Source organism: Moraxella sp. Pampa (genome assembly GCF_035181385.1).
Taxonomy (GTDB): domain Bacteria; phylum Pseudomonadota; class Gammaproteobacteria; order Pseudomonadales; family Moraxellaceae; genus Moraxella.
Genome location: NZ_JAXCJK010000001.1, coordinates 1 through 57,671 on the forward strand (window position 1 = coordinate 1; position 57,671 = coordinate 57,671).

General features: G+C 41.5%; 54 protein-coding genes and 2 tRNA genes (1 of these 56 running past the window's edge). 33 read left to right on the top strand and 23 right to left on the bottom strand.

Annotated elements, in window-relative coordinates:
* Together R0123_RS00005 and R0123_RS00010 are read left to right on the top strand one after the other, a co-directional pair.
* Positions 1–1,790, top strand: a 1,790-nt coding sequence (locus R0123_RS00005) for a YadA-like family protein (protein ID WP_323842658.1), incomplete at its 5' end; no start/stop codon positions are given.
* Between the two features lie 107 nt (positions 1,791–1,897).
* A complete protein-coding gene (locus R0123_RS00010) occupies positions 1,898–2,821 on the top strand; it encodes an OmpA family protein (protein WP_323842659.1) in 924 nt (307 codons plus the stop codon).
* Between the two features lie 139 nt (positions 2,822–2,960).
* Here R0123_RS00010 and R0123_RS00015 read toward each other — a convergent pair whose 3' ends face one another.
* Complete coding sequence (locus R0123_RS00015; protein WP_323842445.1) at positions 2,961–3,344, bottom strand: SCP2 sterol-binding domain-containing protein; 384 nt, start codon at positions 3,342–3,344, stop codon at positions 2,961–2,963.
* Between the two features lie 660 nt (positions 3,345–4,004).
* On the opposite strand from R0123_RS00015, the gene ccoN reads away from it, so the two are divergent.
* The 4 genes from ccoN to ccoP are packed head-to-tail and all read left to right on the top strand — an operon-like array spanning position 4,005 to position 7,388.
* A complete protein-coding gene (gene ccoN / locus R0123_RS00020; protein ID WP_323842446.1) occupies positions 4,005–5,495 on the top strand; it encodes a cytochrome-c oxidase, cbb3-type subunit I in 1,491 nt (496 codons plus the stop codon).
* 11 nt (positions 5,496–5,506) lie between these two features.
* The gene (gene ccoO, locus R0123_RS00025; protein ID WP_323842660.1) at positions 5,507–6,145 is read left to right on the top strand and encodes a cytochrome-c oxidase, cbb3-type subunit II; all 639 of its coding nucleotides are present in this window, start codon (positions 5,507–5,509) and stop codon (positions 6,143–6,145) included.
* A complete protein-coding gene (locus tag R0123_RS00030) occupies positions 6,145–6,321 on the top strand; it encodes a cbb3-type cytochrome c oxidase subunit 3 (RefSeq protein WP_323842448.1) in 177 nt (58 codons plus the stop codon). The genes ccoO and R0123_RS00030 overlap by 1 nt, the downstream gene beginning before the upstream one ends.
* The gene (ccoP, locus tag R0123_RS00035) at positions 6,318–7,388 is read left to right on the top strand and encodes a cytochrome-c oxidase, cbb3-type subunit III (protein ID WP_323842449.1); all 1,071 of its coding nucleotides are present in this window, start codon (positions 6,318–6,320) and stop codon (positions 7,386–7,388) included. The genes R0123_RS00030 and ccoP overlap by 4 nt, the downstream gene beginning before the upstream one ends.
* Positions 7,389–7,589: 201 nt before the next feature.
* Here the strand turns inward: ccoP and R0123_RS00040 are convergent, their stop codons facing one another.
* On the bottom strand, positions 7,590–8,549 hold the full coding sequence (locus tag R0123_RS00040; protein WP_323842661.1) for a hypothetical protein: 960 nt from the start codon (positions 8,547–8,549) through the stop codon (positions 7,590–7,592).
* Positions 8,550–8,747: 198 nt separating this feature from the next.
* On the opposite strand from R0123_RS00040, the gene R0123_RS00045 reads away from it, so the two are divergent.
* Together R0123_RS00045 and lolD are read left to right on the top strand one after the other, a co-directional pair.
* Positions 8,748–9,989: a lipoprotein-releasing ABC transporter permease subunit gene (locus R0123_RS00045; protein WP_323842451.1), complete on the top strand. Its 1,242-nt coding sequence runs from the start codon at positions 8,748–8,750 to the stop codon at positions 9,987–9,989.
* Positions 9,990–9,998: 9 nt separating this feature from the next.
* Positions 9,999–10,673 carry a lipoprotein-releasing ABC transporter ATP-binding protein LolD gene (lolD, locus tag R0123_RS00050; protein ID WP_323842452.1) on the top strand — a complete coding sequence of 225 codons (675 nt, stop codon included), beginning with the start codon at positions 9,999–10,001 and terminating at the stop codon, positions 10,671–10,673.
* Between the two features lie 27 nt (positions 10,674–10,700).
* Here the strand turns inward: lolD and R0123_RS00055 are convergent, their stop codons facing one another.
* Positions 10,701–11,342, bottom strand: a complete 642-nt coding sequence (locus R0123_RS00055) for a DUF2062 domain-containing protein (protein ID WP_323842662.1) — start codon at positions 11,340–11,342, stop codon at positions 10,701–10,703.
* Between the two features lie 220 nt (positions 11,343–11,562).
* Here R0123_RS00055 and orn point away from each other — a divergent pair, with 220 nt between their 5' ends.
* Complete coding sequence (gene orn / locus R0123_RS00060) at positions 11,563–12,159, top strand: oligoribonuclease (RefSeq protein WP_323842454.1); 597 nt, start codon at positions 11,563–11,565, stop codon at positions 12,157–12,159.
* A 59-nt stretch (positions 12,160–12,218) separates the two neighbouring features.
* On the opposite strand, the gene R0123_RS00065 is transcribed toward orn, so the two are convergent.
* The 3 genes from R0123_RS00065 to R0123_RS00075 form a co-directional block, all read right to left on the bottom strand.
* On the bottom strand, positions 12,219–12,551 hold the full coding sequence (locus tag R0123_RS00065; RefSeq protein WP_323842663.1) for a DUF3144 domain-containing protein: 333 nt from the start codon (positions 12,549–12,551) through the stop codon (positions 12,219–12,221).
* Positions 12,552–12,822: 271 nt separating this feature from the next.
* Positions 12,823–13,989, bottom strand: a complete 1,167-nt coding sequence (gene metK, locus R0123_RS00070) for a methionine adenosyltransferase (protein ID WP_323842456.1) — start codon at positions 13,987–13,989, stop codon at positions 12,823–12,825.
* Between the two features lie 292 nt (positions 13,990–14,281).
* A complete protein-coding gene (locus tag R0123_RS00075) occupies positions 14,282–15,469 on the bottom strand; it encodes an MFS transporter (RefSeq protein ID WP_323842664.1) in 1,188 nt (395 codons plus the stop codon).
* A gap of 210 nt (positions 15,470–15,679) precedes the next feature.
* On the opposite strand from R0123_RS00075, the gene R0123_RS00080 reads away from it, so the two are divergent.
* The 7 genes from R0123_RS00080 to secB all read left to right on the top strand — a co-directional run bounded on the left by R0123_RS00080 (position 15,680) and on the right by secB (position 20,071).
* Complete coding sequence (locus R0123_RS00080) at positions 15,680–16,990, top strand: FAD-dependent monooxygenase (protein ID WP_416381686.1); 1,311 nt, start codon at positions 15,680–15,682, stop codon at positions 16,988–16,990.
* Positions 16,991–17,079: 89 nt separating this feature from the next.
* Positions 17,080–17,170, top strand: a tRNA-Ser gene (locus R0123_RS00085).
* An 83-nt stretch (positions 17,171–17,253) separates the two neighbouring features.
* Positions 17,254–17,344, top strand: a tRNA-Ser gene (locus tag R0123_RS00090).
* 153 nt (positions 17,345–17,497) lie between these two features.
* Positions 17,498–18,592 carry a ribosome small subunit-dependent GTPase A gene (gene rsgA / locus R0123_RS00095; protein WP_323842666.1) on the top strand — a complete coding sequence of 365 codons (1,095 nt, stop codon included), beginning with the start codon at positions 17,498–17,500 and terminating at the stop codon, positions 18,590–18,592.
* Between the two features lie 87 nt (positions 18,593–18,679).
* Complete coding sequence (locus tag R0123_RS00100; protein WP_323842667.1) at positions 18,680–19,090, top strand: rhodanese-like domain-containing protein; 411 nt, start codon at positions 18,680–18,682, stop codon at positions 19,088–19,090.
* 231 nt (positions 19,091–19,321) lie between these two features.
* The gene (gene grxC / locus R0123_RS00105) at positions 19,322–19,582 is read left to right on the top strand and encodes a glutaredoxin 3 (RefSeq protein ID WP_323842461.1); all 261 of its coding nucleotides are present in this window, start codon (positions 19,322–19,324) and stop codon (positions 19,580–19,582) included.
* A gap of 51 nt (positions 19,583–19,633) precedes the next feature.
* Positions 19,634–20,071 carry a protein-export chaperone SecB gene (gene secB, locus R0123_RS00110; protein ID WP_323842462.1) on the top strand — a complete coding sequence of 146 codons (438 nt, stop codon included), beginning with the start codon at positions 19,634–19,636 and terminating at the stop codon, positions 20,069–20,071.
* A gap of 91 nt (positions 20,072–20,162) precedes the next feature.
* Here the strand turns inward: secB and R0123_RS00115 are convergent, their stop codons facing one another.
* The 9 genes from R0123_RS00115 to R0123_RS00155 form a co-directional block, all read right to left on the bottom strand.
* On the bottom strand, positions 20,163–20,891 hold the full coding sequence (locus tag R0123_RS00115) for a YdcF family protein (protein WP_323842668.1): 729 nt from the start codon (positions 20,889–20,891) through the stop codon (positions 20,163–20,165).
* Entirely contained in the window at positions 20,888–21,976 is a 1,089-nt protein-coding gene (gene murB, locus R0123_RS00120) for a UDP-N-acetylmuramate dehydrogenase (protein ID WP_323842669.1), read from the bottom strand. Before murB ends, R0123_RS00115 begins: the two co-directional genes overlap by 4 nt.
* Positions 21,969–22,427: a low molecular weight protein-tyrosine-phosphatase gene (locus tag R0123_RS00125; protein ID WP_323842670.1), complete on the bottom strand. Its 459-nt coding sequence runs from the start codon at positions 22,425–22,427 to the stop codon at positions 21,969–21,971. Before R0123_RS00125 ends, murB begins: the two co-directional genes overlap by 8 nt.
* Positions 22,428–22,505: 78 nt before the next feature.
* Positions 22,506–22,910: an RNA-binding S4 domain-containing protein gene (locus R0123_RS00130; RefSeq protein ID WP_323842671.1), complete on the bottom strand. Its 405-nt coding sequence runs from the start codon at positions 22,908–22,910 to the stop codon at positions 22,506–22,508.
* A 25-nt stretch (positions 22,911–22,935) separates the two neighbouring features.
* On the bottom strand, positions 22,936–23,406 hold the full coding sequence (locus R0123_RS00135) for a GNAT family N-acetyltransferase (protein WP_323842672.1): 471 nt from the start codon (positions 23,404–23,406) through the stop codon (positions 22,936–22,938).
* The gene (locus R0123_RS00140; protein ID WP_323842673.1) at positions 23,394–23,915 is read right to left on the bottom strand and encodes a hypothetical protein; all 522 of its coding nucleotides are present in this window, start codon (positions 23,913–23,915) and stop codon (positions 23,394–23,396) included. Before R0123_RS00140 ends, R0123_RS00135 begins: the two co-directional genes overlap by 13 nt.
* 74 nt (positions 23,916–23,989) lie before the next feature.
* Positions 23,990–25,717: an arginine--tRNA ligase gene (argS, locus tag R0123_RS00145; RefSeq protein WP_323842674.1), complete on the bottom strand. Its 1,728-nt coding sequence runs from the start codon at positions 25,715–25,717 to the stop codon at positions 23,990–23,992.
* A gap of 162 nt (positions 25,718–25,879) precedes the next feature.
* Entirely contained in the window at positions 25,880–26,800 is a 921-nt protein-coding gene (locus R0123_RS00150) for an arginase family protein (RefSeq protein ID WP_323842675.1), read from the bottom strand.
* 189 nt (positions 26,801–26,989) lie between these two features.
* The gene (locus R0123_RS00155) at positions 26,990–29,380 is read right to left on the bottom strand and encodes an ATP-binding protein (RefSeq protein WP_323842676.1); all 2,391 of its coding nucleotides are present in this window, start codon (positions 29,378–29,380) and stop codon (positions 26,990–26,992) included.
* 339 nt (positions 29,381–29,719) lie between these two features.
* On the opposite strand from R0123_RS00155, the gene rsmG reads away from it, so the two are divergent.
* The 10 genes from rsmG (at position 29,720) to R0123_RS00205 (ending at position 40,422) form a co-directional block, all read left to right on the top strand.
* A complete protein-coding gene (gene rsmG, locus R0123_RS00160) occupies positions 29,720–30,379 on the top strand; it encodes a 16S rRNA (guanine(527)-N(7))-methyltransferase RsmG (protein ID WP_416381671.1) in 660 nt (219 codons plus the stop codon).
* A 56-nt stretch (positions 30,380–30,435) separates the two neighbouring features.
* Positions 30,436–31,254, top strand: a complete 819-nt coding sequence (locus tag R0123_RS00165; protein WP_323842677.1) for an AAA family ATPase — start codon at positions 30,436–30,438, stop codon at positions 31,252–31,254.
* Between the two features lie 114 nt (positions 31,255–31,368).
* Entirely contained in the window at positions 31,369–32,469 is a 1,101-nt protein-coding gene (locus R0123_RS00170) for a ParB/RepB/Spo0J family partition protein (RefSeq protein WP_323842678.1), read from the top strand.
* A gap of 187 nt (positions 32,470–32,656) precedes the next feature.
* Entirely contained in the window at positions 32,657–34,435 is a 1,779-nt protein-coding gene (gene msbA, locus R0123_RS00175) for a lipid A export permease/ATP-binding protein MsbA (protein WP_323842679.1), read from the top strand.
* Between the two features lie 55 nt (positions 34,436–34,490).
* Complete coding sequence (lpxK, locus tag R0123_RS00180; RefSeq protein WP_323842680.1) at positions 34,491–35,504, top strand: tetraacyldisaccharide 4'-kinase; 1,014 nt, start codon at positions 34,491–34,493, stop codon at positions 35,502–35,504.
* A gap of 164 nt (positions 35,505–35,668) precedes the next feature.
* Positions 35,669–36,448: a 3-deoxy-manno-octulosonate cytidylyltransferase gene (gene kdsB / locus R0123_RS00185; RefSeq protein ID WP_323842681.1), complete on the top strand. Its 780-nt coding sequence runs from the start codon at positions 35,669–35,671 to the stop codon at positions 36,446–36,448.
* A gap of 19 nt (positions 36,449–36,467) precedes the next feature.
* Positions 36,468–37,040: a histidine phosphatase family protein gene (locus tag R0123_RS00190; RefSeq protein WP_323842479.1), complete on the top strand. Its 573-nt coding sequence runs from the start codon at positions 36,468–36,470 to the stop codon at positions 37,038–37,040.
* A complete protein-coding gene (locus R0123_RS00195; protein WP_323842682.1) occupies positions 37,037–38,071 on the top strand; it encodes a DNA polymerase III subunit in 1,035 nt (344 codons plus the stop codon). Before R0123_RS00190 ends, R0123_RS00195 begins: the two co-directional genes overlap by 4 nt.
* Before the next feature lie 221 nt (positions 38,072–38,292).
* Positions 38,293–39,549: a putative DNA modification/repair radical SAM protein gene (locus R0123_RS00200; protein WP_323842683.1), complete on the top strand. Its 1,257-nt coding sequence runs from the start codon at positions 38,293–38,295 to the stop codon at positions 39,547–39,549.
* Positions 39,550–39,591: 42 nt separating this feature from the next.
* Positions 39,592–40,422, top strand: a complete 831-nt coding sequence (locus R0123_RS00205) for a TIGR03915 family putative DNA repair protein (protein ID WP_323842684.1) — start codon at positions 39,592–39,594, stop codon at positions 40,420–40,422.
* Between the two features lie 5 nt (positions 40,423–40,427).
* On the opposite strand, the gene corA is transcribed toward R0123_RS00205, so the two are convergent.
* On the bottom strand, positions 40,428–41,669 hold the full coding sequence (gene corA, locus R0123_RS00210; RefSeq protein ID WP_416381672.1) for a magnesium/cobalt transporter CorA: 1,242 nt from the start codon (positions 41,667–41,669) through the stop codon (positions 40,428–40,430).
* A gap of 431 nt (positions 41,670–42,100) precedes the next feature.
* Here corA and R0123_RS00215 point away from each other — a divergent pair, with 431 nt between their 5' ends.
* The 6 genes from R0123_RS00215 (at position 42,101) to R0123_RS00240 (ending at position 50,558) form a co-directional block, all read left to right on the top strand.
* Positions 42,101–43,336 (top strand): ATP phosphoribosyltransferase regulatory subunit, encoded by a 1,236-nt coding sequence (locus R0123_RS00215; RefSeq protein ID WP_323842685.1) that lies wholly within the window; start codon positions 42,101–42,103, stop codon positions 43,334–43,336.
* A 122-nt stretch (positions 43,337–43,458) separates the two neighbouring features.
* Positions 43,459–44,748 carry an adenylosuccinate synthase gene (locus R0123_RS00220; protein ID WP_323842686.1) on the top strand — a complete coding sequence of 430 codons (1,290 nt, stop codon included), beginning with the start codon at positions 43,459–43,461 and terminating at the stop codon, positions 44,746–44,748.
* Positions 44,749–44,999: 251 nt separating this feature from the next.
* Positions 45,000–46,667, top strand: a complete 1,668-nt coding sequence (locus R0123_RS00225) for an ABC transporter substrate-binding protein (protein ID WP_323842485.1) — start codon at positions 45,000–45,002, stop codon at positions 46,665–46,667.
* A 450-nt stretch (positions 46,668–47,117) separates the two neighbouring features.
* Positions 47,118–48,041 (top strand): oligopeptide ABC transporter permease OppB, encoded by a 924-nt coding sequence (oppB, locus tag R0123_RS00230; protein WP_323842486.1) that lies wholly within the window; start codon positions 47,118–47,120, stop codon positions 48,039–48,041.
* 12 nt (positions 48,042–48,053) lie between these two features.
* Positions 48,054–48,950 (top strand): oligopeptide ABC transporter permease OppC, encoded by an 897-nt coding sequence (gene oppC, locus R0123_RS00235; protein ID WP_323842487.1) that lies wholly within the window; start codon positions 48,054–48,056, stop codon positions 48,948–48,950.
* A gap of 9 nt (positions 48,951–48,959) precedes the next feature.
* Positions 48,960–50,558, top strand: coding sequence for an ABC transporter ATP-binding protein (locus R0123_RS00240; RefSeq protein WP_323842488.1), 1,599 nt, complete (start codon positions 48,960–48,962; stop codon positions 50,556–50,558).
* A gap of 291 nt (positions 50,559–50,849) precedes the next feature.
* Here R0123_RS00240 and R0123_RS00245 read toward each other — a convergent pair whose 3' ends face one another.
* The gene (locus R0123_RS00245) at positions 50,850–51,746 is read right to left on the bottom strand and encodes an ATP-binding protein (RefSeq protein ID WP_416381673.1); all 897 of its coding nucleotides are present in this window, start codon (positions 51,744–51,746) and stop codon (positions 50,850–50,852) included.
* Between the two features lie 149 nt (positions 51,747–51,895).
* Positions 51,896–52,792, bottom strand: coding sequence for a neutral zinc metallopeptidase (locus tag R0123_RS00250; RefSeq protein ID WP_323842489.1), 897 nt, complete (start codon positions 52,790–52,792; stop codon positions 51,896–51,898).
* Between the two features lie 175 nt (positions 52,793–52,967).
* Between R0123_RS00250 and R0123_RS00255 the strand changes: the two genes are divergently transcribed.
* Positions 52,968–53,651: a carboxylesterase gene (locus R0123_RS00255; protein WP_323842687.1), complete on the top strand. Its 684-nt coding sequence runs from the start codon at positions 52,968–52,970 to the stop codon at positions 53,649–53,651.
* Between the two features lie 124 nt (positions 53,652–53,775).
* Here the strand turns inward: R0123_RS00255 and infA are convergent, their stop codons facing one another.
* The 5 genes from infA to rsmD all read right to left on the bottom strand — a co-directional run.
* Positions 53,776–53,997 carry a translation initiation factor IF-1 gene (gene infA, locus R0123_RS00260; RefSeq protein WP_029102801.1) on the bottom strand — a complete coding sequence of 74 codons (222 nt, stop codon included), beginning with the start codon at positions 53,995–53,997 and terminating at the stop codon, positions 53,776–53,778.
* Between the two features lie 230 nt (positions 53,998–54,227).
* Positions 54,228–55,058 (bottom strand): tRNA pseudouridine(38-40) synthase TruA, encoded by an 831-nt coding sequence (gene truA, locus R0123_RS00265; RefSeq protein WP_416381675.1) that lies wholly within the window; start codon positions 55,056–55,058, stop codon positions 54,228–54,230.
* Complete coding sequence (locus tag R0123_RS00270; protein WP_323842688.1) at positions 55,040–56,005, bottom strand: asparaginase domain-containing protein; 966 nt, start codon at positions 56,003–56,005, stop codon at positions 55,040–55,042. Before R0123_RS00270 ends, truA begins: the two co-directional genes overlap by 19 nt.
* Before the next feature lie 104 nt (positions 56,006–56,109).
* Positions 56,110–57,246, bottom strand: coding sequence for an aspartate-semialdehyde dehydrogenase (asd, locus tag R0123_RS00275; RefSeq protein WP_323842689.1), 1,137 nt, complete (start codon positions 57,244–57,246; stop codon positions 56,110–56,112).
* 296 nt (positions 57,247–57,542) lie between these two features.
* Positions 57,543–57,671, bottom strand: the end of a protein-coding gene (gene rsmD / locus R0123_RS00280; protein WP_323842690.1) for a 16S rRNA (guanine(966)-N(2))-methyltransferase RsmD. It continues 462 nt past the right edge of the window; only the last 129 of its 591 coding nucleotides appear in the window; the start codon falls outside the window, past its right edge; its stop codon occupies positions 57,543–57,545.

Consider the following 57,671-nt stretch of genomic DNA (forward strand, 5'->3'; position numbering starts at 1 on the left):
GTCCTCAAGGTCCTAAAGGTGATACAGGTCCTAAAGGTGATACTGGTGCCATCGGCCCAGCAGGCCCTCAAGGTGACACAGGTCCTAAAGGCGACACAGGTCCTAAAGGTGATACTGGTGCTATAGGCCCAGCAGGTCCAGCAGGTGCCATCGGTCCACAAGGTCCTAAAGGTGATGCAGGTGTAGCCGGTCCTCAAGGTCCTAAAGGCGACACTGGTGAAGCAGGTCCAGCAGGTGCCATCGGTCCACAAGGTCCTAAAGGTGATGCAGGTGTAGCCGGTCCACAAGGTCCTAAAGGTGATGCAGGTGTAGCCGGTCCAGCAGGTCCAGCAGGTGCCATCGGTCCTCAAGGTCCTAAAGGTGATGCAGGTCCTAAAGGTGATGCAGGTGTAGCCGGTCCACAAGGTCCTAAAGGTGATGCAGGTGCCATCGGTCCACAAGGTCCTAAAGGTGATGCAGGTGTAGCCGGTCCACAAGGTCCTAAAGGTGATGCAGGTGTAGCCGGTCCTCAAGGTCCTAAAGGCGACACTGGTGAAGCAGGTCCAGCAGGTCCAGCAGGTGCCATCGGTCCTCAAGGTCCTAAAGGTGATACAGGTCCTAAAGGTGATACTGGTGCCATCGGCCCAGCAGGCCCTCAAGGTGACACAGGTCCTAAAGGCGACACAGGTCCTAAAGGTGATACTGGTGCTATAGGCCCAGCAGGTCCAGCAGGTGCCATCGGTCCACAAGGTCCTAAAGGTGATGCAGGTGTAGCCGGTCCTCAAGGTCCTAAAGGCGACACTGGTGAAGCAGGTCCAGCAGGTGCCATCGGTCCACAAGGTCCTAAAGGTGATGCAGGTGTAGCCGGTCCACAAGGTCCTAAAGGTGATGCAGGTGTAGCCGGTCCAGCAGGTCCAGCAGGTGCCATCGGTCCTCAAGGTCCTAAAGGTGATGCAGGTCCTAAAGGTGATGCAGGTGTAGCCGGTCCACAAGGTCCTAAAGGTGATGCAGGTGCCATCGGTCCACAAGGTCCTAAAGGTGATGCAGGTGTAGCCGGTCCACAAGGTCCTAAAGGTGATGCAGGTGTAGCCGGTCCTCAAGGTCCTAAAGGCGACACTGGTGAAGCAGGTCCAGCAGGTCCAGCAGGTGCCATCGGTCCTCAAGGTCCTAAAGGTGATGCAGGTGCCATCGGTCCACAAGGTCCTAAAGGTGATGCAGGTGTAGCCGGTCCTCAAGGTCCTAAAGGTGATGCAGGTGTAGCCGGTCCAGCAGGTCCAGCAGGTCCTAAAGGTGAAGCAGGTGTAGCCGGTCCTAAAGGTGAAGCAGGTCCTAAAGGTCCAGTAGGTCTAGTAGGTTCAGTAGGTCCAGTAGGTGTGCGCCCTGTGCAGTATAGTGATGCCGATGGCAAAGCGACTCCTGCTACGCCAAGCAATGATGTAACTTTGGTGGGTGGCTATGTCAATGCGCCTGTAACCATTCATAATGTAGCAGCAGGGAAAGCGCCAAGTGATGCGGTAAATTTGGCACAGCTTGATGCGCTAGGCAATAGACTAAATGCACGCATCGGCGATGTGCAAAGTAATGCCAACGCAGGCACTTCATCAGCAATGGCAATGGCATCTTTGCCACAAGCATATATTCCAGGTAAGTCAATGCTGACCGGTGGTGTTGCCAGCTATAATGGTGAGGGTGCAGTCGCCGTTGGTTTATCCAAGCTGTCTGATAATGGTCGCTGGGTGCTTAAAATGTCTGGTTCTGCTGATACCAAGGGTAATGCAGGTGGTGCAGTGGGTGCAGGGTTCCACTTCTAAGCTTGATGAGCATCGTGCCACATCTTAATAAAAACATTAAGGTGTGGCACTATCAATTTTATATGATATTGATAAAGTATTGATTTTTTGTTATTTAGGATAACATCATGAAAAAAATTACTGCGTTAAGCATTGCGATGACAGCATTTATAATGACTGGCTGTATGGGTACAAAGCAAATCAGCCAAAATATTACAAGCAAAGGTACAATTGCTGCCAAGGATATCTATTTTCCCAAGCTTGATGACGCTTGGCAAAAAGATGGCCAATTTCCAAATCGTGAGAATCTAAGCAAGATTCGCTCTGGTATTGCTAAAGACGAATTGTATCAGTTGATCGGTCGCCCACATTTTAATGAAGCTAATCGTGCTCGTGAGTGGGACTACATCATGAAGTTTTATAAAGCGGACGACAGCGTGAAAGTCTGCCAATACAAAATCATCTTTGATGATAATTTTCATGGTCAAGAGTTTTATTGGCTGCCAGCGGACTGTGCTGCTTACGCCAAGCCACCTGTTGCTACGCCTGTCATGCCACCTGCTCCAGTTGTGGTTCTTTCTCCAACCGCTCCAACCGCTCCAACCGCTCCAACAGTTCCCACTCCAATCATCAAAGAGCGTATCAATCTAGAAGCAGATGCTTTATTCATGTTTGATAAATGGAAATTAGAAGATATGCTACCAGCAGGGCGTGTAAAGCTTGATGATTTGGCAACAAAATTGCTTGAATGGGAACAGCGTGGCGAATCTCGTATTCATCTGACAGGTCATACCGACCGTTATGGCGATGATTTGTATAATATGAACTTATCCATGCTTCGTGCTAATACGGTTCGTCAGTATCTGATTTCTAAGGGTGTAACACCAAGCACTCTAACAGCATCAGGTGCAGGTGAGTCTCAGCCATTGCCAGATGTTGTGTGCGATATCAAAGCACCAAAAGCTCAGCAAATCATCTGCTTACAGCCAAACCGTCGTGTAGAGGTTGATGTTACTGTCTATGCTCGTGTAGATGACAGTGCAGACAAGTAGCTTTAAATAACCATCAATTGGTTAAATTTCAACCATCATAAAAAAACCGCTCATCAATGAATGAGCGGTTTTTTTATGATAGTTGAAGCTGGTTGGATAATATCAATGTGCTATTTGATGTTAAGCTTTGCTATATGTATCAAAACTCGGTGATTTTTAAAATTTCTTTAAAAAGTGTTTTTTGTTCTGGGCTTGGCTTTGTAGATTGCAAAGACATCACGGCACTCATGTCGCCATCAATGCGAATTTTTCCCATCATAAAAGCCTCAATGGCGATATTAATGTCGCCTGTTGTTAGAATATCACTGAGTGTGTTGTTGTCAATGATGACACTGGCGGTAGCACCCTTTGCATGACCTTGGTGAATTTTACCGTCTTTTAGGTGTAATAAAACAGGCTTGTCTTGCTCTACCGTTGCATTCATCACAAGATTTGCCAATGCAGGGGGTAGATTGAGCGTGGGGGCTTGTTCATTTAGGGTATTGACGATATCAAACCATGACTGAGATAAAAATTGTGCCATGAATATTCCTATAAATTTATGACCGACTAAAAACAAGTCATTATAAAGTAATTTACTAAAAAAATCTTATATATGCACAGATTATCCACAAATTACCGTCTAATCATTTTAACAATTAAAGATTGAATGAGCTTTTGGTTAGCAAAAAAAGTTGGCTTGAAACAAATTTTAATATTTTGATGGTGGTTGATATTGGCAAATTTTGCAAAAAATTGACAAAAAATATTGCCAAACCTCAAAAATATTGCCAAAAAATCAAATATTTTTACAAAATATGGTCTAAAATTTACATTTGTGTTGTATAATAGCTGTTGAAGAATTTTAATAATTCCATGATAGTAACATGGAATTGGTTCAATTTAGGTATAAGCAGTTTAGCTTATAAAACGCAAGCCAAGCTAATCACAGCTAAGCAAGCACCGACAATGCACATATTGGATAGATTCTGATGGTCTTTGTTGTATTTTCCTTAAAAAAATTAAGGATTTTTTGCGGTTATTTGCTTAGAGTTGATGATATTTATGGCACTTTGCGTTAAAATATACAAATATAACTCAAAAAGCGTTGAAAATATTGTTGTTATATGTTTGCCAAAATTAAGGCAAATGGCTAAAACCAACAATATCGCTATATAAATCGGGCTGCACAGGAAAATATCCAATGAGTCTAACTAAAACAGCAGTAGCACCGAATATTGACCATGAACATGAAATCACGATTGTGCGTTTCTTTACCATCATGGCGGTATTTTGGGGTATTATTGGCATGACAGTGGGTGTGTTCATCGCATCTCAGCTTGCATGGCCAGCACTTAACTTTGATACATCTTGGCTATCTTTTGGACGATTAAGACCGCTTCATACGAATGCGGTGATTTTTGCGTTCGGTGGATCGGCACTTTTTGCCACATCTTATTACATTGTACAGCGTACTTGTAAGACACGACTGTTTGCACCATACTTGGCGTGGTTCACCTTTTGGGGTTGGCAGGCGATCATTGTCTCTGCGGTCATCACCCTTCCGCTAGGTATCACCTCTGCCAAAGAATATGCCGAGCTAGAATGGCCGATAGACATTATGATTGCCCTTGTGTGGGTTGCTTATGCCATCGTATTTTTTGGTACTTTGATTAAGCGTCAGACCTCACACATTTATGTGGCAAACTGGTTTTTTGCAGCATTCATCATTACGATTGCGTTACTACATATTGTTAATAACTTGGCAGTTCCAGTAGGTCTATTCAAGTCATATTCATTGTATGGCGGTGCAACAGATGCAATGGTGCAATGGTGGTACGGCCATAATGCAGTAGGTTTCTACCTGACGGCTGCATTTTTGGGTATGATGTATTACTTTATTCCTGTGCAGGTCGGTCGCCCTGTTTATTCTTATCGTCTGTCTATTGTTCACTTTTGGGCACTGATTGCATCATATATGTGGGCAGGCGGACACCATCTGCACTATTCAGCATTGCCAGATTGGACCCAGTCTTTAGGTATGGTGTTCTCGCTCATTCTATTTGCACCATCTTGGGGTGGCATGATTAATGGTGTGCTAACACTATCAGGCAGTTGGGATAAACTTCGTACTGACCCAATCATTCGTTTCTTGATTGTTGCTCTGTCATTCTACGCAATGAGTACCTTTGAAGGTCCGATGTTATCTATCAAGGCAGTAAACGCCATCAGTCATAATACCGACTGGACGGTAGGTCATGTTCACTCTGGTGCACTTGGCTGGGTGGGTATGATTACCATCGGTTCTATCTATGTGTTATTGCCACGCATTTGGAATAAGGCGAAAATGTACTCAACCAACCTGATTACTGTGCATTTTTGGCTTGCGACCACAGGCACGGTTTTGTATATTGTTGCATTGTGGATTTCTGGTATCACTCAAGGCATGATGTGGCGTGCTACCAATCCAGATGGTACTTTGGCATATGACTTCATTCAGACGGTTGTGGTATCACATTGGCCATTTGTGGTGCGTGCATTAGGTGGTGCATTGTATGTGGCTGGTATGTTTGTCATGGCCTATAACTGCTACAAGACCATCAAAATGCCAAGTGTTCCTGAGCGAATCGCTGAGCCAGAAGAGGTGAATACTGGTCGTGATGAAGTGTTTGATAATGACACTGTCAAGGCTTAAAGGGGAGAGTCATGTCAAATATAACTCATGAAATTGTAGAAAAAAATACAGGTTTACTGGTCGTCTTTATTGTCATTGCCATTAGCTTTGCAACCTTAGTTGAGATTGTACCGCTGATTTTTGATACCAATGCACCTAATGAAGGCGGGGTCAACAAACCGTTGCCAAATATGCGTCCTTGGACAGCTTTAGAGCTTGAAGGTCGTGATATTTATATCCGTGAAGGTTGCCATGTGTGTCATACGCAAATGGTGCGTCCGCTCCGTGCCGAAGTTGAGCGTTATGGACCATATAGCCGTGCGGCAGAATCAACTTGGGATCACCCTTTCTTGTGGGGTTCTAAGCGTACTGGCCCTGATTTGGCTCGTGTGGGTGGCCGTTATTCAGACCAATGGCATGTTGATCATCTGACTAATCCGCGTTCTGTTGTTCCTGATTCTGTCATGCCATCTTATCCTTGGCTTGCCAAGAATGAAGTCAGTGGTGTCAAAGTACAACAAAAAATGCGTCTGTTTAAAGATCGTTTTGGCTTGCCTTACACCGAGCAAGACATTGAAGCAGCACCTGACCAAGTGCAGGGTGCAACCGAGCTTGATGCGGTGGTTGCCTACCTACAGCAACTTGGTATTGCGATGCAAGGTCAACGCTAATGAACTGGGGCGTTTTACACAGTATTGCGACGGTGATGGCACTTATTGCTTTCATCGCCATCGCATGGTGGGCATATTCACCAAAAAATAAGAAACGCTTTGAAGAAGATGCACAACTTGCGCTCGATGACAGCGATGTTCTGTCATTAAAAGGGCGCACTAAGGATATACAATGAGCTTTTTTTGGGGTTCTTGGATTACTGTCCTATCACTCGGCTGTTGGTTATTTATCTTCGGCGTGTTAGTGTGGACACTAAAATCTAAACCTGTCTTAGAAGAAGACGAGACGACAGGTCATTCATATGATGGTATTAGAGAATATGATAAGCCATTACCAAAATGGTGGCTTGTGATTTTCTTCGGTACATTAACTTGGGGTTTGGGCTACTTTATCTTGTTCCCTGCCATTCAGCCAAATGCTTGGAAAGGCATTACAACAGTTGAGGTTGATGGTCAGGCTGTGCCTTGGACATCAGAAAACGAGCTAAACAGCCAGCTTCAAGCCAACAATAAAGTATTTACTGAAAACTTTGAACAAGGTATTTTGGCAAATGCAGGGGCGACAGAAGCCACAGCCGTACTTGCAAAGCTTAATGAACTGCAACTACAAAATAAAGGTAAGGCTGAACCTTCGCCTGAGTTACAAGGGCAAATCGATGAGCAAGTTAAGTTGCTTGCCCCTTATGTGGACAAACTGTCTGCTGATCCAGAGGCCTTAAAGGTAGGTAGCCGTCTATTTTTGCAAAACTGTGCACTGTGTCATGGCTCAAATGCCAAAGGTGCAACAGGCTATCCAAACCTAACGGATAATGACTGGTTGTACGGTGGTGAAGCTGAAAATATCTTGCTTACCATTCATAATGGCCGTGTGGGTGCGATGGCAGCTTGGCAAAAGCAACTTGGCGAGTCTGGTGTTCGTGCAGCGGCTGAATATGTGTTGGATATTTCTGGCAATCAAAATGGCTATGAGTTAAATAAAGCACAAATTGCACAAGGTAAAGCCATTTTTGAGCAAAACTGTGTGCTCTGCCATGGTCCAGATGCTAAGGGATTGACCGCAATGGGTGCGCCAAACTTAACTGATGATATTTGGTTGTTTGGTGGAGATCGTGAAACCATTCGCACCACCATTCGTCATGGTCGTTCGGGTGTGATGCCAGAGTGGCAAACTAAATTGGGTAATGAGCGTATCATGCTATTGGCTGCTTATGTGCGTTCACTATCTCAAAATCCAACTGAATGATGATAGTATTTAGATCATCATTTTAGTCACTCCACAAAAAAAGGGCCAGTATTTGGCTCTTTTTTTGTTTTTTTTTAATTTCACCATCTTTTTTTCAACCATTTTTATTGGTCAACAAAAAAAAGCCAAACTCATTAATTTGGCTTTTGACTTAGTTTTTTGTGGTTGATGGTGAATTAAAAAACCGTTAAGGGTATCAAGTTAGGGGCGTTGGTTTTGAGCATAGATGGCTGCTTGTAGCCAAATGTTTGCTTGAATAAAATCATTTACCTTAATGGCTTGTGTGGTTTCATCGGCCATGGCAGCAATGCGTACTACAAGTGGTGTAGCATCAGGCTCTTTGAGAATGACCACATCAAATAACATCAATTCTTTATCAAAAAAACTGTCTCTGCTGATGCCCAATACCTGACCTTGGCACCATGCTTCATCTTCTTGACCAAATGTCTCACCAAACAAATAAATGCAACTGTGGCCAAAATTAATCTCAACAGGTGCAAGGCTTTCACCATCTGTAAGATCGGTGGGTGTCCATGTGCGGATTTGTTCTTCAACATCATCTGGAACTTGTCCATTGTTGGCACTGACAATGTCGTTAAATGCACGATGATAGCGAATGGCGATGGGGTCATCAATCAAGATGGTTTCTTCTTGGTTGCTTGGTTTGATGTTGTACGCCCATGCACTTAGATTGACATAATAGGTTTTTGGTGTTTTGTATTCGGTATGATTAATGGCGTATAGCTGATCAAAAGCATAAATGATGGTGCCATCTTTGGTTTTAAGGCGTAAAATGGCATCAGATGTTGCATTACAGCGAATGATGCGTTCAATTTGACACTCAACACCATAAGGACTATCTACCGCAGGAAAAGCATTGATGAATGCTTTTGGTGTACCATTTTCTAGGCTTAATATCTGCTTGATATGGCAGGGTGTATCGTTTGCGATGAGCAACTTATTGTCTGATGGGTGGCTTTTTATCAAGCCATTTGGTAAGCTGGGATTATTAAGCATTGCTTGTAGCCAATTTGGAACATCTTCACTGATGTTTTCTGTCAAGATGGCCCAATGGTCTGCGTGGCCTGCATTTTCATTGCCAGGCAAATCTATTTTGTTGGGTGGAACTTCGTGTTTGTAGGTATAGCGTATTTGATTCATGGTATTTTCTCATAAACAATTGCTGTTTTAATAAGGGGCATTCCCTAAAAAATCAAGGCATGAGCGTTATTTGAGTGTCAATTTAAATGTTAATTTAAAAAAACGGTGTGTTGTCCGCTAATTATCATCTCAAAAATAACCAAAAAAATAACCAAATGGTGTAAACTATACAGTTATTTATTTTTTTGAGAAAATTCTATGTTTCGTCCTTTGGCGTTGTTTATTGGATTAAGATATACCAAAGCTGAACGCAAAAATGGCTTTATCTCGTTCATTTCGTTCATTTCAATGATTGGGCTGACGCTTGGCGTGGCAGCACTGATTACGGTGCTGTCGGTCATGAATGGTTTTGATCGTGAGATGAAAACTCGCATTTTGGGCATGATACCACAGGCGTCTGTCATGTCTTATGACATCATGCCAAACTGGCAGGAGATTTCTGATACCATCATTAAAAAAGATGATAATGTCAAAGCGACCGCACCATTCATTCAATTGCAAGGAATGCTGGCGGCAAATGGGCAGGTTTCAGGCGTCATGGTATTTGGTATTGTACCAGAGCTTGAAAAAAATGTGTCCATCGTTGATGATTATATGACGCAAGGTGCTCTGACCAGCTTAAAATCAGGTGAATTTGGCATTGTGCTTGGTGAGGGTATGGCTCAGAACATGGGTGTGAGTGTGGGTGAAAAAGTAACGCTTGTGCTACCTGAGGCCTCTCCATCATTGGTGGGTGTGATTCCTAGATTTAAGCAGTTTACTTTGGTGGGGACTTATCATATCAGTAAAGATGTTGATGGTGTGATGGGGTTTGTTGCCATGCGTGATGCAGGTGTGATGTTGAGATTGCCAGAGGGTGCTCAGGGCGTAAGATTATTGACTCATGATATCTTTCAAGCACCTGATGCAGCCAGAAAGGCAGCCAGCCTTGATGTCAATTTATATCCTACCGATTGGACAATGACACATGGCAATTTATTTAATGCAGTCAAGATGGAAAAGTCCATCATTGGCTTATTGTTATTTTTAATCGTCATTGTTGCTGCTTTTAATATTGTGTCTAGTCTTATCATGCTTGTTACAGATAAAAAATCTGACATTGCAATCTTAAAGACTTTTGGTGCATCATCAAAGCTTGTCATGCAAGTGTTCATCGTGCAAGGCATGATTATTGGTGTGATTGGTACGATTGCAGGGACGATTTTAGGGCTTGCTTTGACTTTTACTGTTAATGATATTGTTACTTATATTGGGCAGATTTTTGGTGTGTCGTTATTAACATCAGGGGCTTATCCTGTAGACTTTTTGCCAACACAAATTGAGGTATTTGATATCATCTTGATTGTGGTTGCTTCATTTTTACTAAGTTTTTTTATGACAATTTACCCTGCTTTGCGTGCATCTCGCATTCAGCCAGCTCAGGCTTTGCGTTATGAATAAGGATGAATGATGAGTATTATTTTAAAAGCTGATAACATAACTAAAGTCTATGATGAAGGCAGGATCAGAACGCCTGTACTGATGGGTCTAGATTTGATGGTTCATGCAGGCGAACGCATTGCCATTGTGGGCAGTAGTGGCTCTGGTAAGAGTACGCTGCTACATTTGCTTGGTGGGCTGGATATACCGACAACAGGTGAGGTTTGGATTGATGGCAAGTGCCTTAATCATCTGAACGAAACTGAGCGTGGTCAATTGCGTAACCAGTATCTAGGGTTTATCTATCAATTTCACCATCTGCTACCTGAATTTACTGCTACAGAAAATGTTGCCATGCCACTACTGATGCGTTCTGATGTTGCTATTAATGAGGCGCGTAGGCGAGCTGATGCAATGCTAGACAAGGTGGGATTATCGCACCGCACACATCACAGACCCAGCGAATTATCTGGTGGCGAACGACAGCGTGTGGCGATTGCTCGTGCTCTTATTACCAATCCAAAGCTGATTTTAGCAGATGAGCCAACAGGTAATTTAGATGATGATAATGCTCAAACGGTGTTTGAGTTGTTGTCGGATTTACAAGATGCTTTTGGTACAGCATTGCTTATGGTAACACATGACAGACAGCTTGCTGCACGGGCTGATAGACAGCTAGAAATGCGTGGTGGTCAATGGATTTGATGGGTTTGTTTTAAAGCAAGAGATTCATCAAATAGAAGAATCTTCATCTTCTTGATGTTGTTGGGTCTGTGCCAACTCTCGTTGTTTATGCCCTTTTTGAGTATTAAATTTGGGTGCTTGGGCGTTATAACCTGCCCGTTTTTGCCAAGTACTGATGATGTGGTAGTGAAATATCCAACGAAATAAAAGCCCAAGTATGATACTGGTGATGATTGCACAGACGGTCAAGCCCACTATAAAGGCTTTTGGTGAAAATAGATGATGCATAAAGGGGCTTACCCCTTGACCTGCCACCCATAGTGTAAATTCAGATAAAATCACGCCAATTGTACGAATGCCAATCACAGGTTCGCCTAAGATGAATGCACCTAACGAATATGCAAACCAAAATACAGGAATGGTCGTTAAGGGATTGGTGATCCAAGTGAGTGCAACGGCCATAGGGATATTTGCACGGATTAATAATGCACCAATGATGGCAAGTGGCATTTGCCCTGGCAGGGGGAAAAAGGCACATAATACGCCAATGTACACCGCTCTTGTCAGAGCATCACGGTGCATATGCCATAGGCGTGGGTCTGTAATAAAAGGTGCGAACCACTTCATGATGCGATTTTCATGCAGCTTTTCTGGTGTGGGTAGCCATTTTTTTAATGTTTTTTTGGGCATGACAAATGGTGATTGATGAATGTTTGATCATTATACCAAAAAAATACATTTTTGGCTTTGTGATTGTGCAGTTGTATGTTGGGTTTTTAGTTAAATTGCAGGTCATGACTTGCAAACAGTATTTTAATTAAGGCATTTTAATGATGGATTAAACAATGGGCTATCAAGCTAACACAAGGTATGATACAATGCTTGGATTTATTTTCATAATGGTCAAATCATGAACGGTAAAATTAACATCACCCACCCAAAACCTTCAAAATCCAAAAAAAACACCAAAAAAGCACTCATCTGGATTGACTTGGAAATGACAGGGCTTGACACACTTAATGATGAAATCATTGAGATTGCTACCATTGTAACCGATGATGATTTAAATATCCTAGCTGAGGGTCCTGTGATTGCCATCAAAGTGCCAGATACCGTGCTAAATTCAATGGATGATTGGAATAAGAAGCAACACGGTCAGTCAGGTCTAATAGACCGAGTGCGTCGTAGTACGGCGACTTTGGCAGATGCTGAAAATGCAACCATTGAATTTCTTTCTAAATGGTGTGCTGAGGGCATATCGCCGATGTGCGGTAATTCAATCTGCCAAGACCGCAGATTTTTGGCAAGACAAATGCCCCAATTAGAACGCTATTTTCATTACCGCAACCTAGATGTATCAAGCATTAAAGAGCTGTGCTACCGCTGGCGTCCTGATGTGGCAAGCGGCTATCAAAAGGGTGGGGCACACTTGGCATTAGATGACATTCGTGATTCTATTCGTGAACTTCGTCATTATCGTGAGCATTTTTTTAAGCTACTTGATTGATGGCATATGCCATCAAACCAAATACCGTCCTATTGCATCGCCAGCCATTTGCTTGTCAATCATTTGGTGATGTTGGTATACTTTTCAAAGTTTTTAATATAATCATCTAAATTGTCAGACAGCATTTGTTGATATTGGGCGGTATAGAATTTGATGATTTCCTCTTTTTCTTTTTCAAAGTCGCTTGATTTAATAAAGCCAATTGAAGCAACAGAAGCACTATAACGAGCTGATGCATACATGAGCGATGAACCAACTTGACCTGCGTGTGATTTTGGTGATAGTTGGCTATTGGCAAGATTGATGAAGGCATCAGCACGCTCATAAAAGGCGTTTACTTGGGCTTGAAATTCCTCAGGACTTAGATTGGGCTTGTTGGCTTGTTCGTTCATGCGATATTCCTATTGAATTAATTGTATTAAATGTTGGAAATTTGTGATATTTTGGGTAATTTTACTGTCAAAACATCAATTTTTAACAAATTAAAGTAAAAAATCAAAAAGAGAGCAAGAAGCATACTTTGCTTTCTTTTTGATTTATTGTGATGATTGCCAAAATGACAATGTTGAAGCATCATTTGGTTTGATAGCAAATTTATAGCAAATTTTGACAATTTATTGTTAATCTATTTTATTTATCTCAACTTATCCAAACCTGCTTTGATCACAAGCCTGCATCGGCTCGTAGAGCATCGGCACGGTCAGTTTTTTCCCAAGTAAAAGCATTGTCTGAGCCTGCCCGCCCAAAGTGTCCGTAGCTGGCAGTGATTTCATACATCGGTTGTAATAAGTCTAGCATATGAGTAATGCCATATGGACGCAGGTCAAAATGTGCACGGATTAAGCGTTCAATGCTTTGGTTGCTGATTTTGCCAGTGTTAAAGGTATTTACTGAGATAGAGGTTGGTTCGGCAACACCAATGGCATAGGAAATTTGCACTTCACAGCGGTCAGCAAGACCAGCAGCGACAATATTTTTGGCAACATAGCGACCTGCATAAGCAGCACTTCTATCCACTTTGCTTGGGTCTTTACCAGAGAATGCACCGCCACCGTGTCGTGCCATACCGCCGTAAGTATCTACAATAATTTTGCGACCCGTAAGCCCTGCATCACCCACAGGGCCGCCGATGATGAACTTGCCTGTTGGGTTGATGTGATACAAAGTATCTTTGTGTAGCAATTGACTTGGAATGACAGGTTTGATGATTTCTTCTATGACAGCTTCTTTTAGGGCGTCATAACCGATGTCTGGACTATGCTGGGTGGATAACACAAGAGCATCTATGGCAACTGGTTTGTGATTGGCATCATAGCGTAGGGTAACTTGTGCTTTGGCATCTGGGCGTAGCCAGCTTAGCGTGCCATCTTTACGCAATTGTGCTTGACGCTCCATCAAACGGTGCGAGAGTTGAATTGGTGCTGGCATGAGCACATCTGTTTCGTTGGTGGCATAGCCAAACATCAATCCTTGGTCGCCTGCACCTTGATCTTCTGGTCGGCTTCTATCAACGCCTTGGGCAATTTCAGGTGATTGCTTGCCAATCATATTGATGACCGCACAGCTGTCGCCATCAAAACCCAAATCTGAATGATTATAGCCGATTTTATTGACAGTGGTACGCACGATATTCTCGATGTCAATATTGGCATGGGTGCTAATCTCGCCTGCTAGAATGACCGCCCCTGTTTTGGTGAGGGTTTCGCAAGCGACACGAGCGTCTTTGTCTTGGCTTAAAATAGCATCTAGCAAAGCGTCTGAAATTTGGTCAGCCATCTTATCAGGATGTCCTTCGGACACAGATTCTGAGGTAAACACTTGATAATTCATAAACAATCACTTATAAAAAAAATAATAAAAAAATTGTGCGAATTTTGGTGGCTTTTTTAGGCTTGACAAAATGGTCTGATGACCAAACGCACAAGGTGAATTGCAGTGTGTTTATCATGAGTGGTGTTAATGATATTTGGTACAGATAAAATCACAAGGCATTTGGGGGAAAATTATAAGATATTTTCATGCAAATTGCTAATGAAATATTTTTATGTATGGGTTGAAACTGGTGATTTTTTTATTGAGTCTTTTGCCATTAAAGGTAAATTTATAAATTTACTTGGATTGATCATTTTTTAAGGGGTTGTTGATTGGCCTGTTTTTTCATCAACAACCAAGCCACCATCAATGCCACCACTTGCACAGCGATGATGAGTGCTACGGCCAGCTTCCATTGCCCCTGTGTATAGGCGATGGCGCACGCCCAAGCACCGATGCTACCACCGCCATAGTAGCCCATATAGTATAGACCAGAGGCAAGCGATCGCCCTTGGCTGACCTGACTACCGATGTAGCTGATGGTTGCCGCTTGAGTAATGAATACGCCTGACGACATGACAATCAAACCTATAATGATGAGCCAAAGCGGTGTGGCCAATGTCATTATTAGCCCCATCATTGAACATAATATTGCACTGATGATGACATTTACCGTGCCAAAGCGTATGATGAATTTGCTTGACATGGGTGTGATGACCATGCCAATAAGATATAGTGAAAAGATGTTAGCAAGATGTGATGCGTCCAAATGGTAGGGGCTACTTGCTAAGTGCAGATTAATAAAAGTAAAACAACCGACTAATGAAAATAGCACACAACCACCCAGCATACAGGCACTGATAACCTGACGGTTTTTGCTATGCAAAATCAGTAGGGTAAAGGCGTTTTTAAAATCGCCACTTTTAATGAAATGCCGAGAGTTTGGCAGGGTTTTTAGTGTCCATATTGCACCAATGAGTGTTAAAATCGCCATCACCAGATATGCCTGCCGCCAGCCAATCAGCTCATGAAGATGCCCTGCAAAAAACCGACCACTAAAACCACCAAGTACTGTCCCTGCGACATACAAGCTTGTCATTTGTGCGACATTTTTGTTGTACTCTTCGCTGATATAAGCAATCAGCACTACTGTAATGCCAGGTATGGTCAAACCTTGTAAAAACCGCCATACAGACAGCTCATCTACCGAGCGACTCATACCAACCATGCCAGTGGGCAGGGCAAGAAGTAGTAGCGAGCCAACAATGAATACTTTACGCCCAAATGTGTCTGATAATATGCCGATAAAAGGTGAGATTAGTGCAATTGCCAGCACGGTTGCACCAACTGAAACACCGATTGCCACCTCAGAAGCATTAAAATCTGCTTTCAAAATTGGTAAAATTGCTTGCACTGAATACACTTGCAAAAAAGCAAAAAAACCAATCATGGCGATTGTGAGTTTTTCAATAAAATTAGGTGTGTAAAATGTTTTCATGATGTGAAAGCTTTTATGCTAAACGGCCTGATTATTGTATCATGGTTTGGGTGCTTTGACTGAGTTTAAAAATCATTACTTTGTGAATATCAAGATGAGTTTAACAAAAATTTTAGTGCGTTTTTGTGGATTGTGGTACAATTTTATATCCGCTTTATGCTGTTTTAGTTTTTGCATGAATGAATATCAATTTGATATAAGATGACCAAAATGATAACAACTGCCAATACCGATAATCATACCCAAGATTCATCAAGCCAAAATCATCATGATCAGCAAGACACCAATCATGTCATCATTATTGGTGGTGGTCAGGTGGGCCTATCTTTGGCGTTACTGCTGGCACATCAGGGTATTTATAGTACAATCATTGAACAGTTTGCCTATCCAGCCATCAGCCCTGATGATGATAAACACCGTGCTGTGTATTTAGATAGTCGCAATACAGCATTATCAAGGCGTACGGTACAGATTTATACTGAAATTGGGTTGTGGGAGAGTATGCAAAGCCATGCTTGTCGTATTGATGGCGTAGAGATTAGCGAAGTGGGAGGTTTTGGGCGAGCAAAGCTGGATAAGATGGCCGAGGGCGTAGAGAGCTTTGGTCAGGTCATAGAAAATGCGTGGATGGGTCGCCAGTTATTATTGGCGGTGCAGGCGAGCGATTTTGTTTGTTTGATTGATGATGCAAGTGTTGTGGACATTCAGCAAAATGACACATCAGCATCTGTGGTTTTTCATAAAAATGGTAAAACGCATTGTTTGTGGGCACCTCTTGTTGTTGCCTGTGATGGGAAAGATTCCATCAGCCGTCAGATTTTAAAGGTTGGTATTGATACGCATGATTATGGGCAGGTAGGTATCGTTGGGGTAGTTGAGACTGACAAACCGCATCAACATATCGGCATTGAGAAATTTTCGGCTGTTGGACCGCTTGCGGTATTGCCTTTGACCGATGGGCGTGGTGATGGTGTAGATGGTACAACTCAGGGTTATCGCCGTTCTGTGGTGTTTATTTGCAAGGTTGGTGAGCAAAAGCGTTATCTTGAAGATGATGAGTATTTTAAGGCTACTTTGCAAACGGTATTCGGGTCAGATGCAGGCAAGTTTATGGCGGTGGGTCGTCGTGGGGCATATCCACTGTCTAAGGTGTTGGCACATCGGCAGGTTGTGGGTCGTTGCGTGATCATGGGGAATGCCGCCCATACTCTACACCCTGTGGCAGGACAAGGGTTTAATTTGTGCCTGCGAGATGCGTATGCTTTGGCAAATATGCTTGGTGCTAATAGACGCCAGAATATTGATTATGACTTGGGCAACTTCGCCAACCTAAGAGCCTATGAACAGGCTCGTCAAAAAGACCAAAAACGAGTGATCCGCTTTTGTGATACGGTGGTGGATAGCTTTAGCAATGCCAATCCTATGATGAAATTTGCTCGCAATGTGGGCTTGGTAATTTTTGATAAAGTGCCAGGTATTAAGCCTTTGGTGGCAAGCTATGCGATGGGACTAAAATCTTAAAAAAGTGTTAAAAGATAAAGTAAAAATTTTTTAGAAAATAGCAAAAAATGCTTGCAATCTACCAAAAAATCGCTATAATACACGCCTACGGAAGCTTGGCAGAGCGGTTGAATGCACCGGTCTTGAAAACCGGCGTGGGTTTGTAGCCCACCGAGAGTTCGAATCTCTCAGCTTCCGCCATTATTTTAAGTAAGATTATGTGCTTATGATCTCAACCTATACACTTAACTATTGATTGAGTTTAAAGACAAATAGCTATATTTGGAAGCTTGGCAGAGCGGTTGAATGCACCGGTCTTGAAAACCGGCGTGGGTTTGTAGCCCACCGAGAGTTCGAATCTCTCAGCTTCCGCCATTATTGTTGTATCAATGAGATATCTTAATGACTAAAACCACCAGTTTGGTGGTTTTTTTTATATCAAATAAATTTTATATTAAACAAATTGTTTAACAAGATTTTTTAAGTTAAAATGAGATGCTTTATCCTTTTATTTTAATTTGATTCATCATGTCTTTTATCCGTCGTCGCAAACTTACCAAAAATCAAACTCGCCAAATCCAAAAAAATCAAAACAAAATTATTGATGATGGCACGCTGGTCAGTGGGGTTATTGTCTCGCATTTTGGCAAGCAACTTGATGTGCAGATTACCGAATTGCCCAGCATTATGCCAAATTTTCCTGATATCACTACCAATAATGACCCAGCTTCATTAAACCTTGGCGATATTTGGCGTTGCCATGCTCGCACCAACCTACCTATGATGACATCTGGCGATGAGGTTAAATTTAGCATTGACATCACTTCTGGTTTGGGTAGGATTGAGGTACTTCTTGATAGGCGTACGCTCATTATGCGGCCAGATCGCTATAATAAAGTCAAGCCTGTGGCGGCAAATATTGATATGCTTGCCATTGTCTTTGCCCCCATACCAAAGCCTGCAACCAATCTGATCGACCGATATTTGCTTGTGGCACGCCTAAGTGGCGTTAGACCGCTTTTGGTATTAAATAAGGCTGATTTATTGATGAACTTCGAGGAGGTTGATCAGATTTATCAAGAATATCAGTCGCTTGGCAAAAAATATGATTTTGATATCATTCAAACTTCAAGTGTTAATTTGGGTGGTCTTGATGAATTGCAAACATATCTTAATGGTCAGCTCACCATCTTTGCAGGTCAGTCTGGTGTGGGAAAATCAAGCTTGATCAACCAAATTTTACCCAATGCCAACCAACCAACCAACATCATCTCGGTGGGTTCGCAGCTGGGACAACACACAACCACTACTAGCCGACTGCTTGCTTTTGATGACCAAGATTTGACCAAAGGTGGCATCATTGATACACCAGGTATTCGTGAATATGGTATATGGCATTTGTCCAGTGATGATATCATGAAAGGTTTTGATGAGCTTAATGAGATTTATGGTGATTGCCAATTTCGAGACTGTAATCATGCCCAAAACGCCAAAGGCTGTGCATTTTGGCAGGCAGTAGGTGAGGGTAAGATTTTGGCACGGCGTATTGAGAGCTTTAATGATTTGGTTGAAGAAGCGAAGGTGAGTGCGTCATCAGCCAGAAGTCAATTGATAAAAAATTAACCATTGACTTAATAAATTGACAAAATTAGTGTACTTTTAATAAATTTTGATTATAATGAGACTTTTGAATTTCAAATTGGAGAGACTGTGGAGCGTTGGCTAACTTTTATAGGTAATCACCCTGTGTTATTCGGCATCTTAGCGGTGCTGATTGTGGCATTTTTTATGGTGGAGGGTAAGCGTAACGGCAAAAAAGTTGCACCCAATGAGCTTGGTTTACTCGTCAATAATCAGCAGGCACGCATCATTGATATCCGCCCTGCCAATAAATTTGCACTTTCGCATATTTCAGGCAGTCGCAACATTCCATTTATTGAGCTAAAAAATCACCTAGATGAGCTGCGTGCCATTGATACGCCTGTGGTATTTGTCTGTGATGTTGGTTTGCAGTCAGGTGCGGCGGTAAGTCTTGTGGGCAAATCTAATTTTATGCGTTTATCTGGTGGCATACAGGGTTATCAGGCAGCTGGCCTACCATTGGCCGTTGCTAAAAAATGATGGTTGGGTATTGATTATAAAGCCAAAATTGGCAAAATTGAACATAAAAGATGAAATGATTGTTGATTTTTGGCTTGAAAAATTGATCGCTTGACCCAATTGAATGAATAAGGTTGGCTTTTTGATTAAGTTTTTAATTTGATTGAATTTAACAAATGCCATTATCAAAAGATGATATTAAATTAAATATATTCATTAAATTTTAGACTTTTTAGAGTATTGAGGAAGGGTATGGCACAAGTAACTTTATACATCAAAGAAGAATGTCCCTATTGCAGAGCAGCGATTCAATTGTTGAAAAACAAGGGTGTGGCGTACGAAGCGATCAGTGTTTATGACATGAAAAGCGAAGAAAGAGTCGCTTTGGCGGAACGAACCAATAACTATCGTACCGTACCACAAATTTTTATCGGTCAGACCTTTATCGGTGGTTTTGACCAATTAAACAAGCTCAACCAAAGTGGCGAACTTGACACCATGCTTGGTGCCTGATCACCAGTTGATTGACATTTTATTTTTAACTTTCTAACTAAGGAAAAAATTATGACAGAACAAGCTCAACCACAGCTAGGTCTTGAACGCATTTATGTTAAAGACATTTCTTTTGAAGTGCCTAGTGCAGAGGTATTCACCAAAGAATGGCAACCAGAAATGGAAATTAATCTGGCGACTGCATCAAGCGATTTGGACGAAGATCACAAAGAAATCGTTTTGACTGTTAATGTGACAGTAAAAAATGGTGGCGGTGTAGCGTACATTGCAGAGGTGCAGCAAGCGGGTATTTTCCTACTTAAAAATATTCCAGAAGAAGATTTGGCACACCTGCAACAAGCCTACTGTCCAAATATTTTATTCCCTTACGCTCGTGAGGTCATCAGTGATTTAGTATCTCGTGGTAGCTTCCCACAATTACTGCTTGCACCAGTGAACTTTGATCAAGCATATCTACAAGCACAAGCTGAAACACAAGGCAATGCGTAGTTTGCTGATTGGAATGGTGTAGAATTTAATATATTTACACAATAAAATAAGCTGTCATTGGACGGCTTATTTTTTTATTGTATTTTGGTGATTAAAAAAATATCTTTGCTTTTCGTCTTGGCATACTGATTTCTTTTAGGCTGATTTGATTGCTGGTGCGACAATTGTTTTGCGGACGAAAAACATCTCTTGCTAGAGCAGCGATTTCATACATAGCACGGCGTGAATGTACTAAATTATTTTTGGTATTTGTCCAAGTCAAGGGTATGCTAAGCGGTGCAGGCTGTGGCAGTGTGTTGATGCCCATGCGAGCAAATTGGCGACGCGCGCGTGCCATGTGATAGCGATCTGTAATCAGGTAAATGCTCTTTGGCAACTCATGATGCTTAAGCAGTTTGGTGGTAAACACAGCATTTTCACAAGTATTCATGCTGGCGTTATCACTGATGATGATAGGAGGGGTGCTATGTTGCAGTTTAGATCTGAGATAATCTTGTAGCCAAGGTGATTCCACCCCACTGGTAATGATGATGATTGGGGTGGTTTTGTAATAGGAAATGGCTTTATCGGCACGACTTTGACTATAATGATTGAGTATAATTTCGCCATTTTTTTTGGTCAATCCACCGCCTAGTACTACAAGTGTTGATGGCTTGTCTGCGTCTTTTATCGTCAAAAAACTGAATGAGTCGAGCAAAAAAACACTGATGTTGGCAAAAATAGGTGTAAAAGGTGTGATGATGGCAATGGCGGTGATGAATGCCATGCCAATGAAAAGCCGTCTTACCAACCACCAAAAATTTTGCCAAAATGACATCATATGGCCACACTACCATCTTCATGAACCCAAATTGGCTCGCGTACCAGTTTGATGCCAAATTTATCAGACACCGTACGGATGATGAAATCTTGCGTGGTCTTGATGCTATGTTGTGTGGCGATCAGTGGTGCGTGATTGGTTAGCACGAGTGCCTGTTTATTGTGAGTAAGAACTGGAAATATACCTTTGCCCTTTAATCCTGCCTTATCAATCAGCCATCCTGCTGGAATTTTGATGACATTTTCATCAATTGGATAGCTTGGCAGGTCATCAAATGCTGTTTTTAGGTGTATAAAGTCTTCCATTGGAATGATTGGATTTTGAAAAAATGACCCGCAATTTGCTAAGGTGGCAGGGTCTGGAAGTTTTAACTGGCGAATTTTGATGACCGCATGAAAAACATCAACAGGGTGGGGAGTACCTCTTTCATTGCTTATGGCAAAGTCTTGTGCAGTGATTGCTAAATCACCATAATTGGTCATGACTTTTTTGGCGGTGGTATGCAATTTAAAAATGACATGACTGATGAAATAACGATTGGGATTGTCTTTGAAAAAACTATGACGATAATCAAAATGGCAATCGGCATTATCAAATTCTACTTGTAGTCCATTTATCAAGTCAAAAGCGATGATTTTTTCAATAAAGTCAGAAACTTGTACACCATAAGCACCGATGTTTTGTATGGGGCAGGCACCAACCAAGCCTGGAATTAGAGCAAGATTTTCAAGTCCGTACCAGCCATTATCCAAGCAAGTTTTGATAAAATCATGCCAGTTTTCCCCACAGGCAACTTTAATGATGATGCTGTCTTCGTTTTTTTTTAAGACTGTAATGCCTGCAAGCTTGGGGAGTATCACTAGGGCGTTTAGTATATTTGGCAACAATACATTGCTACCGCCAGACAGCACAAAAATATTAAGGTTTTGATGTTTAGCAAAATCAATCGCTTGTTTGATGTCGCTGTTTAATGTATCAGCGTTATCCAAAATTAGGGCATATTTGGCGATGCAAGATAAGGCCATGGTATTGTTTGTTGATAAATCATGGTCTTTTAAAATGCGATGATTTTTAATTTCATTCATGATTGTCTCCACCACACCACTTTTGTAGCCAATTTTGGCTTGCTTGCTCAATATGCAAAAACATGGCCTTAAAATCCTGCACATCGCCATAATAGGGGTCGGCGATTGCTGTTTTATCAAACATCATTACTTGTGCGGTAGCATCAGTGGGTTTGATTTTCTGCAAATCTTTAAAATTATTCTCATCCATTGCAAAAATCACATCAAACTCATAAAAATCTTGTTGGTTTACTTGTCTGGCTTGTAGTGCGGTTAAATCATAGCCAAGAGATTTGCCAACAAAAATGGCACGCTCATCAGGTGGGCCACCAGTATGGTAATTAGCGGTGCCTGCTGAGTCAAGATGAATGCTGAATGATTGGTTTTTTATGATTTTTTTCATAACCGCTTCAGCACTAGGACTGCGACAAATATTGCCAAGGCAAACAAAAAGAACGGACTTTGGGGGCATAATGACTTACTTTAAATATAAAAAAATTAACTCATTGTAGCATAAATGGCAACATCATGATTGATAAAATACTGGCTTTTACCATTGGTTTTTAAATCGATTTAAATCTCTGCGTTCTTTTTTATTTGGCTTGGTGTCTGGTCGTGCCAGATTTTGTAGCTTTCGTTGCTCAATAAAAAACTCCCGAGTAGCCAAGCTTTCTTGGGTTTCTTCGTACAGTGTGCCAGCGATTTTGGCATTGCCACGACTTTCGGACAACGCTTTGATGACGACCACCTTTTCTTCTAGTCGGGTGGCATGCCCTTGGCGTATACAAAGCGTATCGCCTACTTGTAGTTCTTTACTGACTTTAATTTTTTGTCCGTTCATGTGAACTTTTCCGCCCTCTATCGCTTCTTTGGCAAGCGTGCGTGTCTTAAAAAATCGTGCTGCCCACAGCCATTTGTCAGCACGAACACGGGTTGGGGATTCTTTGTTAGTCATGACATATCCAAAAATATCAGGTGATTTATATGTTCAATTCATAAATGTACTGCACGCCTTTGATGCCCACCAAGGTTCTACCTGTATCAATAAAGCCCACCTTTTGGTATAGGGACTGAGCAGGGATATTTTTATGATTTACACCCAAAACAATCTGATCGCATAAGATATGATTATCTGTGATGAATTTTGACAATAGCAGTAACGCTGATTTTGCCAATCCTTGACCTTGAAATGAAGGGTTGATGGACATTGAGCGTAGTAAAAGGGCGCACTGATTGTTTGTATAAGCACATTTATCTTTGCCACCATCTAAGACAAAAAAGCCAATCGGAAGGTTGCCAAGTAAAATCACAATTTTATAAACCAAGTCTTTATCTGCCAAGTCATCATTAAGCCACTTTGACGGCAGGGTGGTAAATTTGCTTTGTTCATCATCCAAATGGTAGCGTAAAGCAGATTGGTATTGGCTTTGATAAAAGCTTAGGCTGAGCATGAGGGTTGTTCCTTTATTTTATTTTTGATGTGTTTTATCCAAGCCAAAGTCTCTTGGCTTTTTTGGCGAGAGCTTAAATTATAATCCGCCCAACTGATAAAATAAAGCTCTTTATCCTTCATATTTGATCTTTGTAAATTTGGTTTTAATATGAGTTTTACCACACGACAATTTAGCCAAATGTGAGCATAAAAATAATCAATATCAACAATGTCTTTATAAGCAATGTCAATGTAAATGCCATTTTTCTTGATGGTTAAGCCTGTGTTGTTATCCACCACTTCTTCACAAAAATCTAGAACCTGATGATTAAATGGTATGCCCATCTGATGAATAAAAGTAGCAAGCATCAACAGCCCAAGTAACCTAAAAAATAAATCACTTGACATTCGTCTAAAAAGAAAACCAGTAATCAAAAGTACCGCAAACGCAATGAGATAGCGAAAGCGGTATTGATATTTTTTAAAAATCACCGTATTGCTGGCGATATTTTTGGGAAATAGGGTCATGATAAACGCTCGGCTTTGAATTGCAAATAATCATAAAACAAAGATAAGATTCACCACGCACCTTTTTGCCATATTTACATTTTCTCCACTGTTTTAATGCCCAATAGGTCAAGTCCAACTTTTAGGGTGTCGGCAGTCAGCTTGGCAAGCAAAAGACGGCTGGTCTTGATGGGTTCATTGGCTGATAAAATCGGACAATGCTCATAAAATGATGAAAAAATCCCTGCCAATTCATATAGATACAAAGCCAAGACATTGGGTGTGCCATCTTTGGTAAGCGTGCGTAGTGCATCTTCAAACTGCAATAGCTTAATGGTGAGTGTCCTTTCTTGTTCATTATCAAGGAGAATATCGCCTACCAACTTATCAGGATTTAACCCTGCTTTGGCAAAGATTGACCGAACACGAGTATAGGCATATTGCATATATGGGGCGGTGTTGCCCTCAAAGGACAACATATGATTCCAATCAAATACATAGTCTGTATTGCGGTTTTTTGATAGGTCGGCATATTTGACTGCACCAATTGCTACCGCTTCGATGAGTGCTTGTTTTTCATCATCATTGAGTTGGGTTTGGCGTTCATTGATCAGCGTGGTGGCACGCTCAATTGCTTCATCAAGCAAATCTGTAAGTTTGACCGTCCCACCTGTACGAGTTTTAAATGGCTTGCCATCTTTGCCTAGCATCATGCCAAAGGTAAAATGGTGCATCTTAAAGTCATTAGGAATAAAACCGCCCATTCGTGCAATCGTCCATGCCTGTTTCATGTGTTGGGCTTGGCGTGCATCAGTAAAGATGATGACCTTGTCCGCTCCGAGCGTCTTATGGCGATAGTGAGCGGCAGCGATGTCGGTGGTGGTGTACAAAAATCCGCCATCATTTTTTTGGATAATAACACCCAGAGGGTTACCATCTTTGTTTTTAAATTCCTCCAAATAAACAACCGTCGCCCCATCGTCTTTAACAGCAATGCCCTGAGCCACAAGACGGTCAACCACACCTTGTAGCATGGGGTTGTATAGACTTTCGCCCATAATATCATCTTTGCTGAGAGTAACATTGAGTCTGTCATAGGTAGCTTGGCATTGGTTCATCGTGATGTCTACCAGCTGTTGCCAAAGTTTTAGGCTGTTTTCATCACCACTTTGTAGTTTGACGACATTTTGGCGTGCAGTGGTGGCAAAATCTTCATCACCATCAAACTTAGCTTTGGCAGCACGATAAAACTCTTCAATGTCTGCAAGTGCCATCTCGTCCGTATCGCCATTTTGCATCAGTTCTAAATATGCAATCAACATACCAAACTGAGTTCCCCAGTCGCCAATATGATTGGCACGAATGACGGTATTGCCCAAAAATTCAAGTGTGCGTACCATGCTATCGCCAATAATGGTAGAGCGTAAATGCCCCACATGCATTTCTTTGGCGACATTGGGAGCGGAGTAATCTACGACTATTTTTTGGCCATTTGTGGTGTCAATGCCAAGCGTGGGGCTATCCAAAGCGGTTTGGGCAGATTTGGTAAGAAAATCATCACTAAGAAAAATGTTAATGAAGCCTGGCCCTGCAATTTCACATTTGGCAATCATCTGGTTGGTGGGTAAGCCATCAAGCACGCTTTGGGCAAGTTCTCGTGGATTTTTGCCCAGTTTTTTGGCAAGCCCCATCACACCATTGGCTTGATAATCGCCAAATTCTTTTTTGTTTGATGGCTTAATCACAGGGTCGATTCCTGTGTCTGCACCTGCATTTGCCATGGCGGTGGCGAATAAATCGTGTAGCTTAGATTGAATGTTCATGACGGCTCTTATATCAATAAAAATCAAATAATAGTGAAACTGTGAATGACCGACAATAATACCAAAAAATAGCGTGTTTTTGGAAAAATTTTATCACTTTAATGCCAATGTTGATTGCTATTGATTTTTGGTGGCTAGGTTGGGCTTAACAGGTTTTTGTGGTTATTTTAAGTGATTAATAGCATGTGCAAACAAGTCATAAATCATTTGGTGTCTGTTAGTGTCGTCATCAAGTGTTGGATTAAACTCAGTGATTTCAAAGGCTTTAATATTGGGCAGTACCAAAACTTTATCAAAAATTTGTTTTATCTCATCAACGCCATAACCGTTTGGTTCTCGTGTGCCTGTGGCATATACAAGATTTTCATCTAGCGAATCAATATCAAAACTGACATATACTGCGTCTGCCTGAGCCAAATTGCTACAAAGTTTATCAAGTACATCATCAAATTCTTGGCGGTGAGCATGAGCAGAATAGGCAAAGACACCATGTTTTTCAATCAAATGCTGTTCTGGCGACTCAAAACTTCTAAGCCCTAAAAAATACAAATCTTTGATGTTTAAATTGTCTGATGTGGATAAGTCTTTAAATGCCTGCCAAAGCTGTTTTTCGTCATCAGTAGGCATATTATTTGTGTGCTCATCGTTATCCACACCAAGTACAGCTGCTAAGGGCATGCCGTGCATATTGCCACTTGGCGTGGTATAAACGCTATGAATGTCAGCATGTGCATCAATCCATACCACAGCCACTTTTTTGTCTTTATGGGCATTTTTAAAACCTGACAGCAACCCAATTGCCCCTGAGTGATCACCTGAGATGATGATGGGTGTGGTCAGCTTGGCAATATGCTCAATGTGGTCAGCAACCTCTTGGTAAAACGGCAATAAAAACTCAGCATATTTTAAATTGGTATATTGCGTACCTTGTACCTTGGCGGTGTTGGCATCATCAATGCTTAGTTGTTCAAAGCGTGCCGTAGGATAATGACTTTTGGCAAATTTAGCAAGTGCTACCACGCCTTGGTCGGTGCCATGCTTGCCCGCCCCCAAGTCTGAGCGTATTTCAATAAAATCTAGCATACAAATCCCTTTTAAATCCTTTTGTTGTATAAATTTGTTGTATGAACTTTATGATAGCAAAGTTGTAAGTTAAGTCAAATATTTTTTTAGGTTGTCTGGACAATCACGCCAAAACCGCCAACTCAAATATTGACCAATCCACAGTGTTATTAAAACCATTTAGTTGTGTGGTTTTTTGGTTGGTAGTGTTCACCTTTCATTGTCTTCTTTACCTTTATTTCTTTTCTTTATTTTTTCTTTTTCTTGTTCGTCTTTGTCATCAATCTCCCATTTTAACAGGCGTTTGACGATTTTGCCAAATAGGGTGCTTTTTTTATAATTGCCATGCTTATTTTTATCATTAATTGCCAAGCCTGTTAAAATCTGCAAGGCGTCATAGATTGTTTCGATGGCATAGATATGAAATTGTCCATCTTTAACGCTTTGTACGATATGATCTGGCAACATGAGCTGATTGGTGTTGGATTTTGGAATGATGACGCCTTGCGTGCCTGTCAAGCCACGCTCAGCACACGCATCAAAAAAACCAATGATTTTCTCATTCACGCCACCAATTGCCTGAGCCTCTCCAAGCTGATTCATTGAACCTGTGATGGCAAGCGATTGATTGATGGGGATATTTGCAAGAGCAGACAGCAATACTGCACACTCAGCAAGCGTGGCAGAATCCCCATCAATATGTGCGTAGCTTTGTTCAAAGGCGAGACTTGCTGAAAAATTAAGCTCGGTAAATTCACTAAATAACGAGCGTAAAAAACTGGTCATAATAAGCATTCCTTTGGCATGCAAACTACCGCCCAATTCCACATCTCTTTCAATATCTAAGATTTCACCTGTGCCAAATTTTGGTGTGATCAGTGCACTTAAGCGAGCAGGCAAACCAAATTCGCTATCGGCGTAAGCAATGATGGTCAGTGCGTTAATTTCCCCAATGGCATATCCGCTGGTTTTGATGAGTTGTTGTCCATTTCTAAATTCTTGCCAATAAAGTTCTTTAAGATGGCTTTTGCGTTCTTTTATGTCGTTGAGTGCTTGTTTGACATGGTTGGCATTAACGGCATTGTCTTTGGGATTTAACAGATAATGGCGAGCTGATTCTACAATCAACTGCATCAATCTGTCGCTGTGCAAATCTAATTTATCCTTATCATCAGCAAGAGCGGACAGCTCATCTAATATTGTAGCAAAGGCCGTGTTATCAAAAGTTGGTAGGTGCTGTGAGTGAATCATGTCCGCCATTTTAGTAACCAAAAAACGCTCGCTTTGGGCATTTCTGGGCAAAGTGTCGTTAAAGTCGGCACGAATTTTAAACACGCTGTTAAACTCAGGTTCAAATTCTAGTAGCTCATAATATAAATCGGGTTCGCCAAGCAAAATTACTTTTACTGATAGGTCAATGGCATCAGGTTCAAGCGATACCGAGCCTGTTAAGGTCAGCATTTGTTCAAGGCTTGAAAGAGAGATTTTTTTGGATTGTAGAGCTCGTTTTAGCCCTTGCCAGGCATAGGGGTGCTCAAGCAAGGAAGATGCTTCTAATAATAGATATCCCCCATTGGCTCGGTGTAATGCACCTGCTCGAATCATGCTGGCATCAGTGACAATTGTGCCAAGTTGGGTGGTGTGCTCGATGTGTCCAAGCAGATTTGGGTGCGTTGGCATATCTTCAAAGATGATGGGTGCACCGCTATTTGGTGCATGGGTTACCACAACATTGACATAATAGCGATTAGGGATATTACCAACTGTTTTTACCAAAAAGTCATCGTCGTGCTCAATGATGAATAAGATATTATCAATGATGTCTTGTTCATAAGATTTTAAATATTGATCAATTTTTTTGTTATGGACTGCGTATTTTTTGCTGATGGGCGTCAATAATGGTGCGATGATTTTAGCAACAAGACTGTCGTGTAACTCGTCAATTTTTTGATTGACCTCATTTTCTAGCTCATCAAGTTTGATGTTAGTTTTGGTGAGCTGTTTTTGTAATTTCTCCAAGATATTGTTATTGATGGGTTTTTTTTCATCAATGGGGGTAAATACGGCACGCTGATCGGCGGATTGTCGCAGTATCAAATTGTGTGTTTTGGCGGTTTCATTTAACTTATCAATGAGGGTGCGTTCGCTTTTTTGGGCGGTCTGTTTGATTGTGTTAATGCTGTTTTGATGGCTAATGCTGCTGAATTTGGTGAGGAGTTTTTGGTAGAGTGCCTGCCAAAGTTTGTGCATGTCCTTAGCAAAGATTGACCCTTGGCCGCTTGGTAGCGTTAAGGCGATAGGGTTTCTTGGGGTGTCAAAATTATGCACATAAACCAAATCAGGTGGTGTGGCATCTGATTTGGTGCGTTCGCTCAAAAATCGTGTGATGATGGTGCGTTTGCCCAGCCCATTTTCACCCACCGCAAAGACATGATAGCCATTAGCTTTGATGTCTAAGGCGGTATTGATGGCGTTCATGGCCCGATTTTGCCCAAAAGATACCTCAAAGCTGTCATTGGCGGTTGGGAGGCTGACAGGGTCGGTGTAGCGTTTTAAGGTGGTGTGTGGCAAGCGGTAATGGTTATTGTTGGCTGTATTCATAAATGTATCAAATTAAAAAAGTCTGTTTTAAGGTTATTGGTTAAATTTATTTTTAGGGTGAGCTGCTGATTTTTTTTATCCAGTTTTGATTGTCATTAAAACCTTGGTGCATTTGCAATAAAATGGTCATCTTGCTTAACTTGGTTTTTGATGTGTTTTGCCTGATTTGGTTTTGTGAATGCAAATGTTTGATTTTGTCGTACAATTTTACCAAAAAATAAAGCAGTGAAATGGTCTTGATGGGTTTTGTAAAATGCTCAAAGTGGCTGATGCTAGGGCTATTTTAACATAATAAAACATGGTAAAATAGCCAGTATTGTAAATACTGACAAAATTAAAATGATGACTTACCATAAAATTTCTGCATATGCCGATGGCTTTGCTGGCGATTTGGAGCGTTTTGCCAATGAGTTGAATTTGACCTTTACTGATGTACAGATTGGTCAATTATTAAAATATTTAGACGGTCTGCTTTTGTGGACTAAGGCCTACAATCTTACGGCCATCACCGCACCAAAAGAGGCATTTGTTAAGCATATTTTGGATTGTTTGGCCATCATTGCATATTTGCCATTTAATGATCAATCAAGCGTGAGCCTACTTGATATTGGCACAGGGGCAGGATTGCCATCGGTCATCATTGCGATCATGCGACCTGACTGGCAGATTACCGCACTTGACAGTAACGGCAAAAAAGTTCGTTTCATTCGTCAGATGGTCAGTGAGCTTAATCTTAATAATGTCACGCCTGTGGCAAGTCGTATTGAAGATTTTGATGGGGCGTTTGATGTGATTACCTCTCGTGCTTTTGCCAGCCTTGATGACTTTGTTAATCTTGCCAAGTTGTACTTAAAAGTAGATGGTGTACTGTATGCGATGAAAGGCAAATCACCAAGCGTAGATGATTTTGCCAATCTAGATGATTGGCGAATTGATGTTAAGGCAATTTGTGTGCCAAATTTGATGGAAGAACGCTGTGTGGTGTATCTGAAAAAATAATTTATTATTTTTTGACATTTATTTTTAATTATTTGAGTGATTTTGAAGGGGTGTTTATGGAAATCATTGCAGTCGCCAACCAAAAAGGTGGTGTGGGAAAGACGACAACGGCAGTAAATTTAGCCGCAGCGTTGGCCGTGATTGGCAAAAAAAAGGTTTTGCTCATTGACCTAGATCCACAAGGTAATGCCACAACAGGAGCGGGGCTTGACAAGAATGAACTCAAAAAAAGCATTGTTGATGTATTGCTTGATGAGACGAAGCTACACAAGGTGATTGAAAAAAATACGCAAGCAGGCTTTGATGTGGCAGGAGCCAATCGTGATTTGGCAGGCATTGATATGTCTTTGTCCGATGTTGAAGATGCGCCATTTTTGCTAAAAAAGGCCATCGAGTTGGCCAAAAAAAGTGGCAAATTTACTTATGACTATGTCATCATGGATTGTGCACCCAGCCTGAGTATCTTGACGGTGAACGCACTTGTTGCTGCTAAAAATGTCATCATTCCTATGCAATGTGAGTATTATGCACTAGAAGGGGTGGCAGACTTGATTGATACCATTAGGCGTCTAAAAGCAATCAATGAAGAGCTTCATGTGCGAGGTGTGGTGCGTACGATGTTTGATGGACGAAGCACGCTTGCCCAAGATGTCTCTGCTGAACTTGAAAATTATTTTGGTGAATTGTTGTATAATACCACCATACCCAGAAGTGTGCGTCTGGCGGAAGCACCAAGTTTTGGGCAGTCAATTTTTGGCTATGAAAAATCGTCTAAAGGGGCAATTGCTTATCATGCACTCATGAATGAGGTCATTAAGCAGTCAGATGAACCTAAGCTATTTGAAGCAAAAGTTCGTGCACAGTTTGATTGGTAGTGAGTGTGGTTGTTTGGCAAATTCATCAAATAAAATCACAAAATTATGCTAAAATACTGATTTTATTTGCATGGCTAATGTTGGCTGTTTATTGGGTGAAAACTGGAAATTAACATGAAAAAGCGTGGACTTGGTACAAAGCGTGGCTTAGATGCGATTATTGGTGATATCAAAAGAGAAAGACAAATCTCTATTGGTGAAATTCTACCTGAGCAAAAGGCACCCATGGCTTTGGCCGATTTGGACGCACAGTCAGATGTGGCAAAGGGTACAAAAGCAAAATATCAAGATGCCAAGTTGACCGATTTTAGCCTACTTGATGATGAAGTGAGCATTGGTAAAGCTAAAAAACCCAAGAAGAAATCTAAAAATAAAAAAGATGGTGATAATACTCAACCTACTGAGCAAGTTACGCTGGTTCAGATTGACATTAATCGCTTGCAGTCAGGCAAGTATCAACCACGCCGTGAGATTAAAGAAGAGGCGCTAAGTGAGCTTGCCAGTTCTATCAGGCAACATGGTGTAATGCAGCCGATTGTCATTCGTCCGCTATTATCTGGTGAAAATAAGACGAGTGGCTCTGTAACCCATGAAATTATTGCGGGTGAACGCCGCTGGCGTGCTGCCAAGATTGCAGGTCTGACCAGTATTCCTGCCATTGAACGCATCTTATCTGATGAGATAGCCATTGCACTTGCACTGATTGAAAATATCCAGCGTGAAGACTTAAATGTATTAGAGCAGGCCATGGCCTTACAAAGATTTCACACCGAATTTGGCATGAGTCATGCGATGATAGCCGATGTTGTGGGTAAGGCTCGTGCGACCGTATCAAATCTTTTGCGTTTAAATAATTTGCATGATGTTGTTAAAGGATATATACAAGAAGGGCTTCTTGACATGGGTCACGCACGAACATTGCTTGCTTTGTCGAGCAAACAACAGCCCATCATTGCCAAAAAAATCATTAACGCCAAAATGACCGTGCGTGAGGCCGAAAAATTAGTCAAGTCCATCTTAAATCCCGAGCCTAGCAAAAAAGACACGATCACCAGTCATGAAATTCTTACGCTTAGCCAAAAAATCTCTGATGTTTTAGGTGCATCTACCAAAATCAAACAGGGCAAAGATGGCAAGGGTAGTGTTGAGATATTTTTTCATGATGATGAGCAGTTGCAGGGCTTATTAATGCAATTTGGTATTAATGATCATTGATTAGTTAATTGACTAATCAACTGATTGGATTTTGTTATTTTGTTGATTGGTCATCAGTCGGCATCACATGGGGAGCTTTTTTGGTGATTTAAATGGTTTGATAAACCATTTGCTTTGCCAAAAACGCCATGCTAAAAACACCATATTGCCATTCATCTTAAAACACCACCGCAAAAAAAGACATTTCATGCACACTTCTGATAGCAAACCCACACACCAACAAGATTTTGAACAAATAAACAAAACTGCCGTTTTTCGGCGGTTGGTGTCTTATTTAAAACCATATTGGTGGGCATTCATCTTAGCGATGGTTGGCTTTACCATCAGTGCAGGCAGTGAGGTGGCTGGTGCTAAGCTGTTTGAGTACATCATTGAAGCCATTGAGCATAACGATAATGTGCGTAAGTTTTGGTTTCCGTTTTTGGTAATTTTGCTGTTTGTGTTTCGTGGTGTCGGTGTGTTTTTGGGCAGTTATTATACAGCGGTCATGGCACGCAGTCTTGTGTATCTTTTACGCATTGAAGTCTTTAATAAACTGCTTTGCTTGCCATCAGAGTTTTATCTTAATAATCCTGCTGGTACGATTTCATCAAAACTCATTTTTGATGTTGAACAGGTAACAGCAGCCACAACCGAATCTATGGCAACGCTCTTAAAAGACGGCTTGACGGTTACGGCGTTGTTTGGTTTTTTGTTTTATACCAATTGGCGATTGACTTTGGTATTGATGATTATCGTACCACCGATTTTTTGGATCATCAGATTTGTTTCCAAGCGTTTTGCCATGTTGTCTATGGGTGTGCAAGACACCATGAGTGCGGTCAGTCATATCACCAATGAAGCCATTACAGGCTATCAGGTGGTAAAAAATTACAGTGGTCAGATTTATGAAGCACAAAGATTTAAAAAAGCATCTTTGGATAACTTAAATAAAGGTTTGCAAATCACCATTTTGGCTGCCATCAATTCACCTGTGATTCAGTTGCTTATGGCAACAGGTATGTGTTTTGTGATTTGGTTGTCGCTTCGTCCTGAGATGTTGGGTGATACAAGTGCTGGCGAGTTTTCTGCATATTTAGTAGCAGCGGTATCTTTGGCTCGTCCTGTTAAGGCATTGACTGATGTCAATCAAAAGTTACAGCGTGGCATTGCAGCGGGCGTATCAGTTTTTATGCTGATTGACGAAACTGAGGAAAAAGATGATGGGGTGCTAATGCCCATCATTACTGGCGACATCAGTTTTAAAGATGTTGATTTGACTTATGAAAGTGGCACGCAAGCGATTAAAAAATTCAGCCTTGATATCAAGGCAGGAGAAACGATAGCGGTGGTCGGTCGGTCAGGCTCTGGCAAAACCACGCTTGTTAATCTGCTGACCCGTTCACTCAATCCAACAGCTGGGCGGATTTATATTGATGGTACGCCCATTGATGAGATTAGGCTGTCATCGTTGCGTGAACAAATTTCAATGGTTAATCAGCAAGTTACGCTTTTTTTGGACACGGTGGCACATAATATTGCCTATGGGGCATTATCTAACAAATCTCGTGATGAGATTATTTGTGCCAGTAAGGCTGCCTATGCCCATGAATTCATCATGGATTTGCCAAATGGCTATGACAGTTTTATTGGGGCAGAAGGGCTGCAACTTTCTGGTGGGCAACGCCAAAGGCTGTCTATTGCAAGAGCTTTACTCAAAGATGCTCCGATTTTAATTTTAGATGAGGCAACTTCTGCCTTGGATAATGAAAGTGAGTTTTATATTCAAAAAGCATTGGAAGCTGTAATGAAAGGGCGTACCACGCTTGTGATTGCACATCGTTTATCTACCATACAAAATGCTGACCGTATCATCGTCATGGATCAAGGTCAAATCATCGAGATGGGCACGCATGATGAGTTGTTGACCAAAGGTGGTATGTATCGCACCATGTATGAACGCACTTTTGATGAGACAGCCAAGTAAACGGCAAACTTAAAAAAATAAAGTGAGTAGATTTAACAGATAGGGCGTAAAGCAGATGAATCAGATAGAATTACTCATCAATAAAGCATGGGAGAAAAATTCCCCCATGCTTACCGCACTTGCTCCTTTATCCGCTTTATATGGTATGGCAGCAAGAGTGCATCAGTCGCTTTATGATGGTGGGCGACTGACCAAATACCATGCCCCAGTCCCTGTGATGGTCATTGGCAATATCACAGTGGGTGGCAGTGGCAAGACTCCGCTCATCATTGCTTTGGTTAAATATTTGCAAAGTAAAAAAATCAATGTGGGAGTGGTCAGTCGTGGTTATGGTCGGTCGGACAAAGTCCCTGCCATCGTCAAGGCAGATAGTGAACCGACAAAAGTGGGCGACGAGCCATGTTTGATTGTATCTGAGACTGTCGTGCCAATGGCGGTGGGGGTAAATCGTGGTCAGGCAATTGATTTATTGATACAAAATTACCCAAATTTACAGCTCATCATCAGTGATGATGGGTTACAACACCACGCCTTGTATCGTGATGCTGAATGGATAGTGGTAGATGGGGTGCGTGGTTTTGGTAATGGCAAATTATTTCCGCAAGGATTTTTGCGTGAGTCGATAAAACGCCTAGATGGGGCGACTGTGATTTATCATGACAACCGATCTGACTGTTATGATGATAATGCTTTACTGATGCACCTTATGCCAAGTACGCCCACACCTTTATTGTCAAGTGATCGTACGCTACATCCCCAACAAGTCTATGCTGTGAGTGGTATTGGCTACCCTGTGCGTTTTTTTAAAACACTTGCTGATTTGGGTTTTGCTGTCGTAGAAAAACCTTTTGGCGACCATCATAACTTTACCCTTGATGATTTAATGGAGCTTGCAGACCTACCCATCATAGTTACCAGCAAAGATGCGGTTAAACTGCGTGAGCTTGCTAAGACTTTGCCACACATTATTTTTGATAACATTTGGGTATTGCCTGTGCAAGCAGTGCTATCAAAGAGTATTTATGATGAAATGGATAAGGTTTTGATGAGCCTTGGGATTAAAATCTGACAAAATTGAGTGCATTATCCATCTTGTGAGCATGATTGATGGGTGATGTACTTTTTTTAATAAAACCATTTTAATCAAATAGTAAGTTTGACGCTGCTTTTATTTTGTCGGATTTTGCTTTACAATGAACCTTAATTCATCATCAAATCATATACTTAAATATTATGAAAACCCACTCAAAAACCCACATCATCATTCCTGCTCGTTACAAATCTACTCGCTTGGCTGGCAAGCCTTTGTGTGAAATTCATGGTAAACCGATGGTACTTTGGACAGCACAGAAAGCTTTAAAGGCCACCTTTGCTGATAGTATGTGCGTAGCAACGGACGATGAGCGAATTTTTAAGGTTTGTCAAAATGCTGACATTCCTGTTGTGATGACAGGTGAACACGCATCAGGTACGGACAGATTGGGTGAGGTAGCACAAATTTTGGATTTGGCTGATGATGATATCGTGATTAATATGCAGGGTGATGAACCGCTTGTACCTCCAGTGCTACTAGAACAAGTCAAAGACCTTTTGCTTAAAAATACTGACTGTGTGATGGCAACTTTGTGTGAAGTTATTGATAATTTTGAGGATTTTTATAAAAATTCGGTGGTTAAAGTGGTCAAGGCTGGCAATCAGGCACTGTATTTTAGTCGCAGTCCCATACCATATGACCGAGATGGGGTTTTGAAAAATGAGCTTGGTGGTATGCCTCAAAATGCCTTTCGCCATTTAGGTTTGTATGCTTACCGTGTTAAATTATTAAAAACTTTTCATCAATGGCAACAAGGCGAGCTTGAAAAATTAGAGAGTTTGGAGCAGCTACGCATCTTAGAAAATGGACATAAAATTGCCATTGATGTCGCCAAACTTGTTCTGCCGCTTGGCGTGGATACGCATGATGACTTGGTCAGATTAAACGCCATGCCGATTGACGACTTTTTAAAATTTTAATTTTTTGATGAGATGGCTTATGACCACCATTTATTTTGTTCGCCACGCTGAGCCTAATTATGATCATCGAGATGATTTTAGTCGGGAATTGACACCAAAGGGCGTCGCTCAAAGTGAAAACTTGATCTATGTCTTTAAAGATATTGATATAGATTTATTCTTTTCAAGTCCTTATAAAAGAGCGGTGGATACCATTTATCCATTGGCCAGACATCGTCAAAAAGATATTGAAATCAATGATGATTTTCGTGAAAGAAAGATTGGTAAATGGGTAGATGACTTTGATGAATTTAGCCAAAGACAATGGCAGGATTTTGACTATCATCTGACAAATGGTGAAAGTCTTAACGATGTTCAAAAAAGAAATATTGTAGCGTTGCAAACCCTATTAAACACTCACCCCAAAAAGACAGTTGTTATTGGCACGCATGGCACAGCGTTATCTACCATCATGAATCATTATTATCCTAATTTTGGGTTTGATGACTTTTATGCTAATAAGCGAAAATTGCCTTGGATAATGGTATTGGAATTTGACGGCTTGGCATTAAAAAACAGTCATGAACTTGTGATAGATGGCCATTCATCATGAATAATCATGCCTCTAAACCATCAGCCGACCTGCCTTATTTTTCTCCCCTTTTTGCTTGGCAATCGCAGGCATGGGAGCAAGTTGTGCAACAGTTTTATGATGATAAGCTGCCTCATGGACTTTTGGCAGGTGGTATGGCGGGTATTGGTAAGCATGCCTTTGTATGGCGATTGGCGGCATGGCTACTTTGTACCAATAAAACTAAAAATGGGGCGTGTGGTGTGTGTCAAAGTTGTCATTGGCTTACGGCTGGTACGCACCCTGATTTGCTGGTCTTGCCAAATGAGAGCTTGCCAACAGCAGAGATTGATGAAAAGACGGATAAGGCCTCATCTATTAAGATTGATGACATTCGAGCTTTGCAGGAATATGGGCACATCAAAGGGCGAGGTGTGCGACTCATCGTTCTAGATGGTGCTGAGCGTTTGACACTGGGGGCGAGCAATGCCTTGTTAAAAACCTTAGAAGAGCCTCGTGCAGGCGTGCATTTGATACTCATCAGCGACAACCCAACTCGCCTGTTGCCAACCATAAAAAGCCGTGTACAAACCCTGCCACTTAGGCAAATTGCGTATGATGTAACACTTGATTTTATTACACAAAAACTGGGTGATCGGCAGTTGGCCAGTTTGTGTCTTGATTTGGCAGATGGTGCGGTACTTTCTGCGATAAAGTTGCCACAGGCAGTGTGGTTTGATCAGCGAGCATTGTGGATAAAAACTTGGTTGGCTTTACGAAATGGACAGCGACAGCCGATTGTGGCAAGTGATTATTGGCAAAAAATGATGGCATTTACAGATTTTATCACTTTAACACGCCTGATGCTTGTTGATGTGATGCGTGTTGGTTTGGGTCTTGACAGTCGGCATACAGACATTCATGTGGCGAATTTAATGCAAAACCAAACGCTTGATTTGGTTCGTATTGAGCATTTTTTGACCGTGCTTGATGATATGGTGATGGCGGTGGGGCAAAATGTGCAAGAAAAGATGGCGTATGATGGAATGTTTTATGAGCTTGCTGGACTATAGCAAACCGCAAGAGCCGTAGCCATAAAGTACGATAATAAAGATTGATACTAAATTTGATGATTAAGTTGATGATATTGCAAGCATTTATGGGCGGGACAAGTATTGATTAGGCAGGCGTATGAGAATTTTATGGGGTATTTAAGACAACTTGGTGTGTCATTGAAATTTTTGTGATTAAGCATCATTTAATCATGAACCATTAAAAGAGACTGATAGCAATAATGAATCACGAACGCATTGAGCAAAAACTTGCCATTCTCGCCGATGCCGCCAAATACGATGTCTCCTGTTCATCAAGTGGTGGTAACCGCAAAAATGCAGGTGGTCTGGGCAATTCATCAAAATCAGGCATTTGTCACAGCTATACCGAGGACGGTCGCTGTGTGTCTTTATTAAAAATTTTATTCACCAATCACTGTATTTATGATTGTGCCTACTGCACCTCACGCCGCAGCCATGATACACCAAGAGCTGCTTTTACCGTAGAGGAAGTGGTGGATTTGACCATGCAGTTTTATCGCAGAAACTATATAGAAGGGCTGTTTTTGAGCTCGGGGATTTTTAAAAATCCTGACTATACGATGGAGCGACTTGTGCGTGTTGCCAAAACTTTGCGTACTAAGCATAACTTTCATGGCTATATTCACCTAAAAACCATACCTGGGGCTTCTGATGATTTGATGAAAGAAGCAGGGCTATACGCTGATCGTCTGTCGGTGAATATGGAGATTCCCACCAAATCAGGGCTTGCTTTGCTTGCCCCTGAAAAAAACCACGATGACATGAAAGCTCCCATGCAGACCGTGCAAGAGCAAATTGTACAATTTAAAGATTCACGCAAAGTCCACAAGCACACGCCAAAGTACACGCCAGCAGGGCAGTCTACACAGTTTATCATTGGGGCGACAGGCGAGTCAGATCATCAAATCATTCGGTTATCGAGTCATTTTTATCAAAAATACGACCTAAAACGAGTGTATTATTCAGGTTATGTGCCGATGCTCACAGATAAACGCTTACCTGATGTCAGTACACCTGTGCCACTGGTGCGTGAAAATCGACTGTATCAGGCAGATTGGCTCATGCGATTTTATGGCTTTGGTGCCGATGAGATTGTAGATGCAGATAATCCATTTTTAGATTTGCAACTTGATCCAAAAATGGCATGGGCGGTTCGTCATCGTGAGCATTTTCCCATCAATATCCAAACTGCCCCTTATGAAATGGTGGTGCGTGTACCAGGGATTGGTGTGCATACAGCAAAGAAAATCATGAGTGCCAGAAGATTTACCACGCTGACTCTTGAGCATTTAAAACAGATGGGTGCGGCGGTGAATCGTGCCAGATATTTTGTGGCACTCAATATACCCAACCCTTATTTAAACGACCTGATGCGTGATAATTTTCGTGATGTGCTTTTAAATCAAACCCAAAGTAAGTTTAAAGAAGCACGAACAGGGCAGTTGCCACTATTTTGATGGCTAAAAATTTTGTCTATTGGACTAGGAAGTTAGATGGTCATGGCTGAGCTATCCTTATTTCATTCATCTGGTTTGCCAGACCAAAATAATCCAACTGTTTTATTGTTTGATGGTAGCTTTGAGGGTTGGTTATCTGCGGTATTTTATGCCTATCAACATAAGCTTGTGCGTACGCCACTATCTATCATGACAGTGCACGATCATACTGCTAATTTTTTAGATGAAGCCATTTTGGTGGCAACCGATGCCCAAAAAGCAGGGCGAGTATTGAATAAAATCCGTGAAATATTAAGCGTGCGTGATGTCATTTGGGCATTTTTGTCTGAAGATAAAATGGTTTATACGCATTTATTTCGTGTGGTGGTGTATCAGCTGGATAACCCCAATCGGTCTGTGATGGGGAATTTTGCTCACCCTGATGTGCAGGCAGTGCAGGCATGCATTAAAAAAGTAGGGCGAGAGCGTCATCGGATGCAGGCATTTGTACGCTTTGAGGACACAACACAAGGCGTGTATTTTGCCAAGATTAATCCTGACTTTAATATTCTACCGCTGATCGGTGATTTTTTTGCCAAGCGTTTTGCTGATCAAAGTTGGCTGATTTTTGATGTTGTGCGTGGCTATGGGATTTTTTATGACCATCAAGAGCCTGCGGTGGGGGTGCGTGAGATAGCCAAGATTGATGAACAAATTTTGATGGATGGCAATGAATTTCATACCGATGGGGAGTCGATTTATCAGCGTCTCTGGCAGGCGTATTTTCGTCATGTTACCATTAAAGAGCGGATAAATCCCAAGCGTCATATCGCCCAAATGCCTCGCCGTTACTGGCGGTATTTGGTGGAAAAAAAGCAAAAAAGTTGCATCTAAAAAAATCACAACCAGCCAGCACGGCGAAATTTTGAGTATAAATAAATACAAATCATCAAAATCATACCAATGATGATGAAATAACCGTACCGCCATGACAATTCTGGCATGAACTCAAAATTCATGCCATAAATGCCCGCCACCGCTGTCGGCACAGCAGCGATACCTGCCCATGCAGCAAGTTTGCGTACAACATCGTTTTGACCCATTGTTACCATCGTGGTGTAGGTATTCATGGCAACAGACAGCATTTCGTTAAGTCCGTTTACCGCATCAAGAGAACGCAGTAAGTGATCGTTAACATCTCGAAAATAAGGTTGTGCAGCAGTAGGGAAAGCAGAAATCAGTTCATTTTTTTTGTGATTGATAAAAAAGTTACACACATCTTGTACAGGCAAAATCACCGCACGCATATGTACAAGTTGTGATTTTAGTTCGTACAGACTTCTTAGTGTATCTCGGCTAAATTCTGATGAAAAAATGTTCCGTTCTTGCTCACGCAAGTAGTTTCCTAAGCGGTCGGTAATAGGCAAATAGTTATCGACGATGAAGTCTAAGATGGCATGTAGTACAAAGATTGGGCCTAGACGCAGACGCTCGGGGCGACGGTGATAATGCTCACGCACAGGCGAGTAGGAGTTGGACGCACCACGACGAATGCTGATGATGAAATTTTTGCCCATAAATATCGCTGTTGTGCCGTAGCGAATTTGGTTGTCTTCAAGTTTTGCGGTACGCACCACCACAAAAATCATATCATGCCCATAGCTTTCTACCTTTGGGCGTTGGTGCTCAGCGAGGGCATCTTCTAAGGCAAGTTCGTGTAGGTCAAAGGCATCTTTAACTTCTTGGACAGTCTCAATGCTGGGGTCGTATAGTCCTAGCCAGATGAATTGATTGTTATTGGTTAAAGCACGACTGACTTCGTCAATATTAAGCTGTTCAATTGGTTCGCCAGTTTTACGAGAATAAGAGTAGCAGACAATGGTTTCATTATCACCTGAATCTTCCAAATCTTCAAAACGATCGGCATCAGGGTCATAGACCGTCATTGTTTCGATGGTGTCTTCATCTGTGGCATCGGCATCACCATAGATGTAGCTGTCTCTATTATCATCTATGGCAAGCTCTTCTTCATCGCTTTGCCAGTCATCTTGATGAAGCTCGTCGTGCGGTGTCTTTAAATAGCTTTCAACAGTATCAAGTTTTTGTTTGGGGGTGTGGATATCGTCTTCGTGCTTGTTCATATTGCCCCCTTATTTGGTGAATTGATGGTGTGCAAATCCATGGAAATTTTGCCACTTTTATCACTATGGTAAAACCATGGTAAAAATTTCGCCATATTATAGCAAAATTTCCATTTTTTATCTAGCAATGTCTGACTGCCATCTGATTATTGGTGATCAAGCTTATCATAACAAGGGTTGAACGGTTGTGTTGTCATTGATGATTGCCATTGGCAACTTTGACATTGGTTAACTCTGATTTGTATTTAAATCATTTCATCAAAAATTGTCATGATATGAAAAATAATTTGTAATTTGACCTAGTCGCAAGATGAATTTAATGATACACTAAGTACGAAAAAATAAAAACAAATTGGATATTTTTTCAAAGTGGCAAGCGATGACTTGCTATTTTTATGTATTTATCACCATAAGTGAACTTAGGGGGTATTTTGGTAACCTGTACGATGGCGACTGGATTGCAACATACTGATGCCAAAAACTGGCTTTTGCCTGATGGCGTGGTGGATATTTTATTTAAAGATGCCCAAAAATTAGAAAGTCTGCGTGATGCCTTGTTATTTGTGCTAACAGCACATGGCTATCGCTTGGTATCGCCACCGATCATTGAATACACCGAAACTTTACTTGGTGGTGCAGATGAAGATTTAAAACGACAAACCTTTAAAATTGTGGACCAGCTCACAGGGCGACTGATGGGACTGCGTGCTGATATCACACCGCAGATTACTCGCATTGATGCTCAGCATGGGCAGGGTGTGAGTCGCTATTGCTATGTCGGTCAAGTGATTAAGACTTTGCCAAATGGACTGTTTGGACTGCGTACACCGCTACAATTGGGTGCAGAGATTTTTGGTGTTGATGGTGTAAATGCTGAGATTGCACTCATTGACTTATTGATTGCCTTGACTGATGAGATTGGCATGAGTCGTGGCAATCTGCATATTGATGTGGGGCAGGTGGCAATTTTTGATTCGCTGTGCCGATTGCACGGTGTTGATGCACCGATTGGCCAAACTTTAATGACACTATACACCAAAAAAGATTTGCCCCAGCTTGCAGAATTTTGTTCCAGCATTGATGGTGGGACAGACTTTTTGACGCTTGCCAAATATACACTTGCCCAAGATGCCACACCAGATGCCAATAACTTGCTAAAAAAACTCAGCAAAAAAGCTCAGTCAAGCCAAGTTATCATTGATGCTGCTTGCGAGATTGCAACTTTATCAACATATATTAAACGACTGGGCATGAGTGTCAGCGTGGATATTACAGAACTATCAGGCTATCATTATCATACAGGGCTTGTTTTTAATGTGTATCTTAATCAATCTTCGGTAGCACAGACGCAGGCACTTGTGCGTGGCGGTCGATTTTATGCCAACCCAGAGCGACAGGCGACAGGTTTTAGCATGGATATTAATCGCTTGCTTGAATTTGTAGAGCTTCAAGAAGATACAATCATCATCGTTGATTATGATGATGTCTGTCGTATGAATGATGAACAAGGTGAGGACTTGGCTCGTCAGATAAAGACCTTGCAAGATGAAGGCTGTATTGTCATCAAACCATTGTCTGCTAAGGATAGGCCTGCAAGCATTGATGGTGTGCTTCATCTTGATGATGGCGTGTGGTCGGTAAGGTTGGTTGGTGATGACGAAGATTGATCAACAAATTTTTGATTGATGCGTCATTAAAAATGTCATTTTTAGTTTTATTATTAACTTTTTAATTTTATTATCAACTTAATTATTAATTTATCTATTGTTCAATTAAACGAGGCTAAATCATGGGTAAAAATGTTGTTGTACTTGGTAGCCAATGGGGCGACGAAGGCAAGGGTAAGATTGTAGATTTGCTGACCGAAAAAGCAACTGCGGTAGCACGCTATCAAGGCGGTCATAATGCAGGCCATACGCTGGTTGTGGGTGGTGAAAAGACTGTTTTGCATTTAATTCCATCAGGCATTTTACGCGAAAGTGTTACTTGCTTTATTGGTAATGGCGTGGTGCTTGCTCCTGATGCATTATTAAAAGAAATGAATGGGTTGATTGAAAAAGGTGTGCCTGTGCGTGAACGCCTGCGTATCTCTCCAGCGTGTCCACTCATCATGCCATATCATACCGCACTTGATCAAGCTCGTGAATTAAAGCGTGGCAATGCCAAAATCGGTACGACAGGTCGTGGTATTGGCCCTGCTTATGAAGATAAGGTGGCTCGCCGAGCTCTTAAAGTTGCTGACTTATTTCGTGCAGATTTACCACAAAAGCTAGAATCAATCTTAGAATACCACAACTTTGCTTTGACCCAGTACTATAAAGTTCAGGCGATTGATTATGACGAAACACTGGCCTTGTGCCAAGCGTGGGCAAAAGAGCTAAAAGATTTGGTCGTTGATGTTACCGAAGAGTTGGAAAGCCGTCGTCAAGCAGGCGAGAACTTGATGTTTGAGGGTGCACAAGGTACATTGCTGGATATTGACCATGGTACCTATCCATTTGTTACCAGTTCAAATACGACAGCAGGTGGTGTCGCAACTGGTACAGGTCTTGGCCCGTTGTACTTTGACTATGTGCTTGGTATTACAAAAGCTTATACCACTCGTGTGGGTTCAGGACCTTTTCCGACCGAGCTGTTTGATGATGTGGGTGCGCACTTGGCGAAGGTGGGTCATGAATTTGGTGCAACAACAGGGCGTGCTCGTCGTTGTGGCTGGTTTGATGCGGTGAGTTTGCGTCGTGCGGTGGTATTAAATTCTATGTCTGGCATTTGTCTGACCAAGCTAGATGTGTTAGATGGCTTGGACGAGATTAAAATCGCTACTGAATATCAGGTTGCAGAGGGTGAGTGCGCTGGTGCTTATGATGCAGAGTTTTATGAAAAAGTAGAACCTGTGTATGAGACTTTGGCAGGTTGGAATGAATCAACCATCGGCATTACCAAGTTTGATGACTTGCCAGAAAATGCCAAAATTTATATCAAGCGTATTGAAGAATTGGTTGGCTGTCCTGTGGACATCATCTCAACAGGTCCAGACCGTGCAGAGACCATCGTACTAAGAGATCCTTACGATCATTAATTGCCTGATTTTGTATTTTAACTTCAATAAAAAATCCACTGTTGTCTGGTGGGTTTTTTTATTGGATTGGATTTGTCTGTGCAGATGAAAGTTAAAAAGATTTATTAAAGAATTATTACTATTTGATGAAAAAAACTACAATTTTTAACAAATTTCTTGACTTTTGATGGGTTATTGGATTATATATACACCCAGTCATTGATCATTTTGCTTAAAGATGACTATTTTTTATTTATCATAAGGATATTGTTATGAGTTCAAAAGTTTTGCCATCGGCATTATTATTGTCTGTAACTGCTGCACTTTTTGGTTGTGGTGGTGAGCAAAAAACCCAAACTGCTGAAAATAAAGGCGATACCAGCAAGGTGGATGTGGCAGCGGGCGACCTTGCTGAGCAACAAGAGATTGTTATTAACAACGGTGCAGAACCTGAGACTTTAGATCCACATAAAGCATCTGGCGTACCTGAGTCAAATATCTTACGCCAAATGTTGGTTGGTTTAACCTCAACAGATGCTGAAGGCAAAACTGTTCCAGGTATGGCGACCGAATGGTCAACCTCTGATAATAAAGTATGGACATTTAAACTGCGTGATGCCCAGTGGTCAAATGGCGACCCTGTAACTGCCAATGATTTTGTTTATAGTTTTCGCCGATTGGTTGACCCTAAGACAGCATCGCCTTATGCTACTTATTTGTCAGGTCTAAAAGTTGTGAATGCCCAAGACATTGTTGATGGCAAGGTTAAACCTGAGATGTTGGGTGTAAAAGCGATTGATGATAAGACGCTGGAAGTAACACTGTCTGAGCCTGTACCATATTTCCCAGACGCACTGTTCCATACTGCTGTAAAACCTGTGAACCAAAAAGCGGTTGAACAGCATGGTGATAAATGGACAAATGTTGGTAATTTTGTGGGCAATGGTCCATACAGTCTAAAAGAATGGCAAGTCAACGAACGCATTGTCCTTGAGCGTAACAAAAACTATTACGATGACGCCAATACCACCATCAACCAAGTAACTTTGCTTGCCATCTCATCGGATACCACAGATGTCCAACGCTACAAAGCTGGCGAGATTGATGTTACTGCTGATGCACTGCCACCGACACAATTTAAACAGCTACAAAGCGAGCTTGGTGACCAAGTTAAGATTCAGCCAAAGCTATGCACCTATTATTATGAATTTAACCATACCAAAGCACCATTTAATGATGTGCGTGTGCGTAAAGCATTGTCATTGACAATGGATAGAGACACAGTAGTGGATAAGATTATGGGTCAAGGTCAAAAAGTGGCCTATCAGTTTACCCCAGAAGCTACGAACGGCATCAACAACTACACGCCAGAATGGAAAGCTTGGGATAAAGCCAAACGCATTGAAGAGGCCAAAAAATTACTGAATGAGGCTGGCTATAATGAATCTAACCCGCTGAAATTTGAACTGCTGTACAACACAAGTGAACAGCACAAAACTTTGGCAGTGGCAGCAGCAGCGTTTTGGAAAGATGCGCTTGGTTTTGTTGAGGTATCTTTGGCCAACCAAGAGTGGAAAACTTATTTAGAAACTCGCCGTAATCAGAAACATCAGATGTCTCGTGGCGGTTGGTGTGCAGATTACAACGAAGCATCAACATTCTTAAATACTTTTGTTTCTACAGATTCAAGTAACTATGGTAAATATAGCAGTCAAGCCTTTGATGGCATCATGGCAAAAACCTTAGGTGCTGATGTAACGCCAGAACAGCGTGCTGAACTGTACCGTCAGGCTGAGGAAGTGCTGGATAAAGAGGCGGCAACCATCTTTGTTTATCAATATGTATCTCCACGCCTAGTGAAGCCTTATATTGTAGGGTTCTCTGATAAAGACCCACAAAGCCAATGGCATGTCAAAGACTTAAAAGTCCTAAAACACTAATCAACTGATGTTTTTTACCAATCATAGGCGTAATGCCTGTGATTGGTTTTTTGTGGTCAATAGGATTGATGTGGTGGTATGAAAGCGGTGCATGATGACATGATGACATGATGAAAAAGATTGCTTGTTGATATCTATAAAGTTTTTTATGATGATGAATGAAATTGATTAAAAATATTTTGTTCATTTTTATTTTTAATAAAAAATGGTAAAGATTTATCATTATTTGGTGAATTAATACACACAAATCACAGTCAATCATGTATAATTTCTCCGCAAACTAAACTTACAAAAATAAACATAAGCAACCATTTTTTTTGGTAGCTGATGTTTAACAATTAACAAATTGCTGTTGCAATGATGATGCAATTTGATACAAGGAGTGTGTCCAAAGATGCTTATTTGGACAGTAAGCATTTTAATAATGGATGTACAAACACGAGGTTTTATATGTTTAAGCTGATTTTTAAGCGTACGCTCGAAGCGATTCCGACGATGCTTTTTCTCATCACCATTTCATTTTTTATGATGCGATTGGCACCGGGAAGTCCTTTTACAAGTGAGCGTAATCTCCCCCCTGCAGTGATGGCAAATATTGAAGCCAAATATCACCTAAACGACCCAATGTGGTTGCAATTTTTAAATTATCTAAAACAGCTGTTTTTGCATTTTGATTTTGGCCCTTCTTTTAAATATAAAGATTATACAATTAATGAGCTACTTTCGCAGTCTTTACCTGTGTCGGTGGAGATTGGTGTTTGGGCATTTATCATTGCACTGCTTTTGGGTATTACGCTGGGCGTGATTGCTGCCTTAAAGCAAAATAGTTTTTTTGATTATTCATTGATGACAGTGGCGATGACGGGTGTGGTCATGCCAAGTTTTGTTAAAGCACCACTACTTGTACTACTTTTTGCTGTTACTTTGCAATGGCTACCTGCTGGTGGTTGGAATGACGGTGCGTTAAGAAACATGATTTTGCCTGTTGGGACACTTGCGATTGCATACACTTCAAGCATTGCTCGTGTCATGCGTGGTTCGATGATTGAGGTGCTAAATAGTCCTTTTATACGCACAGCACACGCTAAGGGTTTGCCAATGTCGCATATTGTATTAAAGCATGCTTTGCGTCCTGCGATGTTGCCTGTCATTTCTTTTTTGGGTCCTGCATTTGTGGGTATCATTACAGGATCAATTGTGATTGAAACAATTTTTGGTTTGCCAGGTATTGGACAGTTGTTTGTCAATGGGGCATTGAACCGTGATTATAGTTTGGTGCTGAGTTTGACAATTTTGGTGGGTGTATTGACGATTGCCTTTAATGCGATTGTAGATATTTTGTACACTGTGATTGACCCAAAAATTAAATATTGATAAGGATGTGATATGTCGATACATACAAACACAGTGCAAGAGTCGTTATCAGCTACTGTTAAAGGTCGTAGTCTTTGGCAAGATGCATGGCGTAGATTTCGACGCAATAAAGCAGCGATTGCCAGTATTATCATTTTGGTCATGGTTACCGCTTTTGTGATCATCACGCCGATGGTATCTCAATTTGGCTATGCTGATACCGACTGGGCTAATATGGGTGTTGCACCATCAGCTGAACATGGTCATTATTTTGGCACAGATACACTTGGCCGAGATTTGCTCGTGCGTGTTGCTATTGGTGGGCGTATTTCTTTGATGGTGGGCATTGCAGGGGCGTTTGTAGCGGTGTTGATTGGCACGGTGTATGGGGCGATATCAGGCTATGCAGGCGGTAAGATTGATATGCTGATGATGCGTTTTTTAGAAGTGCTGAGTGCCTTTCCGTTCATGTTCTTTGTCATTTTGCTGGTAACTTTGTTTGGTCGTAATATATTCTTGATTTTTGTGGCGATTGGTTTGGTTTCTTGGCTAGATGTGGCGCGTATGGTTCGTGGACAGACTTTAAGTCTAAAAAATAAAGAGTTCATCACTGCTGCACATGTTACAGGTGTATCAAACTGGAAAATCATCACACGCCACATTGTGCCAAATGTCTTGGGTGTGGTTGTGGTCTATGCATCGTTGGTTGTGCCAGGCATGATTTTGTTTGAATCATTTCTAAGTTTCTTGGGGCTTGGTGTGCAAGAGCCTATGACCAGCTGGGGTGCATTGCTACAAGAAGGTGCTCAAACCATGCAGGTTGCACCGTGGCAATTGATTGTACCGTCGGTATTTTTGGTGGTTACATTGTTTTGTTTTAACTTCATCGGTGATGGTCTGCGTGATGCACTTGACCCAAAAGACAAATAGGATGTGATGATGAAACTATTAGAAGTAAAAAATCTTGATGTCTATTTAAAGACAGATGAAGAGCTGATTCATGCGGTAAAATCATCATCGTTTGAGCTGGAATCTGGTCGTACACTAGCAATTGTCGGTGAGTCGGGCTCTGGTAAATCCGTTACTTCCATGGCAATCATGCAACTTTTGCCAAAAAATATTGTTACCTATGGAGAGGCTTCATCTGTATTGTTTGAAGGTGAGGAGGTTTTGGAGAAATCTGAATCCCAGATGCGTAAGATTCGTGGTAAGCGTATCGGTGTGATTTTCCAAGAGCCCATGACATCGCTCAACCCTTATATGAAAATCGGTCAGCAGGTTGCCGAAGCAGTCTCAATTCACAACCCAAACATCAGCGGTGCAAAAGCCACTCAGCTGGCATTAAAAACTCTGCAAAAGGTTAAAATTCCTAACGCTGATAAGAAAATGGATTGCTATCCGCATGAGTTTTCTGGTGGTCAATTACAGCGAATCATGATTGCCATGGCGATCATCAATGAGCCGGATTTATTGATTGCTGACGAACCTACCACTGCATTGGATGTTACTACGCAAGCAGAAATCTTGGATTTGATGCGTGAATTGCAACAAGACATGGGCATGGCGATTATTTTGATTTCACATGATTTGCGTCTTGTTAAAAAATATAGCGATGATGTGTGTGTCATGCAACATGGGGTGATTATTGAGCGTGGAACAACCCAAAGCGTATTTAACAATCCAAAACACCCTTATACCATTGAATTGCTTACCCCAATCCCAGAGAGGCACAAGCCTGCCATCGGTGATGATGTACCTAGAATCATCACTGCTGATGATGTCAAGGTGGATTATGTGATTAAGCGTAATTTTTTGGGTAAGCCAACGCAGGTTTTTAATGCGGTTAAAGGTATTTCGCTTGACTTAAAAGTTGGTGAGACGCTAGGCATTGTGGGTGAGTCTGGTTCTGGCAAATCCACCTTGGGGCGTGCCATCATGCAGATCGTTGAATCAAGTGGTGATATTTGTTTTCATGGTAAAAACATTCGCACCTTTTTAGATGCTGAGCAAAAATCACTCAAAAAAGACATGCAAATGGTATTTCAAGATCCGTTTAACTCGCTATCACCCCGCTTGACGGTGGGTGAGATTGTCGCAGAAGGTCTGACGGTGCATTACCCACAAATGAGTGCTGATGAGCGTCGTGAGAAAGTTGCTAGGGTGCTTACCGAGGTTAATTTGTCGCCTGCGATGATTAACCGTTATCCGCATGAATTCTCTGGTGGTCAGCGTCAGCGTATCGCAATTGCGCGTGCAATCATTCTTGAGCCAAAATTTGTCCTATTAGATGAGCCAACATCAGCACTTGACCGCTCAACGCAAATTAAAGTGGTTGAGCTATTAAATGACTTACAGCATAAGTATGGTCTAAGCTATATCTTTATCAGTCATGATTTGTCGGTGGTGCGTGCTTTATCTGACCGTGTGATTGTCATGAGTGAAGGGCGTGTGGTGGAAATGGGGACATCTCAGCAGATTTTTGAAAATCCACAAGAAGAATATACTAAGATTTTGGTACAAGCATCAAACTTGTCATGATTTGATCAACCAACTTTAAGTCTGATAAACAAAAAAACAGATTGCTGGTGCGATCTGTTTTTTTATTCATAAATTTATAAGGCAAAGGTAAATAAAAATCATCGACCGCTTACTAATTGACTTGGTGTGATAAGTTGGTTTTTTGGTATCGTGAACCAGACTGCGGTGAAAATACACTCGCTTATTTTGATGATTTGCCAAATGATTAAAAGGCAAAACAAGTATTTTGTTGCAATAAGACTTTCTGGACAAATTTTAATGCAACCAAAAGCATGAAAAATTTACTTTTTTTTAATGATGTTTGTTTTTGTTAAGGTGGGTTAGTTGCTGCTGCCCAACCCAGTGCCGACTAAACTGATGGGCAATGCGACCTGAGCGACCACCACGGTTGCCAGCCCATGTTAGGGCTGCTTGGCGTGTGTCATCGTTCATGGTTAGACCTTGTTTTTCAAGGTAATTTTTTACAATGTTTAAGTAGGTTGTTTGATTCATGGGGTGAAATGACAACCAAAGGCCAAAACGGTCAGAAAGTGATACGGTTTCATCAATGGTTTCGTATGGGTTTATCTCGTCTGTTTGACCGTTGTAGATATTGACATTGTCTTTCATTGTTTGTGGTAATAGATGGCGTCGGTTGCTGGTGGCATAGACAAGCAAATGCTCTTGTTCGCTGTCCAGTGCGCCATCTAGTATGCTTTTTAGGGTGCGGTAATTTTCATCTTGGGTGTTAAATGCCAAGTCATCGCAATATACGATGTAGCGATTAGGGTTGTTGTGGTGATGCGATTTTTTGATGGCTTGGCGAATTTTATCCAAATGCAATAAATCATCACGAGATACTTCAATGATCCGCAATCCATCTTGATGATAATTTTTGAGTAAAGCACGCATGAGAGATGATTTGCCAGAACCTCGTGTTCCTGTCATTAGCACATGATTGGCGGGCAGTCCTGCTAAAAATTGAAGTGTATTATCAATGAGTTTGTGTTTTTGGTCATCAATGCCAATCAAATCTTCTAAATCCACACCAAACATCACATCAAGTGGTGCAAGATGACCACGCTCACCACCCACCCAGCGATAAGCCAGTACATCAGGATTGATGCTGATGGGTTTGTGAGTATGTTCATCAAAAAACCGCATCGCAAGCTGTATCAGTTCGTCAGGTAAAATAGGTGTTGTATCCATAAGAAATTGATAAAAGATGATTGGTGATTGGCATAAGTTATCATAATTTTGATGGTTTGCCAATCACTGTTGTTTTTATGATGATTTTTTTTTGGGATTGATGGCTTGTTAGAGTAATTGGATCACTCAAATGCTTATTGGTCAATGAATCAAAGCTCGCGGATGGCAAAAGTATCACATTGTTTGATATCGCCTGATTCCAATCCACGATAAAACCAGCGTTGGCGTTGTTTGCTTGTGCCATGTGTGAAGCTGTCTGGAACAACATGGCCATGCGATTTGTGTTGTAGGTAGTCATCACCAATTTTTTCAGCAGCGTCAAGTGCTTCTTCAATGTCGTCTTTTTGTAAAAATTGCGTGCGTTCGTGGTTGTGCCTTGCCCATAAGCCTGCAAAGCAATCGGCCTGTAACTCCATGCGTACAGATAAATTATTGGCAGTAGATTCGCTTGCTTGTGCCTGTGCTTGGCGAACTTGACCAGAGATACCAAGTAAAGTTTGCACATGATGGCCAACCTCATGGGCAATCACATAGGCTTGAGCAAAGTCGGCAGCTTGGTCTTGATGACTAAGCTCTGTTTGATTGCGTTCGCTTGTGATGCCCATTTGTGTACGCATTGCCTTAAAAAATGAAGTATCAAGATAAATTTTTTGATCAGCTGGACAATAAAATGGACCGCTTGCTGAGGTTGCTGAACCACAGGCCGATTGAACCATATCGCTAAACATCACCAGTTTTGGTGCTTGGTAGGTATTGCCTAATTGCTGAAAAATGCTTGTCCATACATCTTCAGTATCTGCCAAAACAGTGGCCACAAACTCACGAGATTCCGCCTGCTCAGCAGTCTCATTGCCAATATTGTGGTCGGCTTGGCTGTTTTGGGTGATGGTCTGAGTGATGCCAAGTGTGGTCTCAGGGCTGATGCCAAATACTTTCCATACGATGAGTGCTAAAATCAAGCCAAAAATACTGATGCCACCCATCTTGCCACGACCGCCACGACGGTCTTCAATGTTAGAGCTTTGTCTGCGACCTTTCCACTGCATGAGTGCCTACCTTTCATTGGATAAATTTGTTTATTAATCTGTTGATGATAATTATAAAGGTTTTTTGGTAAAATTGTGAAAAACTTTGGCAAATTTATTTGGGCAAATGTTGGGAAAAGTTAATGGCTGTGTTATGATGCTGTTGGTTTGGTATGAAATAAAATGAGAGATGAATATGAGTGAATTATTACCTTTTGTGGCTGTTGAACACAACCCTGCCAATCAGCCTATTAAGCATGTCGTTATTTGGTTGCACGGTTTGGGGGCAAGTGGTCATGATTTTGAGCCTATTGTGCCTGAATTGGGCTTGGGAGAGTTGGCGGTGCGGTTCATATTTCCGCACGCACCGCAGATTCCTGTTACGGTGAATGGGGGCTATGTCATGCCTGCTTGGTATGATATTATTGAGATGACGCTGGATAGAAAAGTAGATACTGCTCAGATTGAAGCATCTGCCAGAGCCATTGATAAGCTGGTTGAGCAGGAAATCGCAAATGGCATTCTTACCAAAAATATCATCATTGCAGGTTTTTCGCAAGGTGGTGCGATAGCATATCATCATGCTTTTACCACGCCTTATCAGCTGGGCGGACTGCTGGCGTTATCAACTTATTTTGCCACTAAGAATGAGATTAAAGATGTAGGGGTAAATGATGGTATTTTGGTGAAAATTGATCATGGTGATTATGATGACATTGTCCCAAAAATTTTAGGTGAGCAAGCCAAATCGTCATTAGAAAAATTGGGATTAAACCCAGTATTTAGCACCTACCCGATGGCACATCAAGTGTGTTTACAGCAGATTAAGGACATTGGTCGTTGGGTAAAATCGGTATATGCACAAGGTCAAGATATATAGGCTATGATAAGCCATGAATGAATAAGTGGATAATGATGAATGAGATGATTTTTCATCATTGCACAAAATATTGCACCAAAAATAAATAAAACCCAACCAGAAGGTTGGGTTTAGCTTTGATTAATTATTTGCCACGATAAGTAATGCGACCTTTTGATAAATCATAAGGGGTCATTTCAACCTTGACTTTATCACCAGTCAAAATGCGAATATAGTGCTTACGCATTTTGCCAGAGATGTGAGCGATGATTTCGTGTCCGTTATCTAGTCGGACTTTAAAAAGGGTGTTCGGCAAGGTATCAATTACTTCGCCTTCAAATTCAATGATGTCGTCTTTTTTGGCCATAAGTCAAATTAAGTTAAAAATGAAAGTGGTATTATAGCTGATATTTTCCTTAAAAGCTAGGTTTTTGGTTGAGTCTTGGATTTATGTCGGCAAAAGCTGGTAGGCGACAGCAGTTGCAAAGAGTTTTTGCGGTTAAAATTTGGTGCTCATTCATTAAATGGCACGGTATTGCCCTTTTGTTGTCTTTATTGGGTTTTATGGTCAAAACCCAATCTGATAAGTTGACCATTTTATTGATCCAAAAGCCCAAGCCATAACGGTGTTGATGGCATATTGGGCAACAGCTCTTGAAAGCGTTTAGGATAATAAGCATTGATGAAATATAACCCATTGGCCGAAGCGGTTGGTGGGGCAAGCGTACGGTCTTTGGCGGCTATGAGCCGTGTGATTTCATCTGCCCCAAGCTCATCTTTGCCAATGGCAAACAGCACTCCCATGATGTTTCGCACCATATGGTGCAAAAACCCATCTGCTTGTATGTCTAACACCAAAAATGCACCGTGCTGAAACAGCTTGGCATGGCTTACCGTACGCACAGGTTGATTGGACTGGCATTGTGCCGCCCGAAAGCTGGTGAAGTCGTGCGTTCCTATAAGCAGCTTGCTTGCTTGTGCCATTTTATCCATATCAAGTGGTTCATAAACATGGGTTACTTGATGGCGTAAAATGGCAGGGCGATGGGGTTGGTTGAGTGTGATGTATCGATAGCGTCTGGCTATCGCCCCAAAGCGTGCATGAAAGTCAAACGGCATGGGGGTAATCCAGCGTAGAGCGATATCATCAGGCAGTAGGGTGTTGACCCCACGCATCCAGTTATATTCGGTGCGATGAGCAGTCGTGGTAAAATGAGCAACCATATTTCCTGCATGTACGCCTGCATCTGTACGCCCTGCTGCGATGACTTCAATGGGCTCATTGGCAATTTTAGATAGGGCGGATTCTAGGCGTGCTTGAATGCTATCTACAGTTTGTTGGCGTTGCCAACCACGATAATTTGTACCGATGAACTCAACCCCAATGGCATAAGTTTGCGTGTTTTGTGTCATTGTAGTGCCTGCCATAGTGTTTGCCCATAAATTCCTGCAACGCCAAGTTTGCTTGGTTCAATGCCATATTCATATTGCCAAGCACCTGCCATATAATTGTCATTTGTACCGCCAAATGCACACATGGTAGTGCAAATGACACGCACTTTTTTGGTTTGTAGTTTTTTTAAGATATCAATCAGCTTTTGCGAGGATGGTACATTGCCTGCACCAAAACCAATTAGAATAACCGCTTTGGTTTGCTGACTTAAATGATCAAATTGATATTCAAGGTTGGCGACATCATTGGGCAGGCAATAGATGGCCGTGATTTGTATGTCTTTGGCATGATCGATCATGGTGGGTAGCTCAGCAAGTTTAGCCACCAATGGTTTATTAAAAACCGTTTGGTCGGTTTTTAATAATGCAGTATTTGCCAATTTGCCAATAAATGCATCATGTTCTTGGCTGTTTAGTTTTTGGGTGTCAAATGCGTCCATAAGTTTGTGATGAAATTGTACAAAAACACCCTTATGTTGGGTTGTGGCAATGATACTTTTGTGCAGGTTTGACCAAGCATCAGAAATCTCATTGATGGTATGGGTGGGTTTGTTGCTGATGAGTAGTGGCTGCATACTGCCTGTAATGACAAGGCTGATATCAGTAAAATCAGCAAAGGCATTGGCTAAAAAAGCGGATAAAAAGCTTAGGCTATCGGTCCCTGTAATCAACACAAAACGACGCACGCCTTTTGCATATGCCATCAAAATTAAGCGATAAAATTCTACAAAATCACTGGGTGTGAGCGTGCTGCTGTCTTTAACAGATGTGGTTGGCAAGATGTCAATAGCAGTGTTTGGTATTTTTGCTAGGCATTCTTTTTTTAAAATTGGTAAAAAAATTTCGGCAGGCAAGGGTGATAGTGGTACACCATGACTGCCAAAAGTACCGCCAGCGTAGATGAGGTGGGTAGTTGTATTCATAAAATTGATTGTCAAATTTATTGAGTGTTGCATATCATAACATAAAGATGCACGCCAAAATAGCGTGCATCTTTAAATGTCCAATCCATCATCAAAGCCTAAAACTAAATGCGACCTTGAATGATTGCCAGCATACGACGAAGCGGTTCAGCGGCACCCCATAGCAACTGATCGCCCACAGTAAATGCGGTCAAATATTCGCCACCCATGTTCATTTTACGCAGTCGTCCTACTGCCACACCCAGTGTGCCAGTAACAGCCACAGGTGTCAGGCGTTGCATGGTGGCTGGTTTGTCATTTTCTACGACATCTAACCAAGGGTTATCACTTTCACGCAAGGCTTGTTCAATATCAGCAAGTGGAATGTCTTTTTTGAGTTTGATGGTCAGAGCTTGGCTGTGGCAACGCATTGCACCAACACGCACACAAATACCATCAATATTGATGGACTCATTGCCAGATTTTCCAAGAATTTTATTGGTCTCTGCTTGGCCTTTCCATTCTTCACGAGATTGACCGTTATCAAGTTGGCTATCAATGTATGGGATTAAACTGCCTGCCAATACCGCCCCAAAATTTTGTTTTGGAAAATCATCTGAACGCTGAGTGTCGGCGATGGTACGGTCAATTTCTAAGATGGCACTGGCTGGGTCAATAAGCATTTGTGCCACGCTATCATTCAGCACACCCATGCCTGTGATAAGTTCACGCATATTAGCAGCACCAGCACCACTGGCTGCCTGATAAGTCATTGCTGATACCCATTCTACCCAATCACGGCGAAAGAGTTCGCCAATAGCCATCAGCATCAAACTGACTGTACAGTTGCCACCAATAAAGTCTTTTTGACCGTTTGCTAGGGCATTATCAATCACATCACGATTTACTGGGTCTAAGATGATGACTGCATTATCATCCATACGAAGTGAGCTTGCTGCATCAATCCAGTAACCCTGCCAGCCACTTTGACGCAACATAGGGTGTATTGCTTTGGTGTAGTCGCCACCTTGGCAGGTGATGATGGCATCACATTTGGCAAGTTCGCTGATGTCATTTGCATCTTTTAGTGTGTCAGCTGCTATGACATTGCCAAAATCAGGTGCTTGTCCGCCTGCATTGCTGGTTGAAAAAAATACAGGAATGATGTGGTTAAAATCGCCTTCTTCAATCATGCGATTCATGAGTACCGAACCCACCATGCCACGCCAACCCACCAAGCCTACAACCAGTTTTTTTGCCATTATGTTCACCTTGTGTTGCAATATAAGTGATTTAAAAATGTTTAGATATACATATTTAAAATGAATGTGCCTAATCTTAATTAAGCATTGAAAAACAAGCTTATAACTATGCACTTTTATTGTTAAAAAATCAAGTGCTTTTTGTCATTTTATCAATAAAAGTGATGATAAGTATCCAATAGGTTGATGATTTTTATAGCAATGTGGCAATGACTTATTAAACCTTTTATTGTCTTAGGTTTTTTAAAAATTCATATTCTAAATCACAGATTGGTTTGTGGGTGTTGTTGCGTTATTTATTTTGTTTTTATGGTTAATAAATAAGCAAATACCCTTCCAACTTTGGCAAATTTGATGATATTTAAATCTAACCTCTCTAAAAGTTCATCTAAAGGATTGTCGCTTTCTATATAAATCAGTGTGTC

Excerpts from the sequence above, each read along its gene's own strand:
- R0123_RS00130 (WP_323842671.1), bottom strand. The coding sequence starts at position 22,910 with ATGACTAACAAAGAATCCCCAACCCGTGTTCGTGCTGACAAATGGCTG.
- infA (WP_029102801.1), bottom strand. The coding sequence starts at position 53,997 with ATGGCCAAAAAAGACGACATCATTGAATTTGAAGGCGAAGTAATTGAT.
- R0123_RS00165 (WP_323842677.1), top strand. The coding sequence starts at position 30,436 with ATGGAAATCATTGCAGTCGCCAACCAAAAAGGTGGTGTGGGAAAGACG.
- R0123_RS00270 (WP_323842688.1), bottom strand. The coding sequence starts at position 56,005 with ATGAATACAACTACCCACCTCATCTACGCTGGCGGTACTTTTGGCAGT.
- R0123_RS00255 (WP_323842687.1), top strand. The coding sequence starts at position 52,968 with ATGAGTGAATTATTACCTTTTGTGGCTGTTGAACACAACCCTGCCAAT.
- R0123_RS00170 (WP_323842678.1), top strand. The coding sequence starts at position 31,369 with ATGAAAAAGCGTGGACTTGGTACAAAGCGTGGCTTAGATGCGATTATT.
- R0123_RS00075 (WP_323842664.1), bottom strand. The coding sequence starts at position 15,469 with ATGAAAACATTTTACACACCTAATTTTATTGAAAAACTCACAATCGCC.
- lolD (WP_323842452.1), top strand. The coding sequence starts at position 9,999 with ATGAGTATTATTTTAAAAGCTGATAACATAACTAAAGTCTATGATGAA.
- truA (WP_416381675.1), bottom strand. The coding sequence starts at position 55,058 with ATGGCAGGCACTACAATGACACAAAACACGCAAACTTATGCCATTGGG.
- oppC (WP_323842487.1), top strand. The coding sequence starts at position 48,054 with ATGTCGATACATACAAACACAGTGCAAGAGTCGTTATCAGCTACTGTT.
- asd (WP_323842689.1), bottom strand. The coding sequence starts at position 57,246 with ATGGCAAAAAAACTGGTTGTAGGCTTGGTGGGTTGGCGTGGCATGGTG.
- kdsB (WP_323842681.1), top strand. The coding sequence starts at position 35,669 with ATGAAAACCCACTCAAAAACCCACATCATCATTCCTGCTCGTTACAAA.
- R0123_RS00135 (WP_323842672.1), bottom strand. The coding sequence starts at position 23,406 with ATGCTCAGCCTAAGCTTTTATCAAAGCCAATACCAATCTGCTTTACGC.
- R0123_RS00190 (WP_323842479.1), top strand. The coding sequence starts at position 36,468 with ATGACCACCATTTATTTTGTTCGCCACGCTGAGCCTAATTATGATCAT.
- R0123_RS00040 (WP_323842661.1), bottom strand. The coding sequence starts at position 8,549 with ATGAATCAAATACGCTATACCTACAAACACGAAGTTCCACCCAACAAA.
- rsmG (WP_416381671.1), top strand. The coding sequence starts at position 29,720 with ATGATGACTTACCATAAAATTTCTGCATATGCCGATGGCTTTGCTGGC.
- orn (WP_323842454.1), top strand. The coding sequence starts at position 11,563 with ATGAACGGTAAAATTAACATCACCCACCCAAAACCTTCAAAATCCAAA.
- msbA (WP_323842679.1), top strand. The coding sequence starts at position 32,657 with ATGCACACTTCTGATAGCAAACCCACACACCAACAAGATTTTGAACAA.
- argS (WP_323842674.1), bottom strand. The coding sequence starts at position 25,717 with ATGAACATTCAATCTAAGCTACACGATTTATTCGCCACCGCCATGGCA.
- R0123_RS00150 (WP_323842675.1), bottom strand. The coding sequence starts at position 26,800 with ATGCTAGATTTTATTGAAATACGCTCAGACTTGGGGGCGGGCAAGCAT.
- R0123_RS00240 (WP_323842488.1), top strand. The coding sequence starts at position 48,960 with ATGAAACTATTAGAAGTAAAAAATCTTGATGTCTATTTAAAGACAGAT.
- R0123_RS00245 (WP_416381673.1), bottom strand. The coding sequence starts at position 51,746 with ATGGATACAACACCTATTTTACCTGACGAACTGATACAGCTTGCGATG.
- lpxK (WP_323842680.1), top strand. The coding sequence starts at position 34,491 with ATGAATCAGATAGAATTACTCATCAATAAAGCATGGGAGAAAAATTCC.
- ccoN (WP_323842446.1), top strand. The coding sequence starts at position 4,005 with ATGAGTCTAACTAAAACAGCAGTAGCACCGAATATTGACCATGAACAT.
- oppB (WP_323842486.1), top strand. The coding sequence starts at position 47,118 with ATGTTTAAGCTGATTTTTAAGCGTACGCTCGAAGCGATTCCGACGATG.
- rsgA (WP_323842666.1), top strand. The coding sequence starts at position 17,498 with ATGTCTTTTATCCGTCGTCGCAAACTTACCAAAAATCAAACTCGCCAA.
- R0123_RS00010 (WP_323842659.1), top strand. The coding sequence starts at position 1,898 with ATGAAAAAAATTACTGCGTTAAGCATTGCGATGACAGCATTTATAATG.
- R0123_RS00195 (WP_323842682.1), top strand. The coding sequence starts at position 37,037 with ATGAATAATCATGCCTCTAAACCATCAGCCGACCTGCCTTATTTTTCT.
- R0123_RS00045 (WP_323842451.1), top strand. The coding sequence starts at position 8,748 with ATGTTTCGTCCTTTGGCGTTGTTTATTGGATTAAGATATACCAAAGCT.
- R0123_RS00155 (WP_323842676.1), bottom strand. The coding sequence starts at position 29,380 with ATGAATACAGCCAACAATAACCATTACCGCTTGCCACACACCACCTTA.
- R0123_RS00065 (WP_323842663.1), bottom strand. The coding sequence starts at position 12,551 with ATGAACGAACAAGCCAACAAGCCCAATCTAAGTCCTGAGGAATTTCAA.
- secB (WP_323842462.1), top strand. The coding sequence starts at position 19,634 with ATGACAGAACAAGCTCAACCACAGCTAGGTCTTGAACGCATTTATGTT.
- R0123_RS00140 (WP_323842673.1), bottom strand. The coding sequence starts at position 23,915 with ATGACCCTATTTCCCAAAAATATCGCCAGCAATACGGTGATTTTTAAA.
- R0123_RS00115 (WP_323842668.1), bottom strand. The coding sequence starts at position 20,891 with ATGATGTCATTTTGGCAAAATTTTTGGTGGTTGGTAAGACGGCTTTTC.
- R0123_RS00205 (WP_323842684.1), top strand. The coding sequence starts at position 39,592 with ATGGCTGAGCTATCCTTATTTCATTCATCTGGTTTGCCAGACCAAAAT.
- R0123_RS00225 (WP_323842485.1), top strand. The coding sequence starts at position 45,000 with ATGAGTTCAAAAGTTTTGCCATCGGCATTATTATTGTCTGTAACTGCT.
- R0123_RS00055 (WP_323842662.1), bottom strand. The coding sequence starts at position 11,342 with ATGCCCAAAAAAACATTAAAAAAATGGCTACCCACACCAGAAAAGCTG.
- ccoO (WP_323842660.1), top strand. The coding sequence starts at position 5,507 with ATGTCAAATATAACTCATGAAATTGTAGAAAAAAATACAGGTTTACTG.
- grxC (WP_323842461.1), top strand. The coding sequence starts at position 19,322 with ATGGCACAAGTAACTTTATACATCAAAGAAGAATGTCCCTATTGCAGA.
- metK (WP_323842456.1), bottom strand. The coding sequence starts at position 13,989 with ATGAATTATCAAGTGTTTACCTCAGAATCTGTGTCCGAAGGACATCCT.
- R0123_RS00080 (WP_416381686.1), top strand. The coding sequence starts at position 15,680 with ATGATAACAACTGCCAATACCGATAATCATACCCAAGATTCATCAAGC.
- R0123_RS00250 (WP_323842489.1), bottom strand. The coding sequence starts at position 52,792 with ATGCAGTGGAAAGGTCGCAGACAAAGCTCTAACATTGAAGACCGTCGT.
- corA (WP_416381672.1), bottom strand. The coding sequence starts at position 41,669 with ATGAACAAGCACGAAGACGATATCCACACCCCCAAACAAAAACTTGAT.
- ccoP (WP_323842449.1), top strand. The coding sequence starts at position 6,318 with ATGAGCTTTTTTTGGGGTTCTTGGATTACTGTCCTATCACTCGGCTGT.
- R0123_RS00015 (WP_323842445.1), bottom strand. The coding sequence starts at position 3,344 with ATGGCACAATTTTTATCTCAGTCATGGTTTGATATCGTCAATACCCTA.
- murB (WP_323842669.1), bottom strand. The coding sequence starts at position 21,976 with ATGAATGAAATTAAAAATCATCGCATTTTAAAAGACCATGATTTATCA.
- R0123_RS00125 (WP_323842670.1), bottom strand. The coding sequence starts at position 22,427 with ATGCCCCCAAAGTCCGTTCTTTTTGTTTGCCTTGGCAATATTTGTCGC.
- R0123_RS00030 (WP_323842448.1), top strand. The coding sequence starts at position 6,145 with ATGAACTGGGGCGTTTTACACAGTATTGCGACGGTGATGGCACTTATT.
- R0123_RS00200 (WP_323842683.1), top strand. The coding sequence starts at position 38,293 with ATGAATCACGAACGCATTGAGCAAAAACTTGCCATTCTCGCCGATGCC.
- R0123_RS00220 (WP_323842686.1), top strand. The coding sequence starts at position 43,459 with ATGGGTAAAAATGTTGTTGTACTTGGTAGCCAATGGGGCGACGAAGGC.